We start from the raw sequence: 57,671 nt of genomic DNA, 5'->3' as shown, positions 1-57,671 counted from the left end.
ATCAGACCAACGGTATTTTTAAATCCTTGTCCATTATTTTCTTTTTGAACAATCACTTATTTTAGTTTTTGGTTACGTAGTAATTTAACACGTAATCGTAGTTTACACGAAAAAGGGGAGTAAAAAAAGTATTTAATTTTTTAAGTAAGGTGTTACTAAGTCAATTGCAGTTTGTAGTTTTTTGCTATTTTTCTCATACATATCTTTTGACTGCTCGTTTCTTGTTTCCAAAGCAAATAATTCTAAATCAGCTTGGCACTTTTTCATAGTCGCTAAAAGCATAGGCTTTTGGGTGGGACTTGGAACGGCAAGCTTATCATCGTATAAATCGACGGTGAGTTGACCGTCGCTATCGACCTGTCCGAGAAATACATTTTCAATGCTAATATTCATTTTTTCTAGTTCTGTTTCTAGCCAAGTTGGATTTAAGGAAGTATTGGCTAGTGGTTCTAAGAGAACTCTTCCGTCCATGATAACTGTTTGCGGCTCCCGTCTAGGTGGCATTTTGATTCCCAAATCAGCTGCAGTAAGTGATTGTTTGTCAGACTTCGGTAGTACACTTAACGCACCACTAGGCTCAAGAATTGCAAATTCAACATCTGACACTTGAAATATGTTGTTTCTCCGTAAATTTTCAAGTAAGTCGTCAGTGGAATACCGTTCCTGCTTCAATTTATCTTCCATTATTTTACCATTTTGTATCACGACCGTACTTTTACCTTGGGAGAAGTTACGAAAGGCTTTACTCTTTAAAGATAACCATTCGACAAAAAAGGGAATGATAAACCAAATGAACATCGCAATTAACCCATATATTATTGGTGTGTCTAAAACACTTGAGTGGATAGCGACTATTCCGCCTAAAACAATTCCTGAAATATATTCAAAAATATTTAATTGAGATAATTGTTTTTTTCCGAGCCATTTTGTCATGAAAAATAACACGACGACGAGTGCGAAAGCCCTGAGAGCGATTTCTAACCAGTTTGGCATCTTTGTATTTCCTTTCTATTTCTTATATTGCGGTTCTTCATTTATCAACATCGTTAATTGTTGATCAAGATCAAATTTTATATCGTAAATAAGTTTATTTGCTTGCTCTAGTACTTTTTGCGTTTCTTTATTTGTAGTCTGATTAGCCAATATATCCATCGTTGCTTCGATACTTTTAATGCTTGCGTAGCATGATCTGACTTGTGAACCAACTGTCATATTTATCCCTCACTTTATGCTTCAATATTATCCTTTTGGTTTAAATATTAAGGCACCAATCATTCCGAAAATGATCGCTGCAGAAATACCTGAACTTGTTACTTCAAACATACCGGTTATGACACCAATTAGCCCATGTTTTTCTGCCTCTGCCATTGCACCATGGACGAGCGAATTTCCAAAGCTTGTAATCGGAACGGTAGCACCAGCTCCGGCAAAGTCAATTAAAGGCTCGTACCAACCAATGCCATCCAATATTGCTCCTAACACGACTAAAATGCTCAATGTGTGGCCTGGCGTTAGTTTGAAAACGTCAAACATTATTTGACCAATTACACAAATGAGTCCACCAACAACAAAAGCCCAAAAAAAGATCATGAAATATCACTTCCTGACTCAATAGAAACAGCATGTGCAATACATGGAATAGAACCTTTTTGCTGCATAGACATTGGAGAATGTAGCGCCCCAGTTGCTACGGCTAAAATCCGTTTTACTTTTCCTTCCGTTAACTTTTTTAAATAGTGACCGTATATACCAACTGCCGAACTTGCTGTCCCGCTCCCACCGGATAGGACTGGTTGTTCTTCTTTGTAGATGGCTATCCCACAATCTTCGAATTGCTCTTCTTTAATTGGGACACCTTTCTCATGTAGGAGATCAAATGATATTTCCCTACCCACTTTTCCAAGATCTCCAGTTACAATAAGGTCATAATAAGAGTGATCAACACCCATTTCTTTTAAGTGTGTTATAATCGTGTCAACTGCAGCAGGAGCCATGGCACTTCCCATATTAAAAGGGTCTGTAATTCCCAAATCGACTACTTTACCAATTGTAGCCGAAGTGACTACTGGGCCAGAACCTGCTTTAGCAAGGAGGCCACATCCTGCACCAGTTACGGTCCATTGTGCAGTGGGAGGTTTTTGACCGCCATATTCTGTAGGATAACGGAATTGTCGTTCGGTCGCGCTGTTATGGCTTGCGGTGCCACTTAAAATATAATTCGCACCACCGGCATTTATTATAAATGCTGCTAAAGCCAGTCCTTCCATAGAAGTAGCACATGCGCTAAAAATTCCAAAGTATGGTATATCTAATGTTTTGGCAGCAAGTGTTGTTGGTGTTATTTGATTAATTAAATCTCCGCCAATAAAAAATTCTACTTGTTCTTTTTGTATGGGACTATTTTTGATAGCATGTTGGCAAGCCTCTTCCAGCATAACCTGTTGTGCCTTTTCAAAAGAATCTTGCTCTAGCCACGTATCACCGTGTAGAATATCAAAAGCTTCAGGAATCTTTCCTTTCGCTTCAAAAGGGCCACCAACTGTCCCTGTCGAGATAATGACTGGTTTATTATCAAATATCCATGTACGATGCCCTTTCAACATTATAAGCCACCCCATTGTATAAGAATTGTTTTGATGAGGGCGACAATGAAAGCAGAAAAAACACCAAATAAAATAACAGAACCTGCTAACTTAAACATATTGCCACCAACACCTAAAACAAATCCTTCTGATCGATGTTCAATTGCTGCTGAAATAACTGAGTTTCCAAAACCTGTTACAGGAACCGCGGAACCTGCACCAGCAAACTGCCCAATTCTGTCGTATATACCAAATCCCGTTAAAAGCATTGTGATAAAGATTAATGTGGCAACAGTTGGGTTACCAGCTGTTTTCTCTGTAAAATCAAAAAAGTAAATGTAAAATGTCGAAATGAGTTGACCAATTAAACAAATGAATCCACCGACAAAAAAGGCTTTTATACAGTTTTTAATAACAGGTCGTTTCGCCTCTCTTTTTTGTTGAAATGCTTGGTATTGTTGTGCTTCGGGAGTAAGTTTTTTATTTTTATTATTTGCCAATTCATTCACTCTTTCATTAAGTTTGTTCCTTTGATAATGCGATAATTCGCTTCACTTCTTTTTCTATTTGTTTTTTTGTTAATTCATTGTTATTCATTTTATCCTGTAAATCTGATACTTCTAGGTATATTTTTTCATCAGTTGAAATGACGACATTTTTATCATCATGAAGTTGATTTTTAATTTTATTTTTTAGATCTTTACGGATGCCTACTAAATCAAATCGTTTAGCATGGGGAACACGAATTGCAACAATTATGTCCTTCTTTCCATTTGCTGCTTTTACGGATGTAACATCTGCATGTTGTTTAACATAATTGATGACAAATTCAGTGTCTTGTTGGCCATGTTTTGTCGGATTCGCAATATTCGTGAATTGTCTACTTTGGTCTTCGTTTACTGCATTGTCTGAAACCGATTGGCAACCTAATAATAATATAGCAATTACAACAAAAATCTGGATGCGAAATAAATATGACATTGTTTCCACCTTTTTCAAACGTAGTAAGAGGGGAAAAACCCCTCTATTTTAAATATTAATTTAGAAACCTTTGTATTGTGGTTCTTCTTGTTCTATTTCCTTAACACGAGGTTCTACAAGATCCAACACCCTTTGTGTTTGCTCAGCGGCGTCGGTGAACATTTGTTTAGCTTGTTTATTTTCAGTTTGAATAGCAAATGTTTCTAAGCTTGCTTGGGCACTTTTTAATCCGGCTACAGTTTGTTTTAATTGCGTTCCTACTGTCATGAAATGTCCTCCTTGTGAAGTACTTCAATATTATCGTTCATTTTTTATCATCTATTTATGCGTACCATTTCCTGGTTTGAAAAAGTAAAAACAGCACTATGTAAAGCTTGTGCTGTTTGAGAGAATTTATTCTTTATATGGAAGAGTAGGACGGCTACTCTTTTTTATCAAAACTTATGGTTACATGTATAAATGGTTCAGAGGAAGTAGTGGTGGATTCATCCGTTTTATTCGGTGGACCATCTTTTATTGTAACCGATATTTGTTCGTCATTAATCCACTCAACTGTCGGTATAACCCATTTGTACGGTGTTAACGATAAATCATTTGTTTCATTTTGTAGTGGTAATCGTTCCCAATTCATGAGATCAACGACGACAATATTATTTGTTATTTGCGTTTTTACTTCACGAGAGAAAGTCAAAAGTACTTTGGAACCTTTAGGAGAAAGTTGTACATTTTCCCACGTTGCAAGATCAGCTATGAGAAATGCATGGTTTTTTTGATTTTGATTGAGCAATAAATATGAGCAGGCTGATTGGTAACAAGAAAATTCCAGTAAGTACACCGGTTCAGAGAATGTTTCGTCTTCACTATCTACTGAGTCCTTATTTTCCTGGAATAAAGGATAGATGGACATTCGTTCTATTTCTTTATTTCGGTCTTTGGAACCCATTAGATATTGTTGTAAAATTGGCACGGCAGTTAAATTTACTCGAATAACCTCATCTTCTAGGACAAACTCAATAAATTCTTCTAATTCATCATCTTGCTCGGTTTCAACAAGTGTGGGTTTGTCTTCTGTTATATTTCTTGCTTGATCCACTTTTTGTAAAGCTGGTTTGCTATTTGTACAAGCGACAAGAAGCAGCAAAGTAAATATCAAACTTATACGTTTAAACAATTACGATTTCCCCCGTTCATCTATCATTTCTTATACATTATATATCACTTTAAAAGATTTTAGATAAATACACAAATTCATGAGATCGTTCATTGTGCATATTATGATAATATATGAATGATTATCATTGTATTATTTGGTCAGAAATTGAAGTTTTAATTTATATGTTATGCACATTAGTTAAAGTTAAAATTCCAATTAATTAATAAATTTGGTAAACTGGATGATAACTACTACCGGAGAGGAGATGTCAAATAGAAACTTACTCTTAGAGGGAGAAAGATGTAGTTGGAAGGGGTAGACCATTGGTGAAAATTCGCAATGAAATCTCAGTTGAAGAGGCCATACAGGTCGTGATGGATCATCAACAATTAGGTTCGTTAGAAAAAATATCAATAACCGAATGTGATGGTAGAAGATTAGGTACGTCAATTATTGCAACAAATCATATTCCTTCTTTTGATAAATCACCATATGATGGTTTTGCTTTTCGTGCAACTGATACATACAATGCCACAAAACATAATCCAGTTGAATTTGAGGTTATAGATCATATTGGTGCTGGAGATATACCAAATAAGCAACTGAAGAAAAATGAAGCGATTCGAATTATGACGGGGGCGGAAATTCCTGACGGGGCGAACTGTGTTGCCATGTTTGAGGTGTGTCATACGTATATACGTAACGATAGAGAATATGTTCAAATAACAAGACCTTTAAAAAATGGTGAAAATATTATAAAAGAAGGCTCAGAAGTAAAAAAAGGTGAGGTTTTAGTAAAGAAAGGTACCGTGATTAATCCGGGTGTGCAAGCGCTCTTGGCAACTTTTGGTTATCAACAAGTAAAGGTAACGAAAAAACCAGTCGTTGGTTTATTTGCAACTGGTACGGAATTATTAGAGGTTCATGAACCGTTAGAAAGAGGTAAAATTCGTAATTCAAATGCGTACATGATAGCTGCCCAAATTAATCGTGCTGGAGGGGAATGCATTTATTATGGACAACTGCCTGATAATGTAGAATTAAGTTATAATAAAATAAAGAAAATACTCCGTGATGTTGATTTATTCGTTACAACTGGTGGTGTGTCAGTTGGTGATTTTGACTTCATGCCAGTCATTTATGAGCGATTACATGCACATGTTTTATTCAATAAAGTAGCAATGCGTCCCGGAAGTGTCACGACCGTGGCCATGAAAGATGGTAAATTATTATTTGGATTGTCAGGCAATCCATCTGCATGTTATGTAGGATTTGAATTATTTGTCCGACCGATAATACATTCATTTTTACATAGCCCAACACCTTATCTCACTCGTATAAAAGCTATTATGCGTGAAGATTTTATAAAAAATAACCCCGTGACAAGATTTGTCCGAAGTTATCTAACTTATGAAAAAGAAAAAGTTTTCGTTGTACCTGCGGGAATGGATAAATCGAATGTTGTATCATCGTTAGCACATACGGATTGTTTCATGATTCTTCCAGCTGGAACGAGTAACTTGTTAGCTGGTGAAACAGTTGATGTACTGTTGTTGGAAAATAAAGAAGGGCAATTAAGTTTTGATTAAAAAGAGGGAGTGGATTCGTTGACTGAGCAAATTACACCAATTAAGGATCACTTTGGCCGCTTGTTGAAGGACTTGCGTATTTCTGTTATAGATAAATGTAATCTAAGATGCACATATTGTATGCCTAAGGAGATCTTTGGTAATGATTACCCTTTTTTAAAAGGGGAAGCGTTACTCGGGTTTGATGAAATCGAACGAGTAGTACGCCAGTTTGCATTGTTAGGGATAGAAAAGGTCAGGATTACCGGTGGGGAGCCATTATTAAGAAAAAACCTGCCTGATTTAATAAAAAGACTTTATCAAATTACTGGAATCAAAGATATCGCGCTAACAACAAATGGTATCTTATTACCAAAACAGGCCCAACTTTTAAAGGATGCCGGTTTGGAAAGAGTTAACATTAGTTTAGATGGCATAGAAGATGAAGTTTTTAAAGCTATAAATGGTCGGGGTGTTGGTACTTTACCGGTATTAAAGGGGATTGAGGCTGCGAAGAAAGCTGGTCTTACTATTAAGATAAATATGGTAGTAAAAAAGGGAATGAATGAAAATCAAATACTACCTATGGCTAGATTTTTTAAAGATAAAAATATTATTTTAAGATTTATTGAATTTATGGATGTAGGAAATCATAATGGTTGGGATATGAAACATGTCATTTCAAAACAAGATATTATACAGCTCATTGATAAAGAAATGCCGCTTGAGTCTATCGATCAAAACTACTATGGTGAGGTAGCTTCACGATATCGTTATCAAGATGGAATCGGTGAGATTGGAGTGATTTCATCCGTTACAGATTCTTTCTGTAGTTCGTGTACGAGAATGAGAATATCAGCTGATGGTATATTATATACATGTTTATTTGCAACTGGAGGATATGAGATTAAAAATAAATTAAGAAGTGGCTTAACTGATGAACAATTGAAAACAGAACTTATCCAATTATGGCGTACGCGGAAAGATCGTTATTCAGATTTAAGACTTAAGAAGACAAAAAGTGAAAACCGGAAGAAGATTGAAATGTCTTATATTGGTGGATAATTTTAACGGTTAGTCAGGAGCGGTGAATAATGAAGACCTTTAAATTAAAATCACTCGTTGTGAAGCAGGCAATTGATGAAGAATTAGTATATGATAAAATACAGCTCATGGATGGACTTATTATTAATCGAGAAGATGAAAAAAACCGATGGGTAATTGAAGCGTTTATTGATAAAAAATATCGTGATTTATTTGAACGGTTACAACGGGAACGTGAGGAAATTATGCTGGAAGCTAAGATTACGAAAGATACAAACGAACCAGCAACATTTATTACAGAAATTAATAGTATTAATGATATAGGTAACCATATAAACATTATCTTTATTGGTACAATTATAGATGTAAGGAAGAGTAAGATTGAGGCATTACTTAGCCAGTTAATTGATGAAGGGTACCAAGGGGAAGTGTTATTGAATAAATTTAAAGAACTTATTTAATATATTTAGCTATCAACGGTTAAAGAGTTGATAGTTTTCTTTTTTGTAAATAAGCATGTAAAATTGTAATTTTCGTTAAAGATATTTCTAATACGTGAAATTATAAAAAATGAGGTAATTGAATCCACGTACTGTTATAATATGATTAGTTTTATGTTTTAATTTATCGTAGGATAACAAGCTGTAAAGTCTCCAATTCAAGCCGGTTTAAAGAATGATAAGAGGGGATAACAGCCAGTAAGCTCGACTTGTTCCATTAACAATCAGTGGGAGAAATGTGAAATTCCCCACTGTATAGAGGTTTCACATTTTATAGTTGATATATATTATATAGGGAGTTTTACTATGTTTCGATCAAATAATAAAATACTTTTATGGTTAAATAAATTGTCCCCAGTTCAAATGATTTTGTTCTTCTATTTTATTGCAGTTATTTTCTCAACTGTATTGTTATCTTTACCTATTGCATATCAGGATGGCGTGGAAATTGCATTTATTGATGTACTATTTGTAGCAGTTAGTGCCTTAAGTGTTACCGGTCTAACGCCAGTGTCAATTGTGGATACATTTAGTACAACGGGATATATGTTTATTGTATTCATTTTACAATTAGGTGCTGTTGGTATCATGGCAATTGGTACCTTTATTTGGATTATGCTAGGTAAAAAAATTGGCTTAAGAGAACGTAGATTAATTATGACAGATCAAAACCAACTTAAATTTGAAGGTATGGTAAGACTTGTAAAAGAAATGATATATGTACTGTTTGCCATTGAGTTAATAAGTACCATTTTATTATCTATCTATTACTTACAATACTATCCACTCAAAAAAGCGATGCTACATGGGGTTTTTAGCATGATTAGCGCCATTTCTAATGGGGGATTTGATATTACAGGAGAATCCATGCTTCCCTTTAAAAATGATTACTTTTTACAATTTATCGTGATGATTTTAATTATTATTGGAGCGATTGGGTTTCCAGTATTAATCGAAGTAAAGGAATTTTTGTTTAGCAAAAGTAGAAACTTTTTCCGCTTTAGTTTATTTACAAAGCTAACTACTGTGACGTTTTTAATCTTAATTATTGTTGGGGCAATCGGAATTTATATTTTAGATGCGAATGCATTTTTTGCTGGTAAATCATGGCATGAAGTTATTTTTTATGCTTTATTTCAGTCTGTTACAACCAGAAGTGCGGGTTTAATGACAGTGGATGTCAGTCAATTCACCGAACAAAATCAACTATTTATGTCGTTTCTAATGTTTATTGGTGCCTCTCCTAGTAGTGCTGGTGGTGGTATTCGTACAACGACATTTGCACTTGTTATTATTTTTATCGTCACGTATGCACGAGGCGGAACAAGTGTTCGTTTGTTTAATCGGGAAGCACATGAAGAAGATTTAATAAAGGCTGTAGTTGTCACGTTATTAGCTATTGCAATCGTTTATCTATCATTAATTATTATTTTAGCAATTGAACCATTTTCAGTAACAAAAATACTGTTTGAAGTAACGTCAGCCTTTGGAACAGTCGGTTTAAGTTTAGGGATAACAGCAAAATTATCAATGACAAGCAAAATCATCCTGATGGTCCTCATGTTCATCGGAAGAGTTGGGGTAATTACTGTACTATTTATGTTTAAAAAGAAAAGAAACGTTGGAAATTACCATTATCCAAAAGAAAGAATTAGTATCGGTTAATGTAGGTTGTATGCATACTTATTTACTATCATGACGAGTTTTTAATCTTAAACGTCAGGTCGATGATAAAATTTGGGGGATTTTCATTTTACTATACTTGTGAATGAGCAAGAGATGTATGTATCACTTAGCATGGGAATTAGCGTGTATCCACTCAAAGGGAAACTTATCACTTTTATAGGAACCGAATCAAAAATGGATTAGATTCAAGTTTTTTTATAAATCACTACAATCAAATCAAATAGAAAAGTATGTTCGAAACGTAGAAAGTCTATAATTTTCTTTATTTACTTTACAAGTATTGGTATAATAAAATTATATTGTCTTCATAACATACATAAAAAGGAGTAAGTTTCCCCTAGGAGGTGTACATCAGATTATGTTTGAAATACTGTTTGGAGTTGTTTGTTTTGGCTTACTCGCAATGAATATAGGCCTATGTGTATTTGATAATGAAAAATAGTACAAGAGCGTAAGCGCGCCTATACTATAACGTATTGACTAACTTGCCAAATCCTGTAACAATGCCAAACTAACCTATATATTTTATGAGGCCATGTTTGCTAGTTGTCAGGTGCTGGCTAGGCTAATGCAGTAAATTATATTATAATAGCCTGACAATACCTACTTCTTACTTTACTTATATAGAAAAGAGGCCGGGACAGAAGGGTCTGACCCCCTCGTTACTACTATTATAACTAGTAAAAACTCATTATTTTTATACTATGTAGTAGTTAAGGGATCTGACACTTTGTTTTTTTCCTAGCCTCTGTTTTTTTATCTTGTTAAGGACCATTCACTAAACGGATAAATGATCAATTCGGAACGACCAATAATATCCTCTTCATCAATAAAACCTAAACCATTTCTGCTATCCTTACTTATTGCACGATTATCTCCAATTACAAAATAACTATCAGTCGGTATTTGAATAGGCCCAAAATTACCCGTGTAATTGATTGCCTCATTTGATATAAATGTTTGTTTATATTCATCACCATTTATGTATAAGACATGATCTTGTATTTCAATTGTTTCGCCAGGTAGACCGATGACGCGTTTTACGTAATTTTTATGTGGCCTTTGTATAATCACAATATCACCACGTTTTGGCTCTCCAATCATGTAAACAAATTTATTAAAAACGACACGTTCTCCATCTTTTAATGTTGGAAACATACTATCGCCGTCAACAATAGAAGTCGCAAAAATAAAGTTTCTTACAATAAGGGCAATAATAATTGCAATGAGTATTGCTTTCAACCATTCTAACCATTCATTTTTCTGTTTCTGTTTTGTCAATGGGGACATTCCTTTCGTTAACTTGCTTATGACGTTTATTATTACCCCAATTGAGGGTATAACGTACTAAAGATATTAATATCATAACATAGCTTCAATCATGTTATGAATAAAATCTCTTAAATTTATGCTAAAGAAAGTATATACAAGATTAATTATCATGAATACAGTATGGACATGCTATCATGCTATGATGGAATTGGTAGACTAATGTGTTTATTACAAAGTTACATGCAATCCACTAGCTTGTTTTATTTTATATTATTCATGTTGTAAAGATAAATATACGTTGTAAGATGATATATGTTAATAGCATGAATAACGGTACATAAGGAGAATAAATATGGCATCTACAAATAAATTACTTATGCAAATAGAGGATACAAGAAAAAGGATGACAGCAATTGCGATAGAAAAAGGGTTGACAAATCCTGAGTCACTTAAATTAAGCGAGGAATTAGATTATTTGCTAAATAAATTTGAACAATTAAAAGGAAAGTAAACAAATAGAAAAGAAAATGTAGCTTGGTAACAGAATTACTAAATTGTTCACATAATTTAGATTTAAACATACTATTTTAGGGTATAATATAAATAGGAGAGGAGTGAAGGAAGTGAGTATTCGAAATATGAGTTTTGATGAGTTAGTGGATCACTATAAACAAGAATTATTACAAGATGAAGAGAAAATAGAGCAGCTTGAAATTCGAATGGAAAAAAGACTATCCTCCATTGCACCTGACGAAATGGAAGGTAGGTATACACAATAAATAAAAGATTAAAGTTCATATACAGAACCAGGGACATGAATCATGAATATCCCTGGTTCTTTCTGTTTGCTATACTTGTTGGTGGCAATTGGATTAGTATAACGGCGCCAATGATCGAAGCCATTCCAACTGTTTGTAGTAGGGAGAAAGGATCATGAAAAATAAATATGCCAATTAATGTTGCAACCACTGGTTCAATCGTTGTTAAAATGGAGGCCTTTGATGCTTCAGCTTGATGGAGTCCATACGTATATAATATATAAGCAAATGCAGTTGGAAGTAGTCCAAGGCCTATACTATAAAATAAGACAGCAGGTTCTATTAGAAGATGAAGTTTTTCTTTAAAAGGAAAAAAAGGTAATAACGTAATTGCGGCTACGACAAATGTGTATGTTGTAATTGTTAAACTCGTATACTTTTTTAAAGTAAATTTACTAATAATGCTATAGAGTGCATATCCAAAGCCGGAGCCAATTCCATATATTAAACTTGTATATTGGATAGTATGTAACTGGATTGGTATAAGACCAACAACGAAACAAACACCAATAAATGTAAAAAACAGCGCAATCAACTTGTATCGATTCATTTTTTCTCTGAAAAAGAAGACAGACATAATTGTTACAAAGGCTGGTCCTGTATATAATAGCGCTGTCGCAAATGGAATAGAAGCTAGTTCAATTGTTGTAAACATGCAGAAGTTAAAAAATATAATACTAAAAATACCTGTCCCAATAAAGTAGCGGATATCAAAAATATGCTTTAACTTTAATGTTTCTCGTGCGGCAACAAGCATATAACCTAGTAAAATAAATGCAGCAGAAAATGCCCGCAAACTAACTACTTCCATTGGTGTAAATCCGAAATGATATAAATTTTTAACAAACCAGCCAATTGTTCCCCAAAGAGCAGCGCCTATAATAATAAACAGATATGCCCGCTTAATCAAAGCAATCACACACTCCCATCATGTATAAAATGATAACCTTTCGTTTAAAATGTTTAAAAGGTATATTAAAAGGGGGATTCATATGAGTCTTTTTCATATGTTCATCGTTCAAACGAATGAGTCGATTTTTTCGTTCTTACATATTTTTGGCCTCTCAGATGACATGATTTTTATCATGATTATGTTCATAAGTATATTCGTCTGTTATGTTGTTATAAGACCATTTGTATCACTCGTCATCACAATGAAGTCGAAAGCCTTATTAAATTATATGATGACTAGTTTACTATATATGGTTATTTTTTTAAGTGCAGTTTTTTTTATTGATCACATACAACCGTACTTTTTTAAATTATTAAAGCTTTCTTTCCAAGCATTAGCCATTTTAGGCTGCCTATTGCTATTTTTCCGTATGTATAAACAACTAATGAGGAGATTAAAGCCAGATTCATAGAAAGAGCTTATTTTCCGCTTATATTATGTTCCTATCAGTCTCTCGTGTAACTCATTCACATTTCTCTATTCAAAGTAGCTGTGATTTGTGTGAAATGATGTGTTCATATATTACGGGGTTTATATATTAGCTTTCAGGAACTACATGTGTACGATTACTTACGAAGTAGAATAACTTCAGTAATTTTTCATGAACAACCTTCCTCGTATATAAATAGCCTGTGAAAATAAAGAATTGCACATGGCAATTCATGTGCAACATTTAAATTAAATTATCTGCGAATGGCGCGGTTAGTTGGCGGCCATTCCATTTTACCTAAAGAAGATGGCGTAAAGTAGGAAGAATAACGCGTTTTTCGTGTAGATGATTTTCTCTCTTCTTCTTTCCAATCTATGTATTCATAGATTACTTTTTTCGCTACTGATAAAGACATCTTCGTTTGAGGATTGCGATATTTATGATCTAATTTACCTAGATGTTTCAGGTCTTTGAAGTCTTCTTTTGTAGGGGGAATGTGAAAAAAATAATTGCCTACTTCAACTAATAATGTTGAATGTTGATTACTAAACTTTGGGTTGTCCGAAAAATGTAATCCGATTCTCTTTGCCCTTTTTTCTTGTAACAACTTTTGTATTGCTTCTCTTTTTATCGTGTACAAATGCTGTGGCTCGGGTGCAGTTTTAGCATGCCGATTTACTGTAAAGATAGCTTTTGCTAGGTCCTGAACGGAAGTTTCCTGGTTCATGCTGCGACCTCCTCTCTTAATATATTTTTATATAGGAATATAATGAAATTACTATTTGCAAGTGTGTATTGTATCAAGTAAAATCATTTTTCTACTACTCTAATCGTATATCAAAGCCTGTACACGCGCAAGTGACACAACGTATTGGCTTACTTCTTTTTAAAGATAGCAAAGGAAAAGAATTTAGAAAGCGGATGCTAATGTATAAACATGAATTTCTGGTTTGCATAAGAAACGGTAAGGAAGTCTTGTCGTTCCGATACCTTTATTCACATAAAGTATAAAATTCTCTTTGTTTAATTCATATTTTCCTTGAATATATTGTTGTGCGTATGCTGGTGTATAGAGATGACCGACAATTGGGAATCTGACTTGTCCACCATGACTATGCCCAGAGAGCTGAACATCAATTGGGTAGTTCTTAGCTATATTTGCAAAATCTGGTTCATGTGCCAAAAGAACCGTAAATAAATCGGGATTGGTATGTTGTAATGCTTTTTGCAAGTCAGGACTTCCTAAGATAACATCGTCTACACCTGCAATAAGTATTCGGTCAAAATCTTTTTCAATAACAGCATGTTCGTTTACAAGTAATCTGAAACCAGCTTGTTTCATTACATTTTTTAAAATATCCGTTCCATAACCGCCATGGTCATGATTACCATAAATTGAAAATTTACCATAAGGTGCCTTTATTCTAGCTAAAATAGAAGTAATGTCATCGTTCCAATTATATGTATCGGGTCTATCAACAAAGTCACCTGTGAAAACGACGATATCAGGTGATTGATTATTTATCGTTTGAACAAGTTCTTGAAATTGCTCTAATGTATAATGAAAACCAATATGTGTATCAGAGAATTGAATAATTTTCATTCCGTGATACGATTTTGGAATCTTTGTAGAGCGAATCGTTTCGTTATTTATTTGAAGTAACCTTGGTTCGATATTACGAGCGTAATGATACGTTCCTCCACTCACTCCTAATAATGTAAGAAAACCTCCGATTAATCGCTTCATAAAAGTTCTCCTGTCCATTCACATATTATCCTTCCTACTACGCTACGGTTCTTAAATTATAGCACGGAAAACATTGCAAATAAAAATAAATGATAAGAATAAGCGTAAATTCCTTTGACTTTATATGCTATCAACAATACGATGTTTTTATAATGTGTATGATACAAGGGGGAAGAACATGATGAAACAAAAGACAGTTATTGTGACAGGAAGCTCAAGTGGGATGGGTAAATATATGGCAAGAAAGTTTGCACAAGAAGGGGCAAATGTTGTCATAACAGGGAGAAATGAAGAGAAGCTTACACGAGCGAAAAAAGAAATGGAAGAAAGTGCAACTGGTAGAATATTAATGGTTCCAATGGATGTGAGAAAGACGGAGGATGTAGAACGTTTAGTATCGGAAACGGTGGATACTTTTGGCTCGATTGATTATTTAGTAAACAATGCTGCTGGAAATTTTATTTGTGCAGCAGAAGATTTATCATATAACGGTTGGAATTCTGTCATCGATATAGTTTTAAATGGTACGTTTTACTGTTCACAAGCTGTAGGTAAATATTGGATAAAAAACAATATTAAAGGTGCAATTTTAAATATGGTTGCAACGTATTCCTGGAATGCAGGTGCTGGTGTCATTCATTCTTCTGCGGCAAAGGCAGGAGTTCTCAATATGACAAGAACTCTAGCGGTTGAGTGGGGTACAAAGTACGGTATAAGGGTGAATGCAATTGCTCCTGGCCCGATTGAACGTACAGGCGGTGCGGAAGTGTTATTTTTGTCGGAAGAAATGGCCCAGAGGACTGTTGATTCCGTTCCATTAAAGCGTCTTGGGAAGCCGGAAGAAATAGCACAATTAGCATATTTTATGTTTTCGGATCATGCAACATATATGAATGGAGAAGTCGTAACGTTAGATGGAGGACAATGGTTAAATAAGTTTCCTTTTTAATGTTAAGTATTTCTTTTTTGCTTATGGATGAACTATGGTAAACTGAATATGGGTGTATTTTAACCTTTTAAAGGAGTCTCTAAAGGGGGCGTTAGTCATGAACATGATACATCAGGCTATCATGAATATTAATGTAGGGGATTTAATGATACCTGCTGAGAAAGTAGCCCATGTACAAATTAGTAATCCATTAGAACATGCATTGCTCGTACTTGTAAAATCAGGATATTCAGCAGTTCCAGTTTTAGATTCGTCATATAAACTAAAAGGAATTATTGGTAAATCAATCATTATCAATCAAACACTTGGATTAGAACGATTTGAATTCGAAAAGTTATCTGAGATGAAGGTACAAGAAGTAATGGATGAGGATATTCCAACTTTATCAAAAGAAGTTTCATTTATAGAAGGATTAAAAGCTGTCATTAACACACCATTTGTTTGTGTTACAGATCAAGAAGGTTACTTTGATGGCATATTAACAAGAAGAGCAATTTTGAAATTTGTAAGAGATGATTTTTATTCAATTGAAAATAAATGAATTGATATCACAGGTAACACGACTTTTACTAAAAATAGACCCTGCAATTTTAAATTGAAAATTGCAGGGTCTATTTTTTATATCCTATTTTAATACAATATGTATATGGAAAAGGAATCGGGTGACAATAAACGTGAATTGCAAGTTTAAAGGAGTGAGATAAATTGGCTAGAATTGGTGTAGAACCTACATTAACTGCTGTGAAAGAAGAACTGCAAGCTATGGGACATGAAGTAATCGATTTGCATTCTGAAGCGGATTCTGCAAATTGTGATTGCTGTATTATTACTGGACAAGACAAGGACATAATGGGAATACAAGATGCAATTATTGCTGGACCTGTTATTAATGCAGAGGGTCAAACCGCAGAAGAAGTAGTCCAAAAAGTACATGAAAAGTTAAGTTGATTCTCACAAGGGCCAAAAAGGGCCCTTTTTTAAATGGCTTCTTGTATCTACTAACTTTAACCTATCAAATACATTTATATTTTACAGTGATATGTTTAAAGAAATAGCATATGGGAAATAATGTTATAACGATTAGTAATTGTGTCAAATTATTATCATTTTCGATTAAGTTAGATAATTATTTTGACTTCAACTTTGATCTTACCTATAATGCAAGGTGGTAGACCAATTACATATTTGGAGGGATTTTACTTATGGCAGAAAGAATGGTTGGTAAACAAGCGCCGCATTTTGAAATGGATGCCGTCATGCCAAATAAAGAATTTGGTAAAGTTAGTCTTAAACAGAATATGAAAGATGAAAAATGGACAGTACTTTTCTTCTACCCAATGGATTTTACTTTTGTATGTCCGACAGAAATTACAGCAATGTCAGACAGGTATGATGAATTTGAGGATTTAGATGCAGAGGTAATTGGTGTATCAACAGATACTATTCATACGCATAAAGCGTGGATAAACACATCGAGAGAAGACAATGGATTAGGTGAATTAGCCTACCCGCTTGCAGCTGATACCAATCACGTTGTATCGAGAGAATATGGTGTTTTAATTGAAGAAGAGGGAATATCATTAAGAGGGCTATTTATTATTAATCCAGAAGGTGAATTACAATATCAAACTGTATTTCATAATAATATAGGTAGAGATGTAGATGAAACATTACGTGTCCTACAAGCACTGCAAACTGGTGGGCTTTGTCCGGCAAATTGGAGGCCAGGACAAACGACTTTAGAAGTATAATAGTTTAAGGATTTGTGAGCAATCTAATCATTTCGTTTAAGTTCTTCGTTCCCACTGTATGTACGTAGCACTGTATATGGAACAGTTTATTCCCTCACTTAAAGCTCTTAGCTTTTTTAATAAATGTGACGGATAGTCCTGTTCTTTGATTTTATGGCATAAAAACGAATGGATATGAAGCATGTTGTTTTTCTTTCGACAATAGGAGGGGACCAACTTGAAATTAAGAGAGCCAATGCCAGAATTGACTGGTGCAACGGTGTGGCTAAATAGTGATCCCATTAATAAAGAAGATCTGCTGCACCATAAACCGACATTGATTCATTATTGGTCTGTGAGTTGTGGTTTATGTAAGGAAGCAATGCCAAATGTGAATGAATTTCGTGATGAGTATAAAGATGAATTAAACGTCATTGCAGTTCATATACCTCGTTCTGAAAAGGATTTAAATATAGATCAGATTAAAGAAGTAGCAAAAGAACATGATATTACACAACCAATCTTTGTTGATAATGATCATAAGTTATCGGATGTATTTGATAATCAGTATGTTCCGGCCTATTATGTCTTTGATAAAGACGGGTTGTTACGTCACTTTCAAGCGGGTGGCGGAGGTATGAAAATGTTAAGGAAAAGAGTAAATCGTGTATTAGGCAAAACAGTTAAATAAAATCATAGCTCTAACCAATTGGTTAGAGCTATTTTTTACTGTTAAATATAGTGTAATAATTGAAAAACAAAAAAGTTTTAAAAATATTAGGCGTAATATGTAGCAATTTATTTCGCAAACCGTTATATTAGTAATTATGAAAATATAAATTATAAAATATATCACAACGAGGGGAGATCATATTTGGATACATTTAAAAAGTTGAAGCCATTTTATTGGCCACACAAAAGATACTTTTTTCTTTCTTTATTTTTCTTGTTTTTTGTAACAGCCATAACAGTGGTATATCCAATTATTTTGCAATTAACAATTGATGAGGTTGTTAGCAAACAAAATTACGCTTTAATTCCGTATATAGCGATAATATTTTTAGGACTAATGGTAATAAAGGGATTTGCCACTTTTTTTCACCAGTATTTAGGGGATTTATTTGGTGTAACAGCGGTTTATGAAATAAGAAATGCACTTTATGAAAAACTACAAGTTTTGTCATTTAAATATTATGACAATGCTAAAACAGGAGATATTATGTCTCGTTTAACATCTGATGTGGAAGGATTTCGATTTTTCCTTTCTCTAGGATTTGCGGAGTTAATACGCATTTTATTGTTAATTGGACTAAGTTTAGGAATTATGTTCTATTATTCCATCCCACTTACTCTTGTTACGATGGCGGCAATGCCATTTTTAGTTTTCGTTGTTCTTCGTTTTGATAAGCGTGTACATCCAGCATTTCGGAGGATTCGGAAATCATTTGGACGGCTAAATACACGCGTGCAAGAAAATATAAGTGGTATGCATACGGTAAAGTCATTATCTAGAGAAGAGTTTGAAATTAATCGTTTTTCGTCAAGTAACGGGAATTATCGCGAAAATTATTTGAAAACATCCAATATATGGGCAAAGTATTTTCCGTTAATGGAGTTCATTGGTAACTTCTGTGCCGTAGCGCTCTTAGCTTTTGGTGGATATTTAGTAATTAATAATCAACTTGATTTAGGTGCGCTCGTCGCATTCTTTAGTTTAGTATGGTATATTATGGGGCCGCTAATGAACTTAGGATTTGTCGTAAATATGTTTTCACAAGCAAAAGCCTCAGGTGAACGATTAAATGAAATCCTTGATGCAAAAGAAGATATTGTTGAAAAGGAAGATGCAATAGATCATCCAATTAAAGGGCATGTGGCATTTCATAATGTAACTTTAACATATGTCAAAGACGATGATATGGCATTACATAATATTACATTCGATGCCCCACCAGGAAAAGTAATTGGTCTAATTGGAGCAACAGGTTCTGGTAAAACGAGTATTACACAATTAATCACCCGCTTTTATGAACCAGAGACTGGTGAAGTACTTGTTGATGGTCGGCCAGTTGATGCCTATACACTAAAGTCACTACGAAAGCATATTGGGTTTGTATTACAAGAATCATTTTTATTTTCCACCACCATTCGCGAAAACATCGCTTATGGAAATCCGAATGTAACGGAAGAACAAATCATCGATGCCGCGAAACGCGCTCAAGCACATGACTTCATAATGGCGATGCCGAAAGGATATGACACAATGCTTGGAGAACGTGGAATGGGCCTATCAGGTGGTCAAAAACAACGAATTGCTATTGCACGAGCAATTTGCATTGATCCAAGTATACTCGTACTTGATGATGCAACATCTGCAGTAGATATGGAAACAGAGTTTAAAATACAAAAGGCACTAAAAGAAGTAATGACAGATAGAACGACATTTATCATTGCACACCGAATATCATCATTAAAACATGCCGATGAGATTATCGTACTTGATGAAGGAAAAATAATTGAACGTGGTACGCATGATGAATTATTGCAAATTAACGGGACGTATGAGCGAATATATAAAATTCAATATCAAGATCGAGAGGCCATCATGGGTGCGGTTGGTGTTGAAGGAAAGGCGGGGCTAAAAGCGTGAGTAAAGCGAAACAAAAGCAAAGCAAAAATCGCCATTTAAAACGGTTTTATTATACGATTGATCAAGCAATTGAAAAACCATTTAACTGGAAGCAAATGTGGCGTCTGTTAGTTTATTTAAAACCATATTCTAAAAATTACTTGCCGGGTGCAATTTTGATGATGCTTGTATCAACTGCTGTGCGCTTAGCTGTCCCTATTTTAATTGGGCAAGTAGCGATAGATATAGCGATTGCTAAAAAGGACCCGACATTATTAACTTATTTAGTAATTATCATTGGTGTTTTATATGCTATAAATTACGTGGGCAATATATATCGAATTAAATGGGTGAATTTACTTGGGCAAAATGTTATTTATGATTTAAGGCAACATTTATTTACGCATGTTCAACGCTTATCACATCGATTTTTTGATTCACGTTCAGCAGGGTCAATATTAGTACGCATTATGAATGATACAAACTCATTACAAGAATTATTTACAAATGGAATTATTAACCTGTTAATGGACGTTATTACATTAATAGGTATAATCGTCATTTTATTCTCATTAAGTCCAAAACTAGCTTTAGCAATCCTAGTAATCTTGCCGCTCATGTTCTATATTTCTACAAGATTGCGAAGAAATATTAGAAGATCTTGGCAGCGGGTAAGAATCCAACAATCACGAATGAACTCTCACCTTAATGAGAGCATTCAAGGTATTCGTATTACGCAATCCTTCACACAGGAAAAAGAGAATACCGAATACTTTTACGGTGTAAACTATGATAATTTTGATAGTTGGCGAGATGCATCAAAAAAGAGTGCAATGTTTCGCCCGTTAGTTGAACTATGTAATGCAATTGGTACAATTATTTTAATAACGTACGGTGCCCATTTGATTATTACAGGAGATATTCAAATTGGGACATTTGTTACATTTGCATTTTTCTTAGGAATGTTTTGGGATCCAATCTCGCGCCTTGGCCAGATGTATAATCAATTGTTAATGGCAATGGCAGCTTCTGAAAGGATATTTGAATATTTGGATGAACAGCCAAATGTAGCACAAAAGAAGGATGCACACCAATTGGAGTCAATGAAAGGGGATATCAAATTCGAAAATGTACAGTTTTCGTATGATGATAGTCGAATTGCATTACATGATATCTCTATAGACATCAAAGCGGGGCAGACTGTAGCACTTGTTGGTCATACGGGAAGTGGGAAATCTACTATTGCGAATTTAATAAGTCGCTTCTATGATCCAACGAAAGGTGCCGTGAAAATAGATGGATATGATTTACGTGATATTGATTTAAGGCATTTACGTAGACATATTAGTGTTGTCCTACAAGATACATTCATCTTTTCGGGCACCATTATGGAGAATATACGTTTTGGTCGGCCAGATGCAACTGATGAGGAAGTAATAGAGGCAGCTATAACTGTAGGAGCCGATGATTTTATCCAGCGTCTTGCAAATGGTTATGAAACGGAAGTAGAAGAAAGAGGGAATATTCTATCTGCTGGTGAGCGACAGCTACTATCCTTTGCCCGTGCGTTATTAGCTGATCCAACTATTTTAATTCTTGATGAAGCAACTGCGAGTATTGATACGGAAACTGAAGTAAAAATACAAGAAGCTTTAAAAAGGCTTTTAAAAGGCAGAACTGCTATCATGATTGCGCACCGGTTATCTACAATCCGTGAAGCAGACAATATTTATGTATTAGAGCAGGGGAGAATTCTAGAAAATGGTAACCATGAGCAATTAATCAAATTAAAAGGGGAATATTATGAGCTTGTAAAATCACAATTTGAGATGCTTGATGCCATTTGATAAAGGCGGGGAGAAACTAAGAAATCTTTCTTCCCGCTTTTTTGTATGAAGGAAAGCGTCGTCCACTTATACTTATAGGTTTTAACTGGTTGAAAGATCCTACATCAAAAGTACAAGTGGATTGAAGTATGATAGTTGGGTGAGATTGACAATTATTAAAAGCCAGATTTGTTCAATCACAATTAATAGGGGAATTGTGAAACTACCACTGATTGAAGTTTCACTTTATGATCAGATTAAGTTTATGTTAAAATAATGAGGAGTTAATATCATTTACGGAGGATACAACATGAAACGTGAATTTGCTGTTATAGGACTTGGCCGTTTTGGAGGTAGCATCTGTCAAGCACTTAGTCGTGAAGGAATGGATGTTTTGGCAATAGATTTAAATGAAGATCGTGTGAATGAATATAAAAATATTGCATCCCATGCGGTAATTGCGGACACAACAGATGAGTCAACATTAAAAGAACTAGGTATTAAAAATATTGATCATGTTATCGTTGCGATTGGCGATAATATTCAAGCGAGTATTTTAACTACAGTCATTTTGGCTGATCTTGGTGTTAAGAAAATTACAGTTAAAGCAAATAATGATTATCACGAAAAAATATTAAATAAAATTGGAGCGCATCATGTTGTGCATCCGGAACGTGACATGGGACGAAGAATTGCGCATAGTATCATATCTAATAATATTTTAGATTATCTAGAGTTGTCAGAGGATCATAGTATTGTGGAAGTTAAAGCAGGGAGTAAGATGATTGGCAAGTCACTTGTTGATTTAGACATTCGTGCGAATTATGGCTGTAACGTTGTAGCGATTAAGCAGGGTAGTAATATTAATGTGTCTCCGCTAGCTGAGGAGTTATTAAAAAAAGATGATATACTCATTGTCATCGGTGCGGATAAAGACATTTCTAGATTTGAAAAATACTTAGTTATCGATGATTAAATATCACGCTCTAAGCTGACTAGACAGTTGATTGTATTGTGGAAAAGCTATTATGAAGAAGACAGTAAAAAAACAAGCGATAATCATTCTTTTCGCTTGTTTTTTATTTTGAAAAATATGAAGTTATGCCTTATACTTCCATAATAATTGGTAATATCATTGGACGACGTTTTGTTTTTTCATAAAGAAATGGTGCTATTGTATCCGTTATTTCATTTTTAATTTCGGACCATTGAGTAGTTTTGCGCTTCATAATTTTGTTTAAATGGACTGAAACAAGACTTTGTGCTTCATTAATTAAGTCCTCAGATTCTCGCATATAAACAAAACCACGCGATATAATATCAGGGCCTGCAGCTACTTTGAATTCAGCCATATTTATACTTACAACAACAATTACTAATCCTTCTTCAGATAGTATGCGGCGGTCACGGAGTACAATATTACCAATGTCTCCAACCCCACTACCGTCAACATAAACGGAACCTGAAGGAATTTTACCTGCAAGCATAGCACTGTCCGCGCTTAAAGCAAGTACATCTCCATTATCCATAATAAAACTATTAGAAGGATCAACATCACATGCAACAGCCAATTTAGTATGTTCCTTTAACATGCGATATTCACCATGAATTGGCATGAAGAATCTTGGTTGCATTAAGCGCAGCATAAGTTTTTGTTCTTCTTGACTGCCATGACCAGATGTGTGAATATCACTTAGTTTATGGTGAATGACTTCTGCGCCAGCACGATACAAACTATCTATAATCCGACTAACACTAATTGTATTCCCTGGGATTGGTGAAGAAGAAAATACAACTGTGTCACCAGGAATAATTTGAATTTGTCGATGTGTACCATTTGCAATTCGAGATAGTGCTGCCATTGGTTCACCTTGAGAGCCAGTACAAAGGATTGTTACCTTATTTGCAGGTAATTGATTAATTTGATTCGGCTCAATAAACGTATTTTTAGGAGCTTGAATATAGCCTAGTTCTTGTCCAAGATTTATGGCAGATTCCATACTGCGTCCGAAGACAGCGATTTTTCGATCACTTTTTACAGCTGCTTCTACTACTTGTTGTAAACGGTATATATTAGAAGCAAAAGTTGCAAAAATTAAGCGTCCTTCAATACGATTAAAAATGTCGTTTATTGTTTCGCCAACTACCCTTTCTGACATTGTAAAACCAGGTACTTCACTGTTTGTACTATCAGAAAGTAAGCAAAGTACGCCTTCTTTTCCAATTTCAGCCATCTTTGTTAAGTTAGCAGGTTCTCCTACAGGTGTAAAGTCAAATTTAAAATCTCCAGTATGAACAATATTACCCGGAGGGGTTTTTACAACAATTCCATATGAGTCTGGAATACTATGTGTCGTACGGTAAAAACTTACTGATGTTTTGCGGAATTTAATCACATCATCTTCTTGAATGGTAATTAATTTTGCTTTTCGAAGTAAGCCGTGTTCTTCGAGTTTATTTCGTATTAAGCCAATTGCGAGTTTACCAGCATATATCGGCACATTTATTTCACGCAATAGGTAAGGGATACCACCGATATGGTCCTCGTGCCCATGTGTTATAAATAGACCTTTAATTTTATCTTGATTTTGAATGATGTAGGTATAATCTGGAATAACATAGTCAATTCCTAGTAATTCATTTTCCGGAAACTTAATACCAGCGTCAATTAAAATAATTTCATCTTGGAATTGTACACCGTACGTGTTTTTTCCGATTTCACCTAAGCCACCTAGAGCGAATACAGCAGTTTGGTCGTTTTTTACAAATTTCATCGCTTAAATAGACTCCAATTTAAAATGCTCAGATTGTTTTTCATATGCTAAATGTGCTTCATCTAATGGCTGGATAAATTCAATGTTGTAAGGACGATCTGCTAATTTATTACGAACGTCTCTTTCTGATTCGGCTTCCACGTAAATTGCGTGTGTTCGTTCACGTACTGGTATTTCACTTTGATTCTCCTGATATAATACTTTGTATATCACATTATCTCTCCTTGCTTTCTTTAAAATTATATACATAAAAAGTTTATTCCGCATTTAGACACAAATTTCCATTCACTTTATTGCTAATATCACGTAATTAAAATTGTTCAATAAGAGAATAATATCACACCTGATATGAAGGTCAAAACTTTAATCAATATCTGTAGTATTAGAATGGTTTACTTTATTTCGGTATGTTGTAGGTACACGTCCTTGACCTAATACATCTTTCAATCGTTTTTTTAGCTTTTCTTTCAAACGCTTTAGCATAGTGATGTCTCCTCTCATTAGATTCAGAAAAGCGTAAAACGTAAATTACCGATCCAATCCCACTTATCTATATTATAATATGCTTTTAAAAATAATTAAATAGATATATGCTCATTATGATTAAAAAAGAAGCGTAACAAACCCGATAAATGTACTTCTTATTATTTACATGATACAGTTATGATAACAATTAATTTTATTCGTCGTTATTATAATATACTTTTTGTAATGTAGACGAACTTATGCATAACAGAAAATGGGGGAGTCACTATCGTGAAGCCAATCGTCTTTTTTGATATTGATGGAACTTTGTTGGACGAAAATAAGGAAATTCCGGTCACAACAAAACAAGCAGTTAAGCAACTAAAAAGCAACGGTGTTTATGTAGCAATTGCTACAGGGAGAGCGCCTTATTTCTTCGAAGATATTCGTGAGGAATTAGAAATCGATACGTATGTAAGCTGTAACGGACAATTCGTTGTTTTTGAAGGAGAAACAATTTATGAGCATCCACTGCATCGTGGTCAATTAAAGCAACTATATGAAGAAACAGATAAGGATGGTATACCGCTTGTTTTCATGCAGGAAAAAGAAATGTTTGCAACAGTAGGTGGTCATCCGTACATAGAAAATAGTTTACATGAATTAGGTATTGCATATCCAAGTGTTGAATCCAATCTAGCGGGACTTGGCGAAACGTATCAAGGATTGATGTTTTGTAAGGAAGGGGAAGAGAAAAAGTATGCTGATAAATATTCAGACTTTACATTTCTTCGCTGGCATGAATTAGCCCTTGATATCTTACCAAAAGGTAATTCAAAAGCAGTTGGGGTACAAAAGGTCCTTGAAAAAAGTGGATTTAATAAGGTGGAATCATTCGCTTTTGGAGACGGTCTAAATGACATTGAAATGCTGCAGAAAGTTGGCTATGGCATTGCGATGGGGAATGCAAAAGAAGAGTTGAAAATGGTTGCAGATTTTATTACGGCACCTGTAAGTAATGACGGCATTTTTCATGGCCTTAGACATGCTAAACTAATATAAGAGGTCAGTCCCCTCAAATGTAGTAGTTGAGGGGCTGACCTTTTTGTTTTGTACTTGCCTCATGATGCTACTTAACAGGGATTAAAATTCAATTTCCTTTGCACCTTCAGGAATGAAAAATGGATTGTCTTTATTAATATGATCATAAAACATAACACCGTTTAAATGATCAATTTCATGTTGGAATACGATAGCTGCATAATCTTTTAAGCGTAATTTAACAGGGTTACCATTCAAGTCAACAGCAGTTATGGTAATTCTTGCATATCTTGGGACGTAGCCATCAACCTGTCGATCAACAGATAAACACCCCTCGCCCCCGCCGAGAAAAGCTAATTGAACAGAATGACTTATTATTTTAGGATTAAAAAGTCCATAACTGTATATTTTACCTTTGCTATCTTCAAAGTGAACAGCAATCATTCGTTTTGAAATGCCTAACTGTGGTGCTGCTAGACCAACACCAGGGCGCAAATTATATTTTTTACTTAGCTCGTCATCTTGGCTGTTTTTAACAAATGTCAACATTTTATTTAATACATCTAATTCTTCCTCAGTTGGTGGTAATGTAACAACTTTTGCAATTTCACGCAAGGTAGGATTTCCCTCGCGCACAACTTCTTTCATCGTAATCATCTATCTCACTCCATCTATATTTAACAAGTATTTACCTATTTTAACATAAATAATTAAATTAAATCATACGATAACTATCGGACAACTTATAAATTTCTCTTTAAAACGTTTTGTATTATGCTATACTAATTTACATATGTGAAAGAAAGATAGGGGGAAACGTTATGAAAGTGAAGAAAATCCACTTTTTCCTAATCTTTTGTTTACTATTTATTCTATCCGGTTGTGGGGAATCTGTTCAGGAACAAATTTATAATCATCTGGAAGAAGCGGTAACATTAGAAAAGGATTTTGAAAATCAACAAAATACACTAACAAAATTAGAAAACAAGGAACAGGCTATTTATAATGAGTTAATTGATCTTCCGATGGATGAGTTTGATGAGATTAAAAAATTATCTAAAGAAGCGCATGATGTCATTAAGGAACGTAAGGAAAAAATTACAGAGGAAAAAAGTAGTATCGATGCATCACGCGAGGAGTTTAAGAAAGTGAAACAATTAATCGCGGACTTAAAAGAGGAAAAGGCGAAAAAAGTTGCGAATAACATGTATCAAAAAATGTTAGAACGTTATGATGCTTACGATACGTTTAATAAAGAGTATGTACAATCTCTACAACTTGAAGAGAAATTATATGATATTTTAATTGATAAAGATTCCTCGCAAGAACAGTTAGCGGAACATCTTGATAAACTAAATAATAGTTATGTAAAAATTATAGAGGCAAATGAACAATTTAACCAGTTTACAAACGAATATAACGATTTAAAGAAGAATTTTTACAAAGAGGCAGAACTAAACGTAAAGTATGAGGATGAATAATCTCTAATTCTAAGGATGATTTCTATTTATAAAGAAATCATCCTTTTTATGTTTCGTTAAAAATCTGTTTCTATTACAGTGTTAATTTAAGTATAACAGATTAGGACAGTTCGGACGAAGGGGAAGCAATTATATGTAAACGTTTACTAGTAATAAAATTATAATACAAACTATTTGACCAACATCACCTATGTGAGATATTATTTATTTATACTTACATTGTACTAATATTTTTCGTGTTGATTATATAACAGAGACAAAGAAAAACTGAAATGATTCATAACCATTCAACAAGGGAAACGATACAATGTGTACAGATTTTTATGCAAGTTGGGAAGGCTATTAATGAATAATGGATAGAAAGGAAGAGGTGACCGATTTTGAAACACGTATTAGAGAGTGTTGAAAGTCAGTTCGAAATGTTCCAGATTCTGAATGAAGATGGAAAAGTTGTCAATAAGGATGATATGCCTGATTTGTCTGATGAGGAATTAAAAGAGCTCATGAGAAGAATGGTTTATACGAGAGTGCTTGATCAGCGATCTATCGCGCTTAATCGTCAAGGACGTTTAGGTTTCTATGCTCCTACAGCTGGACAAGAAGCATCACAAATTGCAAGTCATTTTGCTCTAGAAAAAGAGGATTATTTATTACCAGCATATCGTGATGTGCCACAAATGATTTGGCATGGTCTTCCATTATATCAAGCATTTTTATTTTCAAGAGGACATTTTCACGGTAACCAAATGCCAGAAGGTGTTCACACATTAAGCCCGCAAATTATTATCGGTGCACAGTATATCCAAGCAGCAGGAGTAGGCCTTGGTATGAAAATGCGTGGTAAAAAAGCTGTTGCAGTTACGTATACAGGTGACGGTGGAACATCACAAGGTGATTTTTATGAAGGACTTAACTTTGCTGGCGTATACGATGCAAACTGTATTTTTATTGTTCAAAATAATGGTTTTGCCATTTCAGTACCTCGTGATAAACAAACAGCTGCTAAAACATTAGCACAAAAGGCTGTTGCTGTTGGTATTGAAGGAATTCAAGTTGATGGAATGGATCCGTTAGCAGTATATGCAGTTACAAAACATGCACGTGAACGCGCAATTAATGGAGAAGGACCAACACTAATTGAAACATTAACATATCGTTATGGTCCACATACAATGGCTGGGGACGACCCTACACGTTACCGTACATCTGACTTAGATTCAGAGTGGGAGAAAAAAGATCCGCTTGTACGATTCCGTAAATTCCTAGAAGCTAAAAAGTTGTGGTCAGAGGAAGAGGAAAATAAAGTAATTGAAGATGCAAAAGAAGACATTAAAAATGCGATAAAAGAAGCGGATAAACATCCTAAGCAAAAAGTTACAGATCTTATCGCAAACATGTTTGAAGAACTTCCAGCGAATTTAAAAGAGCAAATGGAAGAATATAAAGAAAAGGAGTCGAAGTAAGCTATGGCACAAATGACAATGATTCAAGCGATCACTGATGCACTTCGCACAGAGCTTAAAAATGATGACAATGTATTAGTGTTCGGTGAAGATGTTGGTAAAAACGGTGGTGTCTTCCGTGCAACTGAAGGGTTGCAAAAAGAATTCGGTGAGGATAGAGTGTTTGATACGCCACTTGCTGAATCAGCCATTGGTGGACTTTCAATTGGTTTAGCGTTAGAAGGATATCGTCCAGTGCCAGAAATTCAATTCTTTGGCTTTGTCTATGAAGTAATGGATTCCATTAATGGACAAATGGCTCGGATGCGTTATCGTTCAGGTAATACAAAAACATCACCAATTACGATCCGTTCCCCGTTTGGCGGAGGTGTACATACACCAGAATTGCATGCGGACTCATTGGAAGGTCTTATTGCGCAACAACCGGGTGTGAAAGTTGTTATTCCATCGACTCCTTATGATGCAAAAGGATTACTTATTGCTTCTATTCGTGATAATGATCCAGTTGTATTTTTAGAACATATGAAATTATATCGTTCTTTCCGTGGGGAAGTACCTGAAGGTGAATATACTATTGAATTAGGTAAAGCGGACATTAAACGTGAAGGAAAAGATGTCACGTTAATTGCTTACGGTGCAATGGTGCATACTTGTCTAAAAGCTGCGGAAGAACTTGAAAAGAATAATGTTAGTGCAGAAGTGATTGATTTACGTACAGTTTCTCCAGTTGATTATGAGACAATCATTGAATCTGTGAAGAAAACAAACCGTGTTGTCGTTGTACAAGAAGCACAACGTCAAGCAGGAGTTGCGTCAAATATTGCAGCAGAAATCCAGGAAAGAGCAATTTTACACTTGGAAGCACCAGTATTACGTGTTACTGCACCTGATACGGTATATCCTTTCTCAGAAGCAGAAGAAGTATGGCTTCCAAATCATCAAGATGTAATTGATAAAGTAAATAGCGTAATGAACTTTTAAAATGTAGTAGGAGGTAAAATGTTATGGCATTTGAATTTAAATTGCCGGATATCGGTGAAGGAATTCATGAAGGTGAACTTGTCAAATGGTTCGTGAAAGTTGGCGATGAAGTGAAAGAAGACGACCCACTATGCGAAGTTCAAAATGATAAAGCGGTTGTAGAAATTCCTTCCCCAGTAGATGGAACTGTTAAAAAGATTTACTTTGAGGAAGGCTCAATTGCAACAGTAGGTGAAACATTAATTTCATTTGATGCAGAAGGATATGAATCTGCTGAAACGGAAGAAGCACCAGCATCTTCATCTGCTCCAACGGCAAAAAGCGCATTTGAATTTAAATTACCAGATATTGGTGAAGGAATTCATGAAGGTGAGCTTGTCAAATGGTTCGTGAAAGTTGGAGATGAAGTAAAAGAAGATGATCCACTATGCGAAGTTCAAAATGATAAAGCAGTTGTAGAAATTCCTTCTCCAGTAGATGGAACAGTGACAAAAATCTACTTTGAAGAAGGTTCAGTTGCAACAGTAGGTGAAACATTAATTGCTTTTGATGCAGAAGGATATGTTTCAGACCAAGCAGAAACTTCGGCACCAACGGAAGAAAAAAATGTTGCCCCAGGTAAGCAAACTGCTCCTGTGCAAGAGGAAAATACTGGCGAAAAGAAATTGATAATTGCAATGCCTTCTGTTCGCAAATATGCACGTGAAAAGAATGTGAATATACAACAAGTAACTGGTTCTGGAGATAATGGTCGTATATTAAGAGACGATATTGATCGTTTTGTTTCTGGTGATCAAGCAGTGGTAACTCCTGCAACTACTGAAGAAAGTAAACCAACTGCTAAACAACAAGCAGCTCCAGTAGAAAAGGCTGTTCCAACAGGTACGTATCCTGAAACTCGTGAAAAAATGAGCGGAATTCGTCGTGCTATTGCTAAAGCTATGGTGAACTCGAAACATAAAGCACCTCATGTTACTTTGATGGATGAAGTTGATGTAACAGAATTAGTATTGCATCGTAAGAAGTTTAAACAAGTTGGTTTGGATCAAGGTATTAAACTCACATATTTACCTTACGTTGTGAAAGCCATCGTTTCAGCTCTTAAGAGATATCCAATTTTAAATGCTTCAATTGATGATAGCACGGATGAAATTGTGCAAAAGCACTATTACAACATTGGAATTGCTGCAGATACTGACAAAGGACTCCTTGTACCAGTTGTTAAAGACGCTGATAAAAAATCAATATTCGATATTTCAAAAGAGATTAATGAATTGGCAGACAAGGCAAGAGATGGTAAACTAACAGCTGAGGAGATGAAGGGTGCATCAAGCACGATTTCAAACATTGGCTCTGCAGGTGGTCAATGGTTTACACCAGTCATCAATTATCCAGAAGCAGCTATTTTGGGAATTGGTCGTATTGCAGAGAAACCAATCGTGCGTGATGGAGAAATTGTCATTGCTCCAGTTCTTGCTTTATCGTTAAGCTTTGACCACCGTATCGTAGACGGGGCAACTGCGCAATTGGCTCTAAATCAAATTAAGAGATTGTTAAACGATCCACAATTAATCATGATGGAGGCATAATACTATGGTAGTAGGGGATTTTCCAATCGAGGTTGATACACTAGTAGTTGGAGCAGGACCAGGTGGCTATGTAGCTGCTATTCGTGCCGCTCAGCTTGGACAAAAAGTAACAATTGTTGAAAAAGGTTCTTTAGGCGGTGTTTGCTTAAACGTTGGATGTATTCCATCAAAAGCACTCATTCAAGCTGGTCATCTTACACAACATGCCCAAGGACATGAAGAAATTGGTATTACAACAAAAGGTGTTTCGGTAGATTTTGCTAAGGTCCAAGAGTGGAAAGGGACAGTTGTAAATAAACTTACCTCAGGTGTAGAAGGTTTACTCAAAGGTAATAAGGTAGATATCGTAAAAGGTGAAGTTTATTTTGTGAATGATCATACTGCAAAAGTAATGGATGAAAAAAATTCACAAACTTATACGTTTAATAATTGTATTATTGCTACTGGCTCACGTCCAATTGAAATTCCTGGATTTAAATATTCCGACCGTGTATTGGATTCTACTGGTGCATTGTCACTTAAGGAAGTTCCGAAAAAGATGGTCGTCATTGGTGGAGGCTATATTGGAACGGAATTAGGTTCTTCATATGCAAACTTTGGTACTGAAATTGTTATTTTAGAAGGTACAAAGGATATTCTTGGTGGCTTTGAAAAACAAATGACACAGCTTGTGAAGAAAAACCTAAAAGGCAAAGGTGCTACAATTGTTACAGAAGCCATGGCTAAAGGCGTTGAAGAAACAAAGAATGGCGTAAAGGTTACGTATGAGGCAAAAGGAAAAGAAGAAGTGGTTGAAGCTGATTATGTACTTGTAACAGTAGGACGTCGTCCAAATACGGATGAACTTGGATTGGAACAAGCAGGAATCGAATTAACAGACAGAGGACTTATTAAAATTGATAAACAATGTCGTACAAATGTGAAAAATATTTATGCGATTGGTGACATTGTTCCAGGTCTTCCTCTTGCACATAAAGCTTCTTACGAAGGTAAAATTGCTGCAGAAGCAATAAGTGGAGAGAAATCTGAAATTGATTATATTGGTATCCCATCTGTTGTATTTTCCGATCCAGAACTCGCATCTGTTGGTTATACGGAAGCAAGTGCAAAAGAAGCTGGCATTGACGTAAAAGTAGGCCGCTTCCCATTTGCTGCAAATGGAAGAGCACTTTCTTTAAATAATACAGATGGATTTATGAAGTTAATTACAAGAAAAGAAGATGGATTAGTAATCGGTGCACAAATTGCTGGTGCAAACGCTAGTGATATGATTTCTGAATTAGCATTAGCTGTTGAAGCTGGTATGACTGCGGAAGATATTGCTTTAACGATTCACCCTCATCCAAGTTTAGGTGAAATTGCAATGGAAGCGGCAGAAGTAGCGCTAGGCAAACCAATCCATGTTATGTAATAGAAGAACGATTATTTAAATGAAGAAAGAGAAGAGAAGCTATGATACACATCACATAGCTTCTCTTTTTGTATCTTTTAAATGAAACGGCAAGACAGCGGCTCTACGTCAAATGACGTTAGTATTGAATTTTAGTCGATTTTAAAATGTATTTGGACATCACACTCTAGGAAAGTTATGCTACCCTAGCGTGTGATTTTATAAATCATTTTCATAAACATCATCCCACAATACTAGTTGTCCGTAATGAAAATGACCGACTCCTGTGGGAAAGCACGTGTCTGAAGACCCCACAGGAAGTGGGTTTCTTCCGAGGAGGCTGAAGCCGTGCCCACGGAAAGCGTGTCAATTTTCATGTAGGATAACGGCATGCACGCTCCATTTTATATTCTTCCTCAAAAATACTTTTAGCCTATGAAGTTAATATAAATAAAAAACGACGCTGGCGAGATTTGTCCACCAACGTCATTTATTGTACAACCAAGACAGCATGAACGCTTTTTATTTTACAGCAGCTAACTGGACTATAAGATCACCACTCTAAGAAATCAAGGGATTTAAATAATGATAAATGCTGATCCGCAGCCACCAGTTAAAGCCCGATTCGTTCAACTAAATTAGTAGGGGAAGTGCGAAAACCACCATTGAAGTTTCACTTTATTTACTGTTGTTGCGAAGAATTCTAACCTCTTCTTGTAGTGCCTTTTTTAACGAAAAGATGATGAGCAGCAATATGATAGCAAATGGAAATGCTGCAATAATAGACGCTGTCTGTAAGGCTTGAAGTCCACCTTGGGCCAATAGCACAGCAGCGGCTCCAGATTGGATGATACCCCAAATAAATTTCACTTTATTTGGTGGAAACAAGTTCCCACCGGTTGTCTGCATACCTAATACAAATGTAGCTGAATCTGCAGATGTAATGAAAAATGTACTAATTAATAAAATGGCAAGTGCAGACATAAAAGTAGCAAATGGAAAGTGATGAAGTAATGCAAATAGTGCGGTTTCTGTACCTAGATCTTCTACAAAGTGAATTAAATCGATTTGTTGAAAGTACTCTAAGCTAATCGCAGAACCACCGAATACAGAGAACCATAATGCCCCAAAAATCGTTGGAACTAATAATACACCTAATAAAAATTCACGTACTGTTCTTCCGCGAGAAACTCGTGCAATAAAGGTCCCGACAAAAGGAGCCCAGGCAATCCACCAAGCCCAATAAAATATTGTCCAGTTATTTATCCAATCTGAATGTTCTTTGTCAAATGGAGTCATTCTTAAGCTCATGCTCGGTAAATTTTGTAAATAGCTTCCAAATGTCGTCGTAAATAGATCCATGATAAAATTTGTTGGTCCTAAAAACAATAGAAATAGCATGAGCAATATCGCAAATAGGACGTTTAGATTACTTAAATATTTAATACCACGATCCAATCCAGTCATCGCGGAAATCATAAATAATACAGTTACAATGATAATGATGACTAGTTCAAGTAAATAGCTTTTTTCTATATTATATATAAATGATAAACCACCACTTATTTGAATTGCCCCAAACCCTAACGAAGTTGCTACACCAAAGACAGTTGCGAATACAGCAGTCGTATCAATGATTGTTCCCCAAGTACCTTTCACCTTTTCTCCCAATACAGGTTCTAATACAGCACTTATAACCCCGGGAGCTTGTTTTCTAAACTTAAAGAAGGCGAGCGCCAAACCTAGAATGGAGTATATAGCCCAAGGGTGTAATCCCCAATGGAAAAAACTGTACCTTAATGCTACTTTTGCTGTTTCATTTGTTTCAGGATCACCGTATGGTGGATGATGAAAGTGAGACAAAGGTTCGGCAGTTCCCCAAAAGACTAAACCAATCCCCATACCTGCGCTAAACAACATGGAAAACCATGAAATATAGCTGTATTCGGGTTCCTCATCTGGTTTGCCAAGTGTTATCTTCCCGTATTTAGAAAAGATGAGATAAATTGCAAAGGCAAGAAAAATCGTAGCAGAGAGTAAATAAAACCAACCAAATTTATCAACTAAAAATTGCTGTATCTTATTAGTGACAGCTTCTAAATTGCCATTAGGTAATGTTTCTTGCGGAATAACTCCCCAAATTATAAATAAAGTGATAATGATCACAGATATGTAAAATACTTTCGTTACCTTTTTCATTTCATTGCAACCTCAATTCATTATAAAATATTCTTATTTACTATTACCTTAATGCAAAGAAATCATGTAAAACAAAATACAATTCTATTTATGTTACGATATACTTATATTAATTGAATCGACAAAATAGGAGGATTTTTGCACATGAACTATGGTATGAAATTCATGGTATGCTTGTTATTACTTCTTACGGTAGCCTGTTCAGAAATGACCCAGATGAAACAAGAAAAGTCGCAGGTAAATACGAAACAAGGTTTAGAAACTACAGAAGATGAAAATAAGCAACAATCAGACCAAATTGAAGCCGTTGAGACTACGCAAGATTTGGAGAGAATAGCTCCGCAATACGTTTTGAACGAGAATTGGTACATCAAGCCGATTGCAGATGCAAATGAGAAAGTAGTCTTATTAACAATAGATGATGCTCCTGATAAATATGCGTTGCAAATGGCAAAAACATTGAAAAAATTAAATGTGGGAGCAATCTTCTTTGTGAATGGTCATTTTCTTGAAAGTAAAGAAGAACAAGCGGTATTAAAAGAAATCGATGATATGGGATTTATGATTGGTAATCATACATATAGCCACGCTTACTTACCAGATTTATCTGAAGACAAACAAAAAGAGGAAGTTCTACTCGTTAATGAAATGGTAGAAAAAATTACCGGAAAACGTCCAATGTTTTTTCGTGCCCCTCATGGTGCAAACACGGATTTTACAAAACAATTAGCAGAAAAGGAAAAGATGACTTTAATGAATTGGTCTTATGGTTATGATTTTATGCAAGAATATATGACGAAAGAAACGATTACAGATATTATGATCCATACTGAATTACTCAGTAATGGTGCTAACTTATTAATGCATGATCGTGAATGGACAGCGAATGCTTTAGAAGATATCGTAATTGGGCTACAGGAAAAAGGATATGAGATACTTGATCCTCATCTTATTCAAACATTATCTAATGAAGACATCAAACCTTAATGTGACACACTATATACCCCTTGTAAAATTAAATGTGTTATACTATAATAGTATTGTAATGTAAAATAATTAAATGGGGGAGACAATAATGGGCACAATAATCTGCCAAGATTGTCAAAAAATTATTGAACATTTTGATGACGTGAAAGTATCCACGCTATATGGAACTTGTTCGAGTTGTAATAATCGATGTGAATCATAATAAAAATAGTGCACCTACAAAAAGGTGCACTATTTTTTTGGATTATTTTACGTATAAGGTATACAGGTACCATTACTTTGATCCAGTCTATCATGAAGCGATTTAAAATTATCTATACAAAATGATTGCTTTCATATAGAATTTCTATCGGTTAACATGATAGGATATGAATAAGAATTTTAAAGGGGTGGTTATATGAACTGGGAAACGAAAGTGACAAAGTTATTTCATATTACATATCCGATTGTCCAAGGAGGACTTGCTTACTTAGCATATTCCGAACTAGCTGCCGCAGTATCGAATGCAGGAGGACTCGGGCAAATCACTGCCATGAGTTTAGAAACACCTGAAAGACTACGTGAGGAAATTCATAAAATACGAACTTTAACAAAGAAACCATTCGGAATTAACTTCGCAATTGGCCAACATGGTAGATCATTTGAACAACTGGTTGAAGTAGCTATTGAAGAAAAAGTACCAGCAATTTCTGTTACTGGCGGAAATCCAAAACCTGTATTAGATATGGTAGATGGACATGGTATTAAAAAACTGGTTTTGGTTGCAGCAAAAAGACAAGCGCAAAAGGCTGAGCAACTAGGGGCAGATGCAGTTATGGTCGTTGGACATGACGGTGGAGGACATTTAGGGAGAAGTGATGTGGGCACAATGGTGTTAACACCGCAAGTAGTTGATGCCGTTTCTATCCCTGTTATTGCATCAGGGGGAATTGTCGATGGCCGTGGTTTAATGGCGGCATTAGCGTTAGGAGCAGAAGGAATAGAGATGGGAACAAGATTTATCGCAACAAAAGAATGTATACATGCACATCCTGCTTACAAGCAAGCAATTTTAGATGCAAATGAGGAATCTACTGTTGTGATTAAACGTTCACTAGGGACACCAGCAAGAGCATTGCGAAATGAATGGACGGAAAGAATCTTGGAACTAGAAAAAAATAATCCGGGCTATGAGTCATTAAAAGACTTTATAAGTGGAGAAGCTAATTGTAGATATATACATGATGGCAATACAGCAAATGGTTTTGGATGGGCTGGTCAAGGTGCTGCTAGAATTCAAAGTATTCCGTCTGTGCAACAACTATTTGAACAAATGCTAGAAGAAGCAGGTGCTATTCGTCATAATTGGAATAATAAAAGGAGTGTTGAATAAATATGAATTATTCGTATCCCTTTGAGAATGACTGGGAAAAAAATGAAATCATAGATGTTATTAACTTTTTTACATTAGTTGAACAGGCGTATGAAAAATCAGTTAACCGTGAAAATCTATTATTGGCGTATAAACGGTTTAAACAAATTGTTCCATCGAAAAGTGAAGAGAAACGAATGTTTAAAGAATTTGAACATGATTCTACCTATTCAAGTTATCATGTTCTAAAAAAAGCGCGTGAATCAAATTTAAAAATGATTAAAATGAATTAATATGTGAAAAAAGCAACCTAAACGATAATGTGATGTCTAGGTTGCTTTATGTTTACATATATTTAAAAGATAAGGTATATACGGGTAACAGCTTTTCAAAGATATCTTTTACTTCACTTAAAAATTCCTCTCCATTTGATAAAAGCGGGTGCTCAGCAGGAAATTGTTTTCCAATTAATAACTCAGCTTTTTTAACGTTTTTGAATCGATTCAAAGATGCACTCAATGTAGTTGCGTGAATAGGCTGGATATCTTTTTTCATATGGTCCATTGACAGCACAAATTCGTTTGGAATGATATTTAATAATTCTTCCTCATGATTCAAGAAAACCTCTGCAATTTCTACTTTATTCGGTAATTCGTAAATAAATGCCAACCAGACAAATACACGATCATCCCATAATCCTAATTGAAAATGCGGATGTTTTTTATAGCCACGTTTATTGTGACTAAAAGCTGCCCACGTATCATTTGGGGCGTTTTTCGTTCGCCGTGCATGCTTGGCGATATGTAAGTACATTTCTTGATTTAGTGTTTCAGCTAGGTATTGTACTAAGTGATTACCAAACACTCTAAACTTAGGTTGAATTCGAGTTTGAATTGCTTCCATGCGAGCTTCCAAACCATCTATTTGAAATGTTTCGAAGTCATACTTATTAAATCCCTGAATTTCCATTATTCTCAATCCTTTCATGCTATTCAATACGAGAAAAACTTAAACAACAGATACTGTTTAAATTATTTATCGAATGCGCGGAGAAGTCAACTAGATTGTATTTTGTTTTGTATGTTTATAAATGAGGTGTTCTGGGTAACTTAACAGTAAAATTCATTATCATAATTCGGTTGAACAGTATTGTTTCTATTATCATATATATAAATAAAATAAGCATATTGATTTTTACTACATGTCCCAGATTCATTGTTTAAATAAAGTAGTTCTTCCAAACTAGACCATTAAAAAGAAAGGGTGTATTCGGAATGAAATACGTATTAGAAACTTTGCATCTTGAAGAAGAAAAGGAAAAACTTCCTGTTATAAAACTTGAGATTGATTATGAATTAATGACATTGTTTGATGCTCTAGAAGAAAATGATAAAGTAGGTATTATTAAAGCAAAAGAGAAATTAAATCATTTACGACACCAGTTACTTGAAATTCAAAATAAATAAATATGTCGATAATGTAAAATGATCCCGATTAGGGGATCATTTTAATGCTGATTATATTACACGACATGCTTTTTTCTATACTGATGTATACATTTTTGCTACGATATATGTAGTGACATTGGCCATCAAAATCGAATGGCTTTCTTTTCATAGCATGCAAAAAGGTGAACCTAGCTTAGCTTGTGATAACAATGCTGTAATTCACATCGTATGGTTTGAAATTCAGCTATGCTAACAACTATTCACTGAGAAGTAATATTGGAGGAAACAAAGTGGATAAAACATTACGTGATGAATTATTTCAAAAGGCAAAACAGTGGGTATATGAGGCGGGAGAATTAATTAAGGAGAGAATGAATGAACCACTATCTATAGATACAAAGTCTAATGCGAATGACCTTGTTACGATTTTGGATAAAGAAACGGAGAAGTTTTTTATTAAAAAGATTAAAGCGAATTATCCTGAACACCTTGTACTAAGTGAAGAAGGATTTGGTGATAAATTAAAATCGTTAGATGGTATTATATGGATTATTGATCCGATTGATGGGACGATGAACTTTGTCCATCAAAAAAGAAACTTTGCCATTTCTTTAGGGATTTATTGTGAAGGAATTGGAGAAATTGGCATCATTTATGATGTGATGGGCAATTGTCTTTACCATGCTAAAAAAGGGGAGGGAGCCTATAAGAACGAGAAACAGTTAGCGCCACTTAAAGAAAAATTAGTTTTAAAAGAATCAATCATTGGAATGAACCACTATTGGCTATGTGAAAATCGGCTTATTGACCATCAAGATATGCAACAATTTATTCGAACAATAAGAGGTGTACGTACATATGGATCAGCAGCACTAGAGTTTGCTTATGTAGCAGAAGGTATATTAGATGCGTATCTTACCATGAAACTATCACCATGGGATATCGCTGCAGGTATAGTAATTGTTCAGGAGGTCGGAGGGGTAACAACAGATATATTTGGACAGCCTGTAAATATGCTAACGGACAATCCAGTGATGGTAGCAAACAGTGTTATTTCTGAACAAATTGCGACGGTTATGAGAAAAGGAAAAAAGTGATTCATGATGATGAATCACTTTTGTTACGTTTCGTTTTAATTGAAATACCTAGCCACATAAAGGAACAAGCTAGGATGAGGAACAGAATAATTAGCCAAATATTTAATAATGCTACAGACAAGGCAACTAAAATAAACATCGCAACAACAAGCATTGCAAGCAACAATAAAGGTATATCAATTTTTTTCATTCGTAACACCTCAATATTCATATAACATAAGATTTTTGAGAATCTTTCTATTTAAGTATAGTGTAAGATTGTATATTTTGACAGTAAATTGTAGTAGATTTGTTTTAATACTAGCTTCAAGAACTAGTATCTAGTATGATAGAAAAGAGTTCTTATTACTTAAAATTAGAAGATAATTGAAGTTCTATGGAAATGGAGAGGCATTATCATGATGAGTCCGCTGTTAGAGTTTTATATTGAGAATTATGGAACGGATCATATTTTTTGGGCATTTTATGTCCCGAATTTAATATTTGGAGCGATTGCTTACAAGCTAGGATTTGCACGTAAGTTACCGTTAATGAAAAGTGTGTTTGTTTATATTATGTTAGCAGTCGGTATGTTTGTCTTAAATATTTTTGGTACCGTATTTCGCTTACCAATTACGGAAAGTTTAATTATAACTTCTGTTGTGTTAGCGATATATCGTTTTCGTTTACATATGGATAGAAAACAAAAGCGACAACGTGCATAAAAAAATCTCCATTTTAATGGAGATTTTTTATATGAACTCATTATTGTCTTTTTCTTCTTGATACAGTTTGAATTTCCCGGTTGCATGTCGTTCGTTTGTCTTTTTTGCAATTCTTTCTGTGCACGCCACACATAAATACATATTAATTCTTCGGTTCTTTAATCGTTTTGCTTGCAGTGATTCGTCGTCGATTTGTTCAATCTTATCACACAATACACACTTTACTTTCACATTCTCACCTCAAATAAAGAGAGTTTACGTTATAAATATAACATAAAATTCAAATGAGAATGTATAGAAAAGCATGTTTTATTCACAATATACTTGGGAAAAGCTATATTAATAAAACAAAAAGGATGATAAGATGAAAAAACGTTACATTGTTTCAGCACTCGGTATTCTAGGTGTTGGTGCAGCAACATATATGATGCGTAATCGAGAAAATGAACAAGAAGAGGTAGATACATTAAAACAAGCCGGGATTCCTGATCAAGTTGAAAAACTTGATGTTGCACAATTAGAGAATGCAAAAATGGTTTCTGAAGGATCACAATTTGGTGTCCAGTATTATAATGACATAGCAAATGATCCTACACAATCCTTAAAATAGACTAGGAAAAAGGGTCTGTCCCCCAACGTAATTAGGTGAGGGCAGACCCTTTTGTCTCAGTCTTTTATGTTGATTCAGTTTACTTTTTATGGTTAGATTGTTCATCTTGAATATCATCAAGCTGGTCATCTTTATGTTTCGGTAAGATTTCTTTATTTCGATCTGGTTCCGTTGGTTGATTTTTAGGTAATGGCATATCTGGCATGTAACGAGCAATGATTCCGGCTAATTCATCTATAATACCTTGAACGGGATAACCTTGCTGGATTTTATCACCCATATGTCGAATCCGCTCGTATATATCACCATCTGCGATGACAATGGCTGTCTTTCCATATGGATCATGACGCAAAGCTTCAGATACTGTATATTTTACTGTACCTACACGTGAACGGTCTAAATCCTTATCGACATCTATGCCAACTACTGCATAAGGACCAGCAATTACAGCTGTAGCATTGTGAACATTCGGGACACTTGCTGCAACATCGGCCAAATGATTTGCGATTTGCTCATTTGTCAAATCTTTATTGGGCTGTTCGCTTGAATTTTCAACCTGGACAAACCGATTATGATCCTCTTCAGTAGGTAAAGCCCGCTCTGAATGCTGTTGACAACCTATAAGAACTGAAAGCATGGTACTTATTAATACAAGCGTAATGTTTTGCTTCATTTTGGAACTCCTCCTAAAAATTCTACATACACTGTTATGTATTATTTTTAGTGGACTGTGCCAAATTATACTAGAAATTAGCTTGTTTTTACTTTTATGTATCTAACAATTATTGGATATCAATTTTTTTAATTCCTTTAATTGGATTTGATTTATTTGATCCATCATGAAATAAAAGATGTACAGGACCGTCTACAGAAAGTGGCTTTCCATCTACTGAAAATAATAAAAAACAATTTTTTAATTGCATAAGAGAAATTTCTGTTTTTCTAGAATCAGAAATAAGCACAGCCTTTGAAGCATTCGATTTTATTTCAATGTTATCTAAAAAATGCTTTATAGGCATGACATATGAATATTTTAATGCATCTTCTCGCTCTTTTTTTGACAAACTTTTATTAACTGGTGGTTTTGCATTACCAGGATAAATTTCTCTTTCTAAACGCTCGCTTGTAAGTTGGGCATTACTCTTTTCTTTAAGTTTTAACTTGTCTTTTTCATTAAATGCCTCTTCTAGTTTTATCTTTCTGTCATCAAAAATCCACACAGTAGGGTCTAGTGTAATGGGATAGGTTATATTACCTGTCAATTGTACGATCATATCTTCACCTCATCTTTTAATCTTGTTTAAGAATAGCAAATTTCACTAGTTTTTTCATCCTATTCGAATAGAATTGGTGCTGAGGGACATTCGCATGTTCATGTGCAACTCGTAATATCTGACATATCCAAAATTATATAAATGATAAAACAAGATTTTTAGCATGTTATATGATTTATATTTGCATTTTATGGGCCCAAACGATAATATAATCATAGATGATTGTATATTCTAATATAACATAGATAAGAACAGTGCTTAGTAGGATAGGGAAAGCCAAGTGTTAACGTGGAGGGGATGTTTGTGATGTCTGAGGTAATGATCGATCATCGGGAAAAAGCCTATGCCCTTCTTAAGGCTGATGCTGATAAAATTTTGCGACTTATAAAAGTGCAAATGGAAAATTTAACGATGCCGCAATGCCCTTTATATGAAGAAGTGCTAGATACACAAATGTTTGGATTATCAAGGGAAATTGACTTTGCTGTGCGCTTAAATCTAGTTAGTGAGAATGAAGGGAAAGCCCTTCTAGAAAATCTAGAAAGGCAACTTAATATACTGCATGAAGCAGCACAAAAATCTGGATAATAGATTCTGTTCATGTGCCTGTCGCGTCTATTGTGCAGTACGCTTGAAGTGAAACTTTGCCTGCATAAGTAACATGGCAAGGTTTTTTTATTTCGTACATCATGTCTGGCACTTTATTGTGTCATACTAATATAAAAATGTGTTATACTGATGTTGGATTTCCAACGTTGGATATTTCTTGCTATTGGGGAGATCCGAGATGATCAAAAAACTAAGAAAATATGACTTTACTTTACTTATTACACCATTATTACTAGCAGGGTTTGGATTAGTCATGATTTATAGTGCTAGTATGGTAACCGCAATGGTAGAAGGTCATGAAGCAACTTATTTTTTATTTAGACAGCTACGCATGTTTCTCATTGGATTGGTTTTCTTTATATTTTGTTTAGTTTTTCCGTATAAAAACTATCAAAAGTTGATGAAACTTATCGTCCTAGGAATCATCGCAATTTTATTAGGTGTTTTACTTTTTGGATTAACGGAAGGAAATGCTAGTCGCTGGCTCAGAATTGGACCTATTGTCATTCAACCGTCCGAATTTGCTAAACTAGGAATCATTATGTATTTAGCTTCAGTTTATTCAAAAAAACAATCGTATATCGATAAATTTACAACTGGTGTACTTCCACCTTTGATCATGACATCCATCATACTTGGTCTAATCGTATTTCAACCAGATATTGGTACCGCGTCGACAATATTTTTAATCGCCTGCACGGTCATTTTTAGTTCAGGTATTAAAATGAGACACTTATTGTTACTCGCATCCATTGGTGGAATTATTTTGCTAATCGCGATACCGAATATGATTACTGATGTTAGAGTTTCTCGGTTTACCGGGGCATATCAGCCATTCGAAGATCCAGCAGATAATGGTTATCAACTAATCCAATCTTATATCGCGATTGGTGGGGGTGGTATTACTGGAGAAGGGTTAGGGCAATCCGTTCAGAAGTTAGGCTATTTATTTGGAGCACATACAGACTTTATTATGTCTGTAATAGCAGAAGAATTAGGCTTTTTTGGTGTTGTTATCGTTATTGGTCTTTTATCTGTCATTGTACTTCGCGGTTTTTATATCGCTAGGAAATGTCAAGATGCATTTGGATCTTTATTAGCGATTGGGATTTCTTCCATGATTGGAATTCAAGCCTTTATTAATTTAGGTGCAATAAGTGGGATTTTGCCAATAACAGGTGTGACGCTTCCTTTTATAAGTTATGGTGGTTCGTCATTACTAGTCTTACTGATTTCAATGGGAATTTTAAATAATATCGCATCTTCTGTAAAGCTTCAACGAAATGACAAAGAGCCAAATCAACACCAACCAACACAAACATATACATATCAGGGAGGAAAAAAATGGTCAAGCTAAATAAAATTCGTAAAGTATTAGTAGCAAATCGTGGGGAAATAGCTATTCGTATTTTTCGTGCATGTACGGAGTTAAATATTCGTACAGTAGCAATATACTCAAAAGAAGATAATGGGTCCTACCATCGCTACAAAGCTGACGAAGCTTACTTGATTGGAGAAGGAAAAAAGCCGATTGATGCATATTTAGATATAGAGGGGATCATCGACTTAGCTAAAAATTCTGGGGTGGACGCGATTCACCCAGGATATGGGTTTTTATCTGAGAACATTTTATTTGCAAAGCGATGTGAAGAAGAAGGAATTATCTTTATTGGTCCAACAAGTAATCACCTGCATATGTTTGGTGATAAGGTAAGAGCAAGAACAGAAGCATTACGCGCTGGTCTACCAGTTATTCCTGGTAGTGATGGCACGATACATTCTGTTGATGAAGTCCGAAACTTTGGTAAAAAATACGGTTATCCAATTATCATTAAGGCAACACTTGGTGGTGGCGGACGAGGAATGCGTATTGTACGTCATGAAGATGATGTGGAAGAAGCATTCAATCGTGCAAAATCTGAAGCAAAAGCTGCGTTTGGTAATGATGAAGTATATGTCGAAAAGTTAATCGAAAATCCAAAACATATAGAAGTACAGATTATCGGTGATCAACAAGGGAATATTGTCCATCTTTATGAGCGAGATTGCTCTGTGCAACGGCGCCATCAAAAATTAGTTGAAATAGCGCCTAGTGTTTCGATTTCAGAACAGTTACGTACAGACATTTGTGCTGCAGCCGTTAAGTTGATGGAAAATGTTCAATATAGAAATGCTGGAACGGTTGAATTTCTTGTTACAAAAGATGCCTATTATTTTATAGAAGTTAACCCGCGTGTACAGGTGGAACATACGATTACAGAAATGATAACAGGAATAGATATTGTACAAACACAAATTAAAGTTGCGGATGGTAATACATTACATAGCTCTATTATCAATATCCCCGAGCAAAAGGAAATTAAAACATGGGGATACGCTATTCAATCCCGTGTAACGACAGAAGATCCATTAAATAATTTTATGCCGGATACGGGTAAAATTAATGTTTATCGTACAGGTGGGGGCTTTGGTGTACGTTTAGATGCGGGAAATGGATTCCAAGGTGCAGAAATCTCACCCTACTATGATTCTTTATTAGTGAAAGTATCGACATGGGCTTTGAGTTTTGAACAAGCAGCACAAAAAATGGTACGAAATTTAAAGGAATTCAGGATACGCGGCTTAAAGACGAATATTCCATTTCTAGAAAATGTTATGTACCATAAAAACTTTATGTCGGGAGAATTTGATACGACATTTGTAGATGAAACACCGGAGTTATTTGTATTTCCTAAAAGACGTGATCGTGGAACAAAAATGTTAACGTATATTGGACAGACAACAGTAAATGGGTTTGAAGGATTAACGAACCTGAAAAAGCCGGATTTTGAAAATCCTATTGTCCCAAAATTCAATTCATTAATAGAAGTTCCTAGTGGGACTAAGCAAATTTTGGATGAACGAGGACCGGAAGGGTTAGCGCGATGGATGAAAGAACAGAAAGAAGTGTTGCTAACAGATACGACATTTCGCGATGCGCACCAATCTTTGTTGGCTACTCGAATACGGACAAAGGATCTACTAAAGATTGCTGAACCAACTGCCCACCTCCTACCAAATCTATTTTCGGTAGAAATGTGGGGTGGTGCAACATTCGATGTTGCTTATCGCTTTTTAAAAGAAGATCCATGGGAACGTTTGTTAACATTGCGTGAAAAGATACCAAATGTACTTTTCCAAATGTTACTACGTGCAAGTAATGCAGTCGGTTACAAAAATTACCCGGATAATGTTGTAGAGCAGTTTATCGCTAAAAGTTCCGAGGCGGGCATAGATGTATTCCGTATTTTTGATAGTTTAAATTGGGTAGAAGGAATGATTCCGGCAATTGAAGCTGTGCGAGAAAATAATAAAATAGCAGAAGCATCAATTTGTTACACTGGTAATTTATTAGATAGTTCAAGATCAAAATATGATTTGAATTATTATGTGAATATGGCGAAAGAGCTTGAAGATGCAGGTGCCCACATTCTAGGTATTAAAGATATGGCAGGTTTGTTGAAGCCAGAAGCTGCCTATCAGCTCATTTCAACATTAAAGGATACAATAAACATTCCAATACATTTACATACGCATGACACAAGCGGTAATGGTATTTATACGTATGCACGTGCAATTGATGCTGGGGTAGACGCCGTAGATGTTGCATGCGGTGCGATGTCAGGCCTTACATCTCAACCAAGTGCACAAACGCTCTATCATGCTTTAGAAGGAACAAATCGCCAACCAAAACTCAATGTTCATGCGTATGAACAATTAAATCACTATTGGGAGTCTGTTAGGAAGTATTACCATGAATTTGAAAGCGGTATGAATTCACCGCATACAGAGATCTACTTCCATGAAATGCCAGGTGGTCAATATAGTAATTTACAACAACAGGCAAAGGCAGTTGGCTTAGGTGACCGATGGGATGAGGTTAAAATGATGTTCAGACGTGTCAACGATATGTTTGGAGATATTGTAAAAGTGACACCATCATCGAAGGTCGTTGGTGATTTGGCCTTATTTATGGTTCAAAATGACTTGACGGAAGAAAAAATTTACGAAAAGGGAACATCTATTGATTTCCCGGATTCCGTTATTGAATTTGCAGAAGGATATATTGGTCAACCATATCAAGGATTTCCGAAAGAATTACAACGAATCATTTTAAAAGGCAAAGAACCTATCGTCGAGAGACCGGGTAAACTTATGGAACTAGTTGATTTTACAGGGCTAAAAGAAAAGTTGTTTAAGAAGTTAAATCGACAAGTTACGAGTTTTGATATTCTTGCCTATGCGCTATATCCAAAAGTATATATGGATTATCACAAATTCCATGAGACATATGGTGATGTTTCTGTATTGGATACACCCACATTCTTTTACGGTATGAAATTAGGTGAGGAAATCGAAGTGGAAATCGAAAAGGGAAAAACCCTTTTTGTTAAATTAGTATCGATTTCTGAACCAATGTCAGATGGAACGAGGGTTATCTACTTTGAATTAAACGGCCAACCACGTGAAGTAGTTGTAAAAGATGAGAATGTGAAATCAGAAATGATGACTAAGCCGAAAGCTGATAGTAATAACCAAAAGCACATTGGGGCAACAATGCCGGGAACAGTTGTAAAAGTTCTTTGTGAGCCTGGTGAACATGTAAGTAAAGGTAATTATCTCATGATTACAGAAGCAATGAAAATGGAAACAACGGTCCAAGCCCCTTATGATGGTATTGTTAAAAGTATATATGTAAAAGATGGAGAAGCGATAACTGTTCAGGACCTACTAATAGAATTTGAATAAATGATATACGTTTCATAAAAATAGGCTGGGACAAACCAAGGGATTAGACCCTTTATGTCCCAGCCTCATTTATTTTTAAGACTCTACATAAACTAGTTCCGTATCAATATTAGGATCATGAGCCTTTTCTTTTACCTTACTTCTCGAAGCTAACAAAATAAAATAACAAAGTACGCCAAAATAACATGTAATGACAAGTGCATGTAAAAGTGCAACAAATAAATTTAGCATTGTAAAGATGATAAGTGCACCAAAAAATACTTGTAAGGAAATCAAACTCAAGAGAGTGACGGAGCCCCAAAATACTACTTGATTCGATTTATACTGCTTGATTAAGCGTATACAAAAGCTGATGGTCCAAATAAATAAAATGCCTGCAAATAAACGGTGTCCCATTTGAATCCATTGATCAAAACGGTAGTCTAAGATGGCAAAAGGAGCCGAATTATTACAGAAAGGCCAATCTTTACATACCAAATTTGCATCGGCATGCCGTACTAATGCACCAGTATACACAACGATAAGTGTATAAAATGTTAAAGCAAAAATTTCTATTCGATGTCTCTTCTTGAAATATACATCCTTTGTGTCGAGCTTCTTGTCGATTTCAAAAATAAGCAACGTCAGTAAAAATACTGCTGCAAAAGAAATAAGTGATACACCGAAATGAATGGCTAGTACAAAGTCAGATTGTCCCCATTTCACAGCGGCAGCACCAATTAATCCTTGGAGTACTAAGAAAAAGATGGAGAGAAATGATAAAAACTTTACCTCGCGAATATGACCGATTCTGCGCCATGCAAGAAAAGATAATAAAAGGATGATGATGCCACCAACGCCAGAAATAACACGATGACTTAATTCAATCACAAGTGCCGGTGTTATTTCAGTTGGCACAAATTGACCGTGGCATAATGGCCAACTCGATCCACAACCATCTCCGGATTCCGTTTTCGTAACAAGTGCTCCACCAATTAGGATGAATACCATGATTAATGTACTTATTATCGACAATCGTTTTAATGTTTTCATATGTATACAGCCTCACCTTTGTTGTTTTTACCTTTTAATTTAATAAAGAAACTACAACTAATAATAAAGGCATAAAAGGTAAGAAAGCAAATATATCGTAATAAAAATGACAAATGTCACAGAAATGTTACAGATTTATCAATAAACCCCATTTTCATAGTGTAAAAGTAAAAAAACCTTGCATTGTTGGCTATATTTTGCTAGAAATAATGATAGGGGTATTTGCTTTACGATATTTGTATTCCTATAAATTCATACGTTCATACGAAAGTAGTCATTCTTTGTTTTGAAAGAAACAACAAATAGGATGAATGTATCTTTTTTGATAGATGCATCAAAGGATGGCTCCATTTAAAATTGGAATCATAATGAATAATCCGAACGAATGAAGAATAGGTGAAATGCCATCGTATTTTTTATGACAGATACTACCATACTAAAAGTATACTTTTTGCAACCAATTGTTTAAACATTATCATTGGGATTTCCTTTTTTAAAGGAAATTAAAAGGAGGGAAAACAGCGTCGATAAGGTTGGAATATATCTGTAGAGAAAGTGGAACAACCCTCCGCTTTATCGAAGGATAAACTTCCGCTACTTACAGAATGAAAAATCCCTTTATTAAAAAATAGTGATGCATATAAAAGTCTCTTTTCTTTTTACAGAATTTTATAGCAATCTATTTATAAATGTTTTTAAAAAACTGGGGATACATTTTATATACTAAATAGTATGGTGGTGGAAAAATAATCGTTGGTGGCATTGTTTCAAATAATTGGTATGATATACTTGTTGATCCAAATAGAAGTGAACAGTAAAATAAAGAGCATTTAATAATTTTATACATATCACTTTACGTATACTAGGGTATAGACGAATTGTTCATATACCTACCCGTGAAGTTATTTAAAATTCATTAATATGATGAGATTACATACATCGTAATAAAATGTATCGAAAGAAAAATATACACTTTCATTGCGATAACTAGAAATGAAGCTGAAGAATAGCCATTATTTATTTAGTAGGTAATAATGGATTACATGTTCATGTATTACTAATTGGATTTCATATCATGTGCGAGGCAAATCCCACAGAAATTACTTTTAGACTATAACGAAGTGTGATGAATATGATATATCAAACATGCAAACCTTCCTGTTGTATGAAATAGGAAGCGGTTAAAAGTTTTGTATATTGGATTGTTTATTACTACTTCCATTTTTCATGTGTTCATATTAAATATGAAAGATAACATGAAAGGGTAAACATTCTATATAGTATGTGCCCATCATCACCATCAAGAATGATGGAACTAATTTTAGTTCCTTTAAGTTAATAAAATGAAATGTATGTTCAAGAATTTTAAGTCAGAGAAAGAGAGGTATGATTTAATGAAAGGTTGGATGGGAAAGGCTAAGGCCATTTTTCTATTAAGTTTTACGGCACTTTTATTAGCAGGGTGTGGTCGTGAAAATTTAACCGCTCTCGTGCCTAAGGGGTATGGTGCTGAACAATCAATGAAGTTGATCATTTTAACAACTGTTGTAATGGGTTCAGTATTCATCATTGTATGTATCATATTGGCATTCGTATTATTTAAATTCCGTCGCAAAAAAGGACAGGAAGATTTCATTCCTAAACAAGTTGAAGGACATAAAGGACTGGAAGTTATTTGGACAGTCATTCCAATTATTCTTGTTATTATTATGGCGGTACCGACAACGCTTGTATCTTTTGATTTAGCTGATGCTAGCGACGCAAAAGACCATTTAAACATTAAGGTGACAGGAAATCAGTATTGGTGGCATTTTGATTATGAAGGTGAAGATATTCAAACGAGTCAGGATCTATACATTCCAGTTGGAGAAAAGGTATACCTGAATATGATATCCACAGATGTCATCCACTCATTCTGGGTCCCAGCTATTAGTGGTAAAATGGACGTAAACCCTGAAAACGTCAACACGATGTATATTGAGGCGTATGAAGAAGGCGTTTACTATGGGAAATGTGCTGAGTTTTGTGGGCCAAGTCACTCTTTAATGGATTTTAAAGTAATTGCAGTAAGCAAAGAAGAGTATGATAAGTGGGTTGCAGATATGCAAAATTATGACCCAGAAAAAGATAAACCAGAAAGTGCAATAGCACAAGAAGGTAAAGAACTATTCGAACAAAATAATTGTATGGCTTGTCACGCAATCGGTTCCTCACCAAACCAAGTTGGGCCTAACTTAACAAACTTCGGAAACAGAAGTAAATTAGCTGGGATTGAGGAGCATACGAAAGAAAAGGTTATTGAATGGATTCAAGATCCTGAGTCTCTGAAGCCAGGCAACTTGATGACAGGCAAATACCCTAAGTTAAATGATGATGAGGCAGAGAAAATTGCGGAATATTTGATGCAATTAAAAGCAACAGATATTACCCCAGATAGCGCAGGTAAATAAAGACAAAGAGGGATGAAAGAAAATATAGGGAGGTTACATTTGTGAGTATTACAGCTACTGATAAAATCACAAGCACTTCGCAAAAAAGAAGCTTTGGCGCAGTGCTCTGGGATTATTTAACAACTGTAGACCATAAGAAAATTGCTCATATATACCTATTTGGAGGAGGTTTCTTCTTCTTACTAGGTGGTCTTGAAGCACTAATCATTCGTATTCAACTTGCTGTACCTGAAAACGACTTTGTAAGTGCTGGAGTCTACAACGAAATGATTACCATGCATGGAACAACGATGATTTTCCTTGCTGCCATGCCGATACTATTAGCGTTAATGAACGCTGCCATGCCTTTACAGATTGGAGCGAGAGATGTTGCGTTCCCATTCCTTAACTCATTAGGAGTATGGCTATTTATCTTTGGTGGACTATTATTAAACATTAGTTGGTTCTTAGGTGGAGCACCAGATGCAGGTTGGACAGCTTACGCACCATTATCTACACAGTCTCCTGGATTGGGAGTCGATTTTTATGTAATGGGATTACAAATTGCAGGTGCGGGAACGTTAATGAGTGGAATTAACTTTTTAGTTACCATTATTAATATGAGAGCGCCTGGTATGACGTATATGCGTATGCCACTATTTGCATGGGCAACATTTATTACAAGTGTTTTAATTTTATTCGCTTTTCCAGCCCTAACAATTGGGTTATTCTTATTAATGTTTGACCGTATGTTTGGTGCAGCATTCTTTGATGTGGCATTAGGCGGAAATACGATTATATGGCAACACTTATTCTGGATTTTTGGACACCCAGAAGTATATATACTAATTTTACCGTGTTTCGGGTTATTTAGTGATATTTTTGCGACATTCTCTAAAAAGCGTCTATTTGGTTATACATCAATGGTTTTTGCAACAATGTTAATCGCATTCTTGGGCTTCATGGTATGGGCGCACCATATGTTTACAGTAGGTATGGGACCAATTGCGAATACTATTTTCTCAGTTGCAACAATGGCTATCGCGATACCAACTGGTATAAAAATATTTAACTGGTTAGCCACAATGTGGGGCGGAAGTGTAAAAATAAACTCTGCTATGTTATGGAGTTTAGGTTTTATCCCATCCTTTACAATTGGTGGTATGACTGGGATCATGGTTGCAACAGTTGCGGCTGACTACCAGTACCATGACACGTATTTCGTTATTGCACACTTCCACTATGTAATTGTAGGGGGAACAGTGTTTGGTATCTTTGCAGGATTACATTATTGGTGGCCAAAAATGTTTGGACGTATTCTAAATGAAACAATGGGTAAAATTTCATTCTGGACGTTCTTTATCGGCTTCCATTTAACATTCTTTATCCAACATTTTCTAGGTTTAATGGGAATGCCACGTCGTTACTGGGTATTCTTAAAAGATCAAGACTTAGATTTAGGAAATATGATAAGTACAGTCGGGGCATTCTTCATGGCTGTTGGTGTTATCGTATTTATTTATAACGGTTTTCATTCTTGGTTAAAAGGTGAAAAGGCACCTAATGATCCATGGGATGGTCGTACGTTAGAATGGACAACACAATCTCCTCCAGTCTTTTATAACTGGTCACAGTTGCCATTAACACGTGGTTTAGACCCACTTTGGATTGAGAAGACAGAAGGTAATGGAAAAATGACAGCCGGTGAACCTTTAGCAGATGTTCACATGCCTAATGGATCAATCTTGCCATTTATCATGTCAGTTGGATTCTTTATTGCTGGTCTAGGATTTATTTACCAAAAGGTGAATGATTTATGGTACATCGCTTTATTTGGCGGTATGGCACTTTCACTCTTAATGATGATTATTCGTTCCTTACAAGATGATGTTGGATTTTATATACCTGTTGAGGAATTGGAAAGGGAGGCAGACTAACTTGAGTAGCGATGTTCTTAATCCAAAAAACTTACCACAATCACCAGAAAAGGCCACCCTTGAAGGTAAAAATAAATTTCTAGGTTTATGGTTTTTCTTAGGTGGAGAGACGGTTCTTTTTGCTAGTTTGTTTGGTACATTTCTAGCATTAAGAAACTCCACCGCTGGAGGACCAAGTGGTGAAGAATTATTTGGTCTAGAGCTTGTATTTATTATGACAGTAATGTTATTAACAAGTTCTTTAACAAGTGTATATGCAATGTATCATATGAAAAATCATAACTATAAAAAAATGCAGCTATGGTTAGGTATCACTGGTCTATTGGGAATTGGCTTCCTAGGACTCGAAATATATGAGTTTGCACATTATATAACTGAGTACGGTTTTACTTTTAGATCATCCGCTTTTGGATCAGCTTTCTACACGTTAGTTGGTTTCCATGGTGGTCACGTGACTTTTGGTATTTGTTGGTTGATTGTCATTATGATACGCAATGCTAGAAGAGGATTAAACTTATACAACGCACCTAAATTTAATACATTTAGTCTATACTGGCACTATATTGATGTTGTATGGGTATTCGTATTTACTGTAGTTTATCTCATGGGAAAGGTGGGCTAAACAGTGACAGAAAACACCAGTTCCAGTAAACTTACTGAGTTTCAAAAGCAGAAAAATAAAGAAGAAATGAAAAGGCATATGATTTCCTTTGCACTGATGATTGTAGCAACGTTAATTGCTTTTACAATTGTAGCTACAGGTGTAATGGATCGGATGTTTGCAGTATTTTTCTTGTTAACGCTAGCGACAATTCAAGTAGCTTTTCAGTTTATTTATTTTATGCATATGAAAGATAAGGGACATGGACTGCCAATTGTAATGATAGTTGGTGGTAGTTGGGCAGCATTTTTAACAATATTTGGACTAGTGGCTGCTGTTTGGTGGTAAGCTGCAAGTATATTGTGAGTAGAAAAAGATCGGGAATTCCCGGTCTTTTTCAGTTTAATGTTAAATGTTCAAATTTTGTCATATTGGGATTGTGTACACATTTGTTACGTATGTTATATTAAAGAATGGGAATCCATATTTATTGGATTGGAGTGAGGAAAAATGTGGTTAGAATTACAAGTTTTTGGCTTTCGGGCGTTGTGGAGTCCTTACTTTTTCACTTTTGTCGTTTGCCTCGGAATAGCATACTATCTTATTACGGGACCTTACCGGCATAAATTTGGTGGAAATGCTAAACCAACAATCGGCCAACAAGTGGCATTTTATTTGGCTTTAGTGTTACTTTACATTTTGAAAGGTTCCCCTATTGATTTATTAACACATATTATGTTGTCATTTCACATGGCCCAAATGGCATTATTGTATTTAATTTTTCCGATTTTAATTATTAAAGGCTTACCAGTGTGGATTTGGGAAAAGGTTGTACTAAATTCGGTGCTATATCCTTTCTTTAACTTTGTTAGTAATCCAATCATTTCTATTTTATCTTTTAACGGATTATTTTCGTTATACCATATGCCAGCGATATTTGATTTTACAAAGTCGTCTATTATTGCGCATACCGCTAGTACAATCATTTTGCTAATTGCGGCATTTATCATGTGGTTCCCTGTTATGTCACCTTTAAAGGAGTTTGACAGGTTAAAACCATTGGTAAAGATATTTTATGTGTTTGGTAATGGGGTATTAATTACACCAGCATGTGCGCTTATAATATTTTCAGATGTGCCATTATTTGCCGCTTATAGTGCAACAGGTGCATGGGTACAAGCTTTGAGTTTATGTGTGCCAGGAGATGTTTTAGCAGGAATGAATTTTGGAATATCTGGACCAGAGATGTTTTCGCCGTTATCTGTTTTAGATGACCAACAATTAGGTGGAATCATTATGAAAATAGTTCAGGAGCTCATATATATTTTCATTTTAGCTCGTGTTTTCTTTTCTTGGTTTACAAAAGAGAGTTTAAAGGTTGATCCAATCGATCCACTGCCTGATACAAATGTAATAAAATAATAAGTTCGTGCATCATAACATAAAGGAAAAATAATGATAACCAATAAAAAAGACGTGTATTTACACGTCTTTTTTATTACTAGATTTTAAAATTTATCGAAATTATTTCTGCTTCTTTTGCAGAATGAAATGCGATTACGATAAGTGGCCCAAGAATGATGCCCATTACACCAAGCAATTTGACCCCTAAAAACATGGCAATTAGTGTTGCCAGTGGTGATAATCCGATATGTTTACCCATTACTTTAGGTTCTACTATTCTCCTAATTGCTAGCAGTATAACAGCTAGTATGCTTAGTTGAATACCCATTGGTGAATTACCAGATAAGAACATAAATAGTGCCCATGGTGCCAATATAATAATGGACCCTATAATAGGAATTAAATCGATAATCCAAATAACAAGTGCCATAATAATCGCAACTTCTGGTACGATGATTAGTAGCCCGATTAATGAAACAGAAAAGATTATCAAACTCACTAAAAATTGTGCTTTAAAAAATCCTATTATAACATTTGATAAACGCTCACTCATAAAACTAACCTTTTTTGCAGTGGATTCACTTAAAAGATTGTAGCCTTTTGATTTTATAATAGGAAGTTCAAGCATGACAAGGAACAGTGCAATGATATAAACTAAAAAGCTAATGAGATATTGTGGTACCTTAGATACAATTTGCGAAATATTATCAATGGTAATAATATCTTTTGCACGATCAATTATACTTGTTAGATTTTCTTGTATACTAGTTGTAACCTGCTTGACAAATTCGGGAGGCAAATTATTTGCATATTGTCGGAATACGTCTTCCCAATGTTGATAAACTTGATTTAAAAGATTTAAGTATGCTGGAACATCCTCAACAAAATTTACCACTTGAGCGACAGCTTTAATAACAATGTAAGTACCTGCAACTCCAGTGATAACTAGGAAAAGGAGAAATACAATAATTACTGAGCTTTTTCGACCAAGACGTATCGTAGATTGAATCCAACGTACAATTGGATTTAGCATCAGTGCAGTAAGAAATGCGATAACTAAAGGCAAAGAGATAGGTAAAATGATATATAACAAGATAATGATAAGCGCAATAAATAGAAATGTCTTCCATTGGCGCTTTGTAATTTTTCGTATCAATGTTAATTTGATTCTCCTTTCCAGTTAGAATACGATACGACGGAACCTTATTATGAATATAGCATTAAAATTTTCTTTTGAACAGATATAGTTAAAAAATTTATATTTATCATAATAAAAAAGCTAATGCACACGCTATGATTTCGTTGTGCACTAGCTAATCTTTATGTTCTATCTTTACTTCGTATATTGCTTTAGTTCATCATTTACTCGGGAGACAAGGTTTTTTGCACGTTCTACAAGGTTTTCTGGGAAGTTTTCTTCTTCTCCATATTCGATACCATGTGGATAGTAATGTTTACCTAATAACGGTGTTTTTAATTGAATTACTGCATCACCACGATCAACATCACCTTCTGTTGCAAAACCTTGAATACGAACATAGTATGTAATATTTTTTTCGTTTGATCCAATTTTATAGTCATATGTTACGCGTTCATAATCCCATTGACCAGCACGGATAAATGCGTGTTTTCCCATAATATGGTCTAATGGTTTAAGATCCATGATATGTTCTTCAATTCCTAGGTTTTCCAGTTTCATTTTCTTCACCTCACATATGTTGTCCTCATTAAACTATAATAGTATGAATTAGATGAAGTTGCAATTGAAAAGTGGATAGATAGGAGATATATTGGTAGCGATTACAGGTTTGTTCTAGAATATCGATAGGGTTACGATGCAAATGTCATGTGGAGTATGTGATCTCAATTGGTGTAAACAGACATGACATTTAGAACTTCATCATTGAAATTTCGTGTTACGTAATCATACAGATAAAAAAATGCATGGATTGGGAATCTAGCTCATATAGTAGAATAAAGTATTTTACTAGAGGTGAATGGTTATGAAAAAAGGACGTTTTATTTTGTTTGTTTCACTCATCTTGCTAACGGGTTTATTTTTATTAGGGAATAACATGATACAGCCAAATAAAGCGAATGATAAAAATGCTACTTCATTTGTAAAAAAGGATAGTGTAGTAAAAAAGAAG

62 protein-coding genes (1 of these 62 cut by a window edge) are annotated in these 57,671 nt (G+C 35.0%); 38 read left to right on the top strand and 24 right to left on the bottom strand.

Features of this window, described 5'->3' with window-relative positions; translation table 11 throughout:
* Nucleotides 1-132: 132 nt before the first annotated feature.
* From ACFFIS_RS12265 to ACFFIS_RS12230, 8 genes are all read right to left on the bottom strand, one after another.
* Nucleotides 133-993, bottom strand: a complete 861-nt coding sequence (locus tag ACFFIS_RS12265; protein ID WP_320378797.1) for a DUF421 domain-containing protein — start codon at nucleotides 991-993, stop codon at nucleotides 133-135.
* A gap of 15 nt (nucleotides 994-1,008) precedes the next feature.
* Nucleotides 1,009-1,212, bottom strand: a complete 204-nt coding sequence (locus ACFFIS_RS12260) for a DUF1657 domain-containing protein (protein WP_320378798.1) — start codon at nucleotides 1,210-1,212, stop codon at nucleotides 1,009-1,011.
* A 27-nt stretch (nucleotides 1,213-1,239) separates the two neighbouring features.
* On the bottom strand, nucleotides 1,240-1,590 hold the full coding sequence (spoVAE, locus tag ACFFIS_RS12255; protein WP_320378799.1) for a stage V sporulation protein AE: 351 nt from the start codon (nucleotides 1,588-1,590) through the stop codon (nucleotides 1,240-1,242).
* Nucleotides 1,587-2,603, bottom strand: coding sequence for a stage V sporulation protein AD (gene spoVAD, locus ACFFIS_RS12250; protein ID WP_390187796.1), 1,017 nt, complete (start codon nucleotides 2,601-2,603; stop codon nucleotides 1,587-1,589). The genes spoVAE and spoVAD overlap by 4 nt, the downstream gene beginning before the upstream one ends.
* Entirely contained in the window at nucleotides 2,603-3,082 is a 480-nt protein-coding gene (gene spoVAC, locus ACFFIS_RS12245) for a stage V sporulation protein AC (protein WP_390187794.1), read from the bottom strand. Before spoVAC ends, spoVAD begins: the two co-directional genes overlap by 1 nt.
* A gap of 16 nt (nucleotides 3,083-3,098) precedes the next feature.
* Nucleotides 3,099-3,563, bottom strand: a complete 465-nt coding sequence (locus ACFFIS_RS12240; RefSeq protein WP_320378800.1) for a hypothetical protein — start codon at nucleotides 3,561-3,563, stop codon at nucleotides 3,099-3,101.
* Nucleotides 3,564-3,623: 60 nt separating this feature from the next.
* Nucleotides 3,624-3,830 carry a DUF1657 domain-containing protein gene (locus ACFFIS_RS12235; protein ID WP_320378801.1) on the bottom strand — a complete coding sequence of 69 codons (207 nt, stop codon included), beginning with the start codon at nucleotides 3,828-3,830 and terminating at the stop codon, nucleotides 3,624-3,626.
* Between the two features lie 154 nt (nucleotides 3,831-3,984).
* A complete protein-coding gene (locus ACFFIS_RS12230; protein ID WP_390187792.1) occupies nucleotides 3,985-4,734 on the bottom strand; it encodes a hypothetical protein in 750 nt (249 codons plus the stop codon).
* 305 nt (nucleotides 4,735-5,039) lie between these two features.
* On the opposite strand from ACFFIS_RS12230, the gene ACFFIS_RS12225 reads away from it, so the two are divergent.
* The 4 genes from ACFFIS_RS12225 (at nucleotide 5,040) to ACFFIS_RS12210 (ending at nucleotide 9,493) form a co-directional block, all read left to right on the top strand.
* Nucleotides 5,040-6,305 (top strand): molybdopterin molybdotransferase MoeA, encoded by a 1,266-nt coding sequence (locus ACFFIS_RS12225; protein ID WP_390187791.1) that lies wholly within the window; start codon nucleotides 5,040-5,042, stop codon nucleotides 6,303-6,305.
* An 18-nt stretch (nucleotides 6,306-6,323) separates the two neighbouring features.
* Nucleotides 6,324-7,349: a GTP 3',8-cyclase MoaA gene (gene moaA, locus ACFFIS_RS12220; RefSeq protein WP_390187790.1), complete on the top strand. Its 1,026-nt coding sequence runs from the start codon at nucleotides 6,324-6,326 to the stop codon at nucleotides 7,347-7,349.
* Between the two features lie 29 nt (nucleotides 7,350-7,378).
* Entirely contained in the window at nucleotides 7,379-7,789 is a 411-nt protein-coding gene (locus tag ACFFIS_RS12215) for a YwpF family protein (protein ID WP_320378803.1), read from the top strand.
* Nucleotides 7,790-8,134: 345 nt separating this feature from the next.
* Nucleotides 8,135-9,493, top strand: a complete 1,359-nt coding sequence (locus ACFFIS_RS12210) for a TrkH family potassium uptake protein (protein ID WP_320378804.1) — start codon at nucleotides 8,135-8,137, stop codon at nucleotides 9,491-9,493.
* Between the two features lie 777 nt (nucleotides 9,494-10,270).
* On the opposite strand, the gene lepB is transcribed toward ACFFIS_RS12210, so the two are convergent.
* Nucleotides 10,271-10,804, bottom strand: coding sequence for a signal peptidase I (gene lepB / locus ACFFIS_RS12205; RefSeq protein WP_390187789.1), 534 nt, complete (start codon nucleotides 10,802-10,804; stop codon nucleotides 10,271-10,273).
* A gap of 334 nt (nucleotides 10,805-11,138) precedes the next feature.
* On the opposite strand from lepB, the gene ACFFIS_RS12200 reads away from it, so the two are divergent.
* Both ACFFIS_RS12200 and ACFFIS_RS12195 read left to right on the top strand, forming a co-directional pair.
* Nucleotides 11,139-11,297 carry a Spo0E family sporulation regulatory protein-aspartic acid phosphatase gene (locus ACFFIS_RS12200; protein WP_320378806.1) on the top strand — a complete coding sequence of 53 codons (159 nt, stop codon included), beginning with the start codon at nucleotides 11,139-11,141 and terminating at the stop codon, nucleotides 11,295-11,297.
* A 112-nt stretch (nucleotides 11,298-11,409) separates the two neighbouring features.
* Nucleotides 11,410-11,565, top strand: coding sequence for an FbpB family small basic protein (locus ACFFIS_RS12195; RefSeq protein ID WP_390187787.1), 156 nt, complete (start codon nucleotides 11,410-11,412; stop codon nucleotides 11,563-11,565).
* Nucleotides 11,566-11,605: 40 nt separating this feature from the next.
* On the opposite strand, the gene ACFFIS_RS12190 is transcribed toward ACFFIS_RS12195, so the two are convergent.
* Nucleotides 11,606-12,514: a DMT family transporter gene (locus ACFFIS_RS12190; RefSeq protein WP_390187786.1), complete on the bottom strand. Its 909-nt coding sequence runs from the start codon at nucleotides 12,512-12,514 to the stop codon at nucleotides 11,606-11,608.
* A gap of 82 nt (nucleotides 12,515-12,596) precedes the next feature.
* On the opposite strand from ACFFIS_RS12190, the gene ACFFIS_RS12185 reads away from it, so the two are divergent.
* Nucleotides 12,597-12,968, top strand: coding sequence for a hypothetical protein (locus ACFFIS_RS12185; RefSeq protein ID WP_390187785.1), 372 nt, complete (start codon nucleotides 12,597-12,599; stop codon nucleotides 12,966-12,968).
* Nucleotides 12,969-13,239: 271 nt separating this feature from the next.
* Here ACFFIS_RS12185 and ACFFIS_RS12180 read toward each other — a convergent pair whose 3' ends face one another.
* A complete protein-coding gene (locus ACFFIS_RS12180) occupies nucleotides 13,240-13,713 on the bottom strand; it encodes a YkyB family protein (protein WP_390187784.1) in 474 nt (157 codons plus the stop codon).
* Nucleotides 13,714-13,896: 183 nt separating this feature from the next.
* A complete protein-coding gene (locus tag ACFFIS_RS12175; RefSeq protein ID WP_390187783.1) occupies nucleotides 13,897-14,733 on the bottom strand; it encodes a metallophosphoesterase in 837 nt (278 codons plus the stop codon).
* 181 nt (nucleotides 14,734-14,914) lie between these two features.
* Between ACFFIS_RS12175 and fadH the strand changes: the two genes are divergently transcribed.
* From fadH to ACFFIS_RS12135, 8 genes are all read left to right on the top strand, one after another.
* Complete coding sequence (fadH, locus tag ACFFIS_RS12170) at nucleotides 14,915-15,682, top strand: 2,4-dienoyl-CoA reductase (RefSeq protein WP_320379776.1); 768 nt, start codon at nucleotides 14,915-14,917, stop codon at nucleotides 15,680-15,682.
* Between the two features lie 97 nt (nucleotides 15,683-15,779).
* Nucleotides 15,780-16,223 (top strand): cyclic-di-AMP-binding protein CbpB, encoded by a 444-nt coding sequence (cbpB, locus tag ACFFIS_RS12165; RefSeq protein WP_320378811.1) that lies wholly within the window; start codon nucleotides 15,780-15,782, stop codon nucleotides 16,221-16,223.
* A 164-nt stretch (nucleotides 16,224-16,387) separates the two neighbouring features.
* Nucleotides 16,388-16,630, top strand: a complete 243-nt coding sequence (locus tag ACFFIS_RS12160; protein WP_320378812.1) for a YkuS family protein — start codon at nucleotides 16,388-16,390, stop codon at nucleotides 16,628-16,630.
* A 254-nt stretch (nucleotides 16,631-16,884) separates the two neighbouring features.
* Complete coding sequence (locus tag ACFFIS_RS12155; RefSeq protein ID WP_320378813.1) at nucleotides 16,885-17,433, top strand: peroxiredoxin; 549 nt, start codon at nucleotides 16,885-16,887, stop codon at nucleotides 17,431-17,433.
* Between the two features lie 217 nt (nucleotides 17,434-17,650).
* Nucleotides 17,651-18,103: a TlpA family protein disulfide reductase gene (locus ACFFIS_RS12150; RefSeq protein ID WP_320378814.1), complete on the top strand. Its 453-nt coding sequence runs from the start codon at nucleotides 17,651-17,653 to the stop codon at nucleotides 18,101-18,103.
* A 183-nt stretch (nucleotides 18,104-18,286) separates the two neighbouring features.
* Nucleotides 18,287-20,062, top strand: a complete 1,776-nt coding sequence (locus tag ACFFIS_RS12145) for an ABC transporter ATP-binding protein (protein ID WP_390187779.1) — start codon at nucleotides 18,287-18,289, stop codon at nucleotides 20,060-20,062.
* A 95-nt stretch (nucleotides 20,063-20,157) separates the two neighbouring features.
* Entirely contained in the window at nucleotides 20,158-21,888 is a 1,731-nt protein-coding gene (locus ACFFIS_RS12140; RefSeq protein ID WP_390187901.1) for an ABC transporter ATP-binding protein, read from the top strand.
* A 289-nt stretch (nucleotides 21,889-22,177) separates the two neighbouring features.
* Nucleotides 22,178-22,843: a potassium channel family protein gene (locus ACFFIS_RS12135; protein ID WP_390187776.1), complete on the top strand. Its 666-nt coding sequence runs from the start codon at nucleotides 22,178-22,180 to the stop codon at nucleotides 22,841-22,843.
* Between the two features lie 130 nt (nucleotides 22,844-22,973).
* Here the strand turns inward: ACFFIS_RS12135 and rnjA are convergent, their stop codons facing one another.
* The gene (rnjA, locus tag ACFFIS_RS12130) at nucleotides 22,974-24,641 is read right to left on the bottom strand and encodes a ribonuclease J1 (protein ID WP_390187773.1); all 1,668 of its coding nucleotides are present in this window, start codon (nucleotides 24,639-24,641) and stop codon (nucleotides 22,974-22,976) included.
* 3 nt (nucleotides 24,642-24,644) lie between these two features.
* A complete protein-coding gene (locus ACFFIS_RS12125) occupies nucleotides 24,645-24,854 on the bottom strand; it encodes a DNA-dependent RNA polymerase subunit epsilon (RefSeq protein ID WP_320378815.1) in 210 nt (69 codons plus the stop codon).
* A gap of 540 nt (nucleotides 24,855-25,394) precedes the next feature.
* On the opposite strand from ACFFIS_RS12125, the gene ACFFIS_RS12120 reads away from it, so the two are divergent.
* A complete protein-coding gene (locus tag ACFFIS_RS12120; protein ID WP_390187900.1) occupies nucleotides 25,395-26,168 on the top strand; it encodes a Cof-type HAD-IIB family hydrolase in 774 nt (257 codons plus the stop codon).
* Nucleotides 26,169-26,249: 81 nt separating this feature from the next.
* On the opposite strand, the gene def is transcribed toward ACFFIS_RS12120, so the two are convergent.
* Entirely contained in the window at nucleotides 26,250-26,804 is a 555-nt protein-coding gene (gene def / locus ACFFIS_RS12115; protein ID WP_390187769.1) for a peptide deformylase, read from the bottom strand.
* A 164-nt stretch (nucleotides 26,805-26,968) separates the two neighbouring features.
* On the opposite strand from def, the gene ACFFIS_RS12110 reads away from it, so the two are divergent.
* The 5 genes from ACFFIS_RS12110 to lpdA all read left to right on the top strand — a co-directional run bounded on the left by ACFFIS_RS12110 (nucleotide 26,969) and on the right by lpdA (nucleotide 33,072).
* Nucleotides 26,969-27,628: a YkyA family protein gene (locus tag ACFFIS_RS12110; RefSeq protein WP_390187768.1), complete on the top strand. Its 660-nt coding sequence runs from the start codon at nucleotides 26,969-26,971 to the stop codon at nucleotides 27,626-27,628.
* A 419-nt stretch (nucleotides 27,629-28,047) separates the two neighbouring features.
* Nucleotides 28,048-29,091, top strand: a complete 1,044-nt coding sequence (gene pdhA / locus ACFFIS_RS12105) for a pyruvate dehydrogenase (acetyl-transferring) E1 component subunit alpha (protein WP_390187899.1) — start codon at nucleotides 28,048-28,050, stop codon at nucleotides 29,089-29,091.
* Nucleotides 29,092-29,094: 3 nt separating this feature from the next.
* On the top strand, nucleotides 29,095-30,072 hold the full coding sequence (locus ACFFIS_RS12100) for an alpha-ketoacid dehydrogenase subunit beta (RefSeq protein ID WP_390187767.1): 978 nt from the start codon (nucleotides 29,095-29,097) through the stop codon (nucleotides 30,070-30,072).
* Nucleotides 30,073-30,095: 23 nt separating this feature from the next.
* Nucleotides 30,096-31,661: a dihydrolipoyllysine-residue acetyltransferase gene (locus ACFFIS_RS12095; RefSeq protein ID WP_390187765.1), complete on the top strand. Its 1,566-nt coding sequence runs from the start codon at nucleotides 30,096-30,098 to the stop codon at nucleotides 31,659-31,661.
* Between the two features lie 4 nt (nucleotides 31,662-31,665).
* Nucleotides 31,666-33,072: a dihydrolipoyl dehydrogenase gene (lpdA, locus tag ACFFIS_RS12090; protein ID WP_390187762.1), complete on the top strand. Its 1,407-nt coding sequence runs from the start codon at nucleotides 31,666-31,668 to the stop codon at nucleotides 33,070-33,072.
* Between the two features lie 657 nt (nucleotides 33,073-33,729).
* Here the strand turns inward: lpdA and ACFFIS_RS12085 are convergent.
* Nucleotides 33,730-35,250, bottom strand: coding sequence for a glycine betaine uptake BCCT transporter (locus ACFFIS_RS12085; RefSeq protein ID WP_390187760.1), 1,521 nt, complete (start codon nucleotides 35,248-35,250; stop codon nucleotides 33,730-33,732).
* A 144-nt stretch (nucleotides 35,251-35,394) separates the two neighbouring features.
* Between ACFFIS_RS12085 and ACFFIS_RS12080 the strand changes: the two genes are divergently transcribed.
* The 4 genes from ACFFIS_RS12080 (at nucleotide 35,395) to ACFFIS_RS12065 (ending at nucleotide 37,881) form a co-directional block, all read left to right on the top strand.
* Nucleotides 35,395-36,237 (top strand): polysaccharide deacetylase family protein, encoded by an 843-nt coding sequence (locus tag ACFFIS_RS12080; RefSeq protein ID WP_390187757.1) that lies wholly within the window; start codon nucleotides 35,395-35,397, stop codon nucleotides 36,235-36,237.
* 88 nt (nucleotides 36,238-36,325) lie between these two features.
* A complete protein-coding gene (locus tag ACFFIS_RS12075; RefSeq protein WP_320378821.1) occupies nucleotides 36,326-36,439 on the top strand; it encodes a GapA-binding peptide SR1P in 114 nt (37 codons plus the stop codon).
* Nucleotides 36,440-36,634: 195 nt separating this feature from the next.
* A complete protein-coding gene (locus ACFFIS_RS12070) occupies nucleotides 36,635-37,609 on the top strand; it encodes an NAD(P)H-dependent flavin oxidoreductase (RefSeq protein WP_390187755.1) in 975 nt (324 codons plus the stop codon).
* A gap of 2 nt (nucleotides 37,610-37,611) precedes the next feature.
* Complete coding sequence (locus tag ACFFIS_RS12065) at nucleotides 37,612-37,881, top strand: UPF0223 family protein (RefSeq protein ID WP_320378822.1); 270 nt, start codon at nucleotides 37,612-37,614, stop codon at nucleotides 37,879-37,881.
* A 52-nt stretch (nucleotides 37,882-37,933) separates the two neighbouring features.
* Here the strand turns inward: ACFFIS_RS12065 and ACFFIS_RS12060 are convergent, their stop codons facing one another.
* A complete protein-coding gene (locus tag ACFFIS_RS12060; protein ID WP_390187753.1) occupies nucleotides 37,934-38,557 on the bottom strand; it encodes a DUF1054 domain-containing protein in 624 nt (207 codons plus the stop codon).
* Between the two features lie 305 nt (nucleotides 38,558-38,862).
* On the opposite strand from ACFFIS_RS12060, the gene ACFFIS_RS12055 reads away from it, so the two are divergent.
* Together ACFFIS_RS12055 and ACFFIS_RS12050 are read left to right on the top strand one after the other, a co-directional pair.
* Nucleotides 38,863-39,054, top strand: coding sequence for a YkzI domain-containing protein (locus ACFFIS_RS12055; protein ID WP_320378825.1), 192 nt, complete (start codon nucleotides 38,863-38,865; stop codon nucleotides 39,052-39,054).
* A gap of 272 nt (nucleotides 39,055-39,326) precedes the next feature.
* Nucleotides 39,327-40,133, top strand: coding sequence for an inositol monophosphatase family protein (locus ACFFIS_RS12050; protein WP_320378826.1), 807 nt, complete (start codon nucleotides 39,327-39,329; stop codon nucleotides 40,131-40,133).
* A 1-nt stretch (nucleotide 40,134) separates the two neighbouring features.
* On the opposite strand, the gene ACFFIS_RS12045 is transcribed toward ACFFIS_RS12050, so the two are convergent.
* The gene (locus tag ACFFIS_RS12045; protein ID WP_320378827.1) at nucleotides 40,135-40,323 is read right to left on the bottom strand and encodes a DUF5325 family protein; all 189 of its coding nucleotides are present in this window, start codon (nucleotides 40,321-40,323) and stop codon (nucleotides 40,135-40,137) included.
* A gap of 208 nt (nucleotides 40,324-40,531) precedes the next feature.
* Here ACFFIS_RS12045 and ACFFIS_RS12040 point away from each other — a divergent pair, with 208 nt between their 5' ends.
* Nucleotides 40,532-40,837, top strand: a complete 306-nt coding sequence (locus tag ACFFIS_RS12040) for a YlaH-like family protein (protein ID WP_320378828.1) — start codon at nucleotides 40,532-40,534, stop codon at nucleotides 40,835-40,837.
* Between the two features lie 27 nt (nucleotides 40,838-40,864).
* Here ACFFIS_RS12040 and ACFFIS_RS12035 read toward each other — a convergent pair whose 3' ends face one another.
* Nucleotides 40,865-41,068, bottom strand: coding sequence for a YlaI family protein (locus tag ACFFIS_RS12035; protein ID WP_320378829.1), 204 nt, complete (start codon nucleotides 41,066-41,068; stop codon nucleotides 40,865-40,867).
* A 133-nt stretch (nucleotides 41,069-41,201) separates the two neighbouring features.
* On the opposite strand from ACFFIS_RS12035, the gene ACFFIS_RS12030 reads away from it, so the two are divergent.
* A complete protein-coding gene (locus tag ACFFIS_RS12030; RefSeq protein WP_320378830.1) occupies nucleotides 41,202-41,447 on the top strand; it encodes a YbyB family protein in 246 nt (81 codons plus the stop codon).
* A 79-nt stretch (nucleotides 41,448-41,526) separates the two neighbouring features.
* Here the strand turns inward: ACFFIS_RS12030 and ACFFIS_RS12025 are convergent, their stop codons facing one another.
* Nucleotides 41,527-42,120: a YhcN/YlaJ family sporulation lipoprotein gene (locus ACFFIS_RS12025; RefSeq protein ID WP_390187750.1), complete on the bottom strand. Its 594-nt coding sequence runs from the start codon at nucleotides 42,118-42,120 to the stop codon at nucleotides 41,527-41,529.
* Between the two features lie 109 nt (nucleotides 42,121-42,229).
* Entirely contained in the window at nucleotides 42,230-42,721 is a 492-nt protein-coding gene (locus ACFFIS_RS12020; protein ID WP_390187749.1) for a hypothetical protein, read from the bottom strand.
* Nucleotides 42,722-43,027: 306 nt separating this feature from the next.
* Between ACFFIS_RS12020 and ACFFIS_RS12015 the strand changes: the two genes are divergently transcribed.
* From ACFFIS_RS12015 to pyc, 3 genes are all read left to right on the top strand, one after another.
* On the top strand, nucleotides 43,028-43,309 hold the full coding sequence (locus ACFFIS_RS12015; protein WP_390187747.1) for an Fpa/YlaN family protein: 282 nt from the start codon (nucleotides 43,028-43,030) through the stop codon (nucleotides 43,307-43,309).
* A 199-nt stretch (nucleotides 43,310-43,508) separates the two neighbouring features.
* Nucleotides 43,509-44,687, top strand: coding sequence for a putative lipid II flippase FtsW (gene ftsW, locus ACFFIS_RS12010; RefSeq protein ID WP_390187746.1), 1,179 nt, complete (start codon nucleotides 43,509-43,511; stop codon nucleotides 44,685-44,687).
* On the top strand, nucleotides 44,675-48,118 hold the full coding sequence (pyc, locus tag ACFFIS_RS12005; RefSeq protein ID WP_390187743.1) for a pyruvate carboxylase: 3,444 nt from the start codon (nucleotides 44,675-44,677) through the stop codon (nucleotides 48,116-48,118). Before ftsW ends, pyc begins: the two co-directional genes overlap by 13 nt.
* Nucleotides 48,119-48,193: 75 nt before the next feature.
* On the opposite strand, the gene ACFFIS_RS12000 is transcribed toward pyc, so the two are convergent.
* Nucleotides 48,194-49,150, bottom strand: a complete 957-nt coding sequence (locus ACFFIS_RS12000) for a COX15/CtaA family protein (protein ID WP_320378835.1) — start codon at nucleotides 49,148-49,150, stop codon at nucleotides 48,194-48,196.
* A 1,394-nt stretch (nucleotides 49,151-50,544) separates the two neighbouring features.
* On the opposite strand from ACFFIS_RS12000, the gene coxB reads away from it, so the two are divergent.
* From coxB to ctaG, 5 genes are all read left to right on the top strand, one after another.
* A complete protein-coding gene (coxB, locus tag ACFFIS_RS11995) occupies nucleotides 50,545-51,600 on the top strand; it encodes a cytochrome c oxidase subunit II (RefSeq protein ID WP_320378836.1) in 1,056 nt (351 codons plus the stop codon).
* Between the two features lie 41 nt (nucleotides 51,601-51,641).
* The gene (ctaD, locus tag ACFFIS_RS11990) at nucleotides 51,642-53,516 is read left to right on the top strand and encodes a cytochrome c oxidase subunit I (RefSeq protein WP_390187741.1); all 1,875 of its coding nucleotides are present in this window, start codon (nucleotides 51,642-51,644) and stop codon (nucleotides 53,514-53,516) included.
* Nucleotide 53,517: 1 nt separating this feature from the next.
* Entirely contained in the window at nucleotides 53,518-54,138 is a 621-nt protein-coding gene (locus ACFFIS_RS11985) for a cytochrome c oxidase subunit 3 (protein WP_320378837.1), read from the top strand.
* Nucleotides 54,139-54,141: 3 nt separating this feature from the next.
* Nucleotides 54,142-54,465, top strand: coding sequence for a cytochrome c oxidase subunit IVB (gene ctaF, locus ACFFIS_RS11980; protein ID WP_320378838.1), 324 nt, complete (start codon nucleotides 54,142-54,144; stop codon nucleotides 54,463-54,465).
* 162 nt (nucleotides 54,466-54,627) lie between these two features.
* Nucleotides 54,628-55,539, top strand: a complete 912-nt coding sequence (ctaG, locus tag ACFFIS_RS11975) for a cytochrome c oxidase assembly factor CtaG (RefSeq protein WP_390187738.1) — start codon at nucleotides 54,628-54,630, stop codon at nucleotides 55,537-55,539.
* Nucleotides 55,540-55,618: 79 nt separating this feature from the next.
* Here the strand turns inward: ctaG and ytvI are convergent, their stop codons facing one another.
* Nucleotides 55,619-56,677 carry a sporulation integral membrane protein YtvI gene (ytvI, locus tag ACFFIS_RS11970; protein WP_320378840.1) on the bottom strand — a complete coding sequence of 353 codons (1,059 nt, stop codon included), beginning with the start codon at nucleotides 56,675-56,677 and terminating at the stop codon, nucleotides 55,619-55,621.
* Between the two features lie 177 nt (nucleotides 56,678-56,854).
* On the bottom strand, nucleotides 56,855-57,220 hold the full coding sequence (locus ACFFIS_RS11965; protein ID WP_390187736.1) for a YugN family protein: 366 nt from the start codon (nucleotides 57,218-57,220) through the stop codon (nucleotides 56,855-56,857).
* Nucleotides 57,221-57,524: 304 nt separating this feature from the next.
* On the opposite strand from ACFFIS_RS11965, the gene ACFFIS_RS11960 reads away from it, so the two are divergent.
* Nucleotides 57,525-57,671, top strand: partial view of a CAP domain-containing protein gene (locus tag ACFFIS_RS11960; RefSeq protein ID WP_390187735.1) — the 5' portion only. 921 nt of this gene lie beyond the right edge of the window; only the first 147 of its 1,068 coding nucleotides appear in the window; the start codon lies at nucleotides 57,525-57,527; the stop codon falls past the right edge of the window.

Source organism: Paracerasibacillus soli (assembly GCF_042432965.1).
GTDB lineage: Bacteria > Bacillota > Bacilli > Bacillales > Amphibacillaceae > Paracerasibacillus > Paracerasibacillus soli.
Note: the sequence above shows the minus strand (reverse complement) of the source record. Positions and strands in the feature narration are given on the sequence as shown.

Excerpts from the sequence above, each read along its gene's own strand:
- ACFFIS_RS12265 (WP_320378797.1), bottom strand. The coding sequence starts at position 993 with ATGCCAAACTGGTTAGAAATCGCTCTCAGGGCTTTCGCACTCGTCGTC.
- ACFFIS_RS12260 (WP_320378798.1), bottom strand. The coding sequence starts at position 1,212 with ATGACAGTTGGTTCACAAGTCAGATCATGCTACGCAAGCATTAAAAGT.
- spoVAE (WP_320378799.1), bottom strand. The coding sequence starts at position 1,590 with ATGATCTTTTTTTGGGCTTTTGTTGTTGGTGGACTCATTTGTGTAATT.
- spoVAD (WP_390187796.1), bottom strand. The coding sequence starts at position 2,603 with ATGTTGAAAGGGCATCGTACATGGATATTTGATAATAAACCAGTCATT.
- ACFFIS_RS12240 (WP_320378800.1), bottom strand. The coding sequence starts at position 3,563 with ATGTCATATTTATTTCGCATCCAGATTTTTGTTGTAATTGCTATATTA.
- ACFFIS_RS12235 (WP_320378801.1), bottom strand. The coding sequence starts at position 3,830 with ATGACAGTAGGAACGCAATTAAAACAAACTGTAGCCGGATTAAAAAGT.
- ACFFIS_RS12215 (WP_320378803.1), top strand. The coding sequence starts at position 7,379 with ATGAAGACCTTTAAATTAAAATCACTCGTTGTGAAGCAGGCAATTGAT.
- ACFFIS_RS12210 (WP_320378804.1), top strand. The coding sequence starts at position 8,135 with ATGTTTCGATCAAATAATAAAATACTTTTATGGTTAAATAAATTGTCC.
- lepB (WP_390187789.1), bottom strand. The coding sequence starts at position 10,804 with ATGTCCCCATTGACAAAACAGAAACAGAAAAATGAATGGTTAGAATGG.
- ACFFIS_RS12200 (WP_320378806.1), top strand. The coding sequence starts at position 11,139 with ATGGCATCTACAAATAAATTACTTATGCAAATAGAGGATACAAGAAAA.
- ACFFIS_RS12185 (WP_390187785.1), top strand. The coding sequence starts at position 12,597 with ATGAGTCTTTTTCATATGTTCATCGTTCAAACGAATGAGTCGATTTTT.
- ACFFIS_RS12180 (WP_390187784.1), bottom strand. The coding sequence starts at position 13,713 with ATGAACCAGGAAACTTCCGTTCAGGACCTAGCAAAAGCTATCTTTACA.
- ACFFIS_RS12175 (WP_390187783.1), bottom strand. The coding sequence starts at position 14,733 with ATGAAGCGATTAATCGGAGGTTTTCTTACATTATTAGGAGTGAGTGGA.
- fadH (WP_320379776.1), top strand. The coding sequence starts at position 14,915 with ATGAAACAAAAGACAGTTATTGTGACAGGAAGCTCAAGTGGGATGGGT.
- cbpB (WP_320378811.1), top strand. The coding sequence starts at position 15,780 with ATGAACATGATACATCAGGCTATCATGAATATTAATGTAGGGGATTTA.
- ACFFIS_RS12155 (WP_320378813.1), top strand. The coding sequence starts at position 16,885 with ATGGCAGAAAGAATGGTTGGTAAACAAGCGCCGCATTTTGAAATGGAT.
- ACFFIS_RS12140 (WP_390187901.1), top strand. The coding sequence starts at position 20,158 with ATGTGGCGTCTGTTAGTTTATTTAAAACCATATTCTAAAAATTACTTG.
- ACFFIS_RS12135 (WP_390187776.1), top strand. The coding sequence starts at position 22,178 with ATGAAACGTGAATTTGCTGTTATAGGACTTGGCCGTTTTGGAGGTAGC.
- rnjA (WP_390187773.1), bottom strand. The coding sequence starts at position 24,641 with ATGAAATTTGTAAAAAACGACCAAACTGCTGTATTCGCTCTAGGTGGC.
- def (WP_390187769.1), bottom strand. The coding sequence starts at position 26,804 with ATGATTACGATGAAAGAAGTTGTGCGCGAGGGAAATCCTACCTTGCGT.
- ACFFIS_RS12110 (WP_390187768.1), top strand. The coding sequence starts at position 26,969 with ATGAAAGTGAAGAAAATCCACTTTTTCCTAATCTTTTGTTTACTATTT.
- pdhA (WP_390187899.1), top strand. The coding sequence starts at position 28,048 with ATGTTCCAGATTCTGAATGAAGATGGAAAAGTTGTCAATAAGGATGAT.
- ACFFIS_RS12100 (WP_390187767.1), top strand. The coding sequence starts at position 29,095 with ATGGCACAAATGACAATGATTCAAGCGATCACTGATGCACTTCGCACA.
- ACFFIS_RS12095 (WP_390187765.1), top strand. The coding sequence starts at position 30,096 with ATGGCATTTGAATTTAAATTGCCGGATATCGGTGAAGGAATTCATGAA.
- lpdA (WP_390187762.1), top strand. The coding sequence starts at position 31,666 with ATGGTAGTAGGGGATTTTCCAATCGAGGTTGATACACTAGTAGTTGGA.
- ACFFIS_RS12085 (WP_390187760.1), bottom strand. The coding sequence starts at position 35,250 with ATGAAAAAGGTAACGAAAGTATTTTACATATCTGTGATCATTATCACT.
- ACFFIS_RS12080 (WP_390187757.1), top strand. The coding sequence starts at position 35,395 with ATGAACTATGGTATGAAATTCATGGTATGCTTGTTATTACTTCTTACG.
- ACFFIS_RS12075 (WP_320378821.1), top strand. The coding sequence starts at position 36,326 with ATGGGCACAATAATCTGCCAAGATTGTCAAAAAATTATTGAACATTTT.
- ACFFIS_RS12070 (WP_390187755.1), top strand. The coding sequence starts at position 36,635 with ATGAACTGGGAAACGAAAGTGACAAAGTTATTTCATATTACATATCCG.
- ACFFIS_RS12065 (WP_320378822.1), top strand. The coding sequence starts at position 37,612 with ATGAATTATTCGTATCCCTTTGAGAATGACTGGGAAAAAAATGAAATC.
- ACFFIS_RS12060 (WP_390187753.1), bottom strand. The coding sequence starts at position 38,557 with ATGGAAATTCAGGGATTTAATAAGTATGACTTCGAAACATTTCAAATA.
- ACFFIS_RS12055 (WP_320378825.1), top strand. The coding sequence starts at position 38,863 with ATGAAATACGTATTAGAAACTTTGCATCTTGAAGAAGAAAAGGAAAAA.
- ACFFIS_RS12045 (WP_320378827.1), bottom strand. The coding sequence starts at position 40,323 with ATGAAAAAAATTGATATACCTTTATTGTTGCTTGCAATGCTTGTTGTT.
- ACFFIS_RS12040 (WP_320378828.1), top strand. The coding sequence starts at position 40,532 with ATGATGAGTCCGCTGTTAGAGTTTTATATTGAGAATTATGGAACGGAT.
- ACFFIS_RS12030 (WP_320378830.1), top strand. The coding sequence starts at position 41,202 with ATGAAAAAACGTTACATTGTTTCAGCACTCGGTATTCTAGGTGTTGGT.
- ACFFIS_RS12025 (WP_390187750.1), bottom strand. The coding sequence starts at position 42,120 with ATGAAGCAAAACATTACGCTTGTATTAATAAGTACCATGCTTTCAGTT.
- ACFFIS_RS12020 (WP_390187749.1), bottom strand. The coding sequence starts at position 42,721 with ATGATCGTACAATTGACAGGTAATATAACCTATCCCATTACACTAGAC.
- ACFFIS_RS12015 (WP_390187747.1), top strand. The coding sequence starts at position 43,028 with ATGTCTGAGGTAATGATCGATCATCGGGAAAAAGCCTATGCCCTTCTT.
- ftsW (WP_390187746.1), top strand. The coding sequence starts at position 43,509 with ATGATCAAAAAACTAAGAAAATATGACTTTACTTTACTTATTACACCA.
- pyc (WP_390187743.1), top strand. The coding sequence starts at position 44,675 with ATGGTCAAGCTAAATAAAATTCGTAAAGTATTAGTAGCAAATCGTGGG.
- ACFFIS_RS12000 (WP_320378835.1), bottom strand. The coding sequence starts at position 49,150 with ATGAAAACATTAAAACGATTGTCGATAATAAGTACATTAATCATGGTA.
- coxB (WP_320378836.1), top strand. The coding sequence starts at position 50,545 with ATGAAAGGTTGGATGGGAAAGGCTAAGGCCATTTTTCTATTAAGTTTT.
- ctaG (WP_390187738.1), top strand. The coding sequence starts at position 54,628 with ATGTGGTTAGAATTACAAGTTTTTGGCTTTCGGGCGTTGTGGAGTCCT.
- ACFFIS_RS11965 (WP_390187736.1), bottom strand. The coding sequence starts at position 57,220 with ATGAAACTGGAAAACCTAGGAATTGAAGAACATATCATGGATCTTAAA.